Origin of the sequence: Arenimonas composti TR7-09 = DSM 18010 (assembly GCF_000426365.1) — a bacterium.
GTDB classification, from domain to species: Bacteria; Pseudomonadota; Gammaproteobacteria; order Xanthomonadales; family Xanthomonadaceae; genus Arenimonas; species Arenimonas composti.
Genome location: NZ_AUFF01000001.1, coordinates 796,986 through 852,047 on the forward strand (window position 1 = coordinate 796,986; position 55,062 = coordinate 852,047).

The 55,062-nt window shown below is 70.7% G+C and carries 55 protein-coding genes (2 of these 55 running past the window's edge); 26 read left to right on the plus strand and 29 right to left on the minus strand.

The genetic code is table 11. From position 1 onward, the window contains the following. The 4 genes in view from K311_RS17430 to K311_RS0103630 are tightly spaced (at most 13 nt apart) and all read left to right on the plus strand, a layout consistent with a single transcriptional unit that may run on beyond the window. A protein-coding gene (locus tag K311_RS17430) for an SRPBCC family protein (RefSeq protein ID WP_051239433.1) crosses the window boundary here: on the plus strand, positions 1–78 show its 3' portion. It extends 396 nt beyond the left edge of the window; only the last 78 of its 474 coding nucleotides appear in the window; the start codon falls outside the window, past its left edge; the stop codon is at positions 76–78. Between the two features lie 13 nt (positions 79–91). After that, the gene (locus K311_RS0103615) at positions 92–550 is read left to right on the plus strand and encodes a VOC family protein (RefSeq protein ID WP_026816186.1); all 459 of its coding nucleotides are present in this window, start codon (positions 92–94) and stop codon (positions 548–550) included. After that, positions 550–1,500 (plus strand): SRPBCC family protein, encoded by a 951-nt coding sequence (locus K311_RS17435; protein WP_051239434.1) that lies wholly within the window; start codon positions 550–552, stop codon positions 1,498–1,500. The genes K311_RS0103615 and K311_RS17435 overlap by 1 nt, the downstream gene beginning before the upstream one ends. Then, complete coding sequence (locus K311_RS0103630; protein ID WP_026816187.1) at positions 1,493–3,025, plus strand: MFS transporter; 1,533 nt, start codon at positions 1,493–1,495, stop codon at positions 3,023–3,025. Before K311_RS17435 ends, K311_RS0103630 begins: the two co-directional genes overlap by 8 nt. 84 nt (positions 3,026–3,109) lie before the next feature. Here the strand turns inward: K311_RS0103630 and K311_RS0103635 are convergent, their stop codons facing one another. Then, the gene (locus tag K311_RS0103635) at positions 3,110–4,609 is read right to left on the minus strand and encodes an aldehyde dehydrogenase (protein WP_026816188.1); all 1,500 of its coding nucleotides are present in this window, start codon (positions 4,607–4,609) and stop codon (positions 3,110–3,112) included. A 62-nt stretch (positions 4,610–4,671) separates the two neighbouring features. Continuing rightward, the gene (locus K311_RS0103640) at positions 4,672–5,217 is read right to left on the minus strand and encodes a cupin domain-containing protein (protein WP_026816189.1); all 546 of its coding nucleotides are present in this window, start codon (positions 5,215–5,217) and stop codon (positions 4,672–4,674) included. A gap of 134 nt (positions 5,218–5,351) precedes the next feature. Here K311_RS0103640 and aptA point away from each other — a divergent pair, with 134 nt between their 5' ends. From aptA to K311_RS0103660, 4 genes are all read left to right on the plus strand, one after another. Then, positions 5,352–6,722 carry an omega-aminotransferase AptA gene (aptA, locus tag K311_RS0103645; RefSeq protein WP_026816190.1) on the plus strand — a complete coding sequence of 457 codons (1,371 nt, stop codon included), beginning with the start codon at positions 5,352–5,354 and terminating at the stop codon, positions 6,720–6,722. A 49-nt stretch (positions 6,723–6,771) separates the two neighbouring features. Further along, on the plus strand, positions 6,772–7,887 hold the full coding sequence (gene ald / locus K311_RS0103650; protein ID WP_026816191.1) for an alanine dehydrogenase: 1,116 nt from the start codon (positions 6,772–6,774) through the stop codon (positions 7,885–7,887). A 5-nt stretch (positions 7,888–7,892) separates the two neighbouring features. Beyond that, a complete protein-coding gene (locus K311_RS0103655) occupies positions 7,893–8,432 on the plus strand; it encodes a hypothetical protein (RefSeq protein ID WP_026816192.1) in 540 nt (179 codons plus the stop codon). 229 nt (positions 8,433–8,661) lie between these two features. Continuing rightward, positions 8,662–8,958 (plus strand): hypothetical protein, encoded by a 297-nt coding sequence (locus K311_RS0103660; protein WP_026816193.1) that lies wholly within the window; start codon positions 8,662–8,664, stop codon positions 8,956–8,958. Positions 8,959–9,015: 57 nt separating this feature from the next. Here K311_RS0103660 and K311_RS0103665 read toward each other — a convergent pair whose 3' ends face one another. From K311_RS0103665 to alr, 4 genes are all read right to left on the minus strand, one after another. After that, positions 9,016–9,627, minus strand: coding sequence for a glutathione S-transferase N-terminal domain-containing protein (locus K311_RS0103665; RefSeq protein WP_026816194.1), 612 nt, complete (start codon positions 9,625–9,627; stop codon positions 9,016–9,018). A gap of 209 nt (positions 9,628–9,836) precedes the next feature. Beyond that, positions 9,837–10,454, minus strand: coding sequence for a peptide-methionine (S)-S-oxide reductase MsrA (gene msrA / locus K311_RS0103670; RefSeq protein WP_026816195.1), 618 nt, complete (start codon positions 10,452–10,454; stop codon positions 9,837–9,839). A 126-nt stretch (positions 10,455–10,580) separates the two neighbouring features. Next, positions 10,581–12,032 carry a WS/DGAT/MGAT family O-acyltransferase gene (locus tag K311_RS0103675; protein WP_026816196.1) on the minus strand — a complete coding sequence of 484 codons (1,452 nt, stop codon included), beginning with the start codon at positions 12,030–12,032 and terminating at the stop codon, positions 10,581–10,583. Positions 12,033–12,642: 610 nt separating this feature from the next. Further along, entirely contained in the window at positions 12,643–13,812 is a 1,170-nt protein-coding gene (gene alr, locus K311_RS0103680; RefSeq protein ID WP_051239435.1) for an alanine racemase, read from the minus strand. 145 nt (positions 13,813–13,957) lie between these two features. On the opposite strand from alr, the gene K311_RS17440 reads away from it, so the two are divergent. The 4 genes from K311_RS17440 (at position 13,958) to K311_RS0103700 (ending at position 17,083) form a co-directional block, all read left to right on the plus strand. Then, positions 13,958–15,001 (plus strand): sensor histidine kinase, encoded by a 1,044-nt coding sequence (locus K311_RS17440; RefSeq protein ID WP_051239436.1) that lies wholly within the window; start codon positions 13,958–13,960, stop codon positions 14,999–15,001. Beyond that, positions 14,998–15,711, plus strand: coding sequence for a LytR/AlgR family response regulator transcription factor (locus K311_RS0103690; protein ID WP_026816198.1), 714 nt, complete (start codon positions 14,998–15,000; stop codon positions 15,709–15,711). Before K311_RS17440 ends, K311_RS0103690 begins: the two co-directional genes overlap by 4 nt. Before the next feature lie 116 nt (positions 15,712–15,827). After that, positions 15,828–16,820 carry a Vgb family protein gene (locus K311_RS0103695; protein ID WP_154659435.1) on the plus strand — a complete coding sequence of 331 codons (993 nt, stop codon included), beginning with the start codon at positions 15,828–15,830 and terminating at the stop codon, positions 16,818–16,820. Beyond that, positions 16,817–17,083, plus strand: coding sequence for a hypothetical protein (locus tag K311_RS0103700; RefSeq protein WP_026816200.1), 267 nt, complete (start codon positions 16,817–16,819; stop codon positions 17,081–17,083). Before K311_RS0103695 ends, K311_RS0103700 begins: the two co-directional genes overlap by 4 nt. 22 nt (positions 17,084–17,105) lie before the next feature. On the opposite strand, the gene K311_RS0103705 is transcribed toward K311_RS0103700, so the two are convergent. The 5 genes from K311_RS0103705 to K311_RS0103725 all read right to left on the minus strand — a co-directional run bounded on the left by K311_RS0103705 (position 17,106) and on the right by K311_RS0103725 (position 20,841). Next, the gene (locus tag K311_RS0103705; protein ID WP_026816201.1) at positions 17,106–18,494 is read right to left on the minus strand and encodes a replicative DNA helicase; all 1,389 of its coding nucleotides are present in this window, start codon (positions 18,492–18,494) and stop codon (positions 17,106–17,108) included. Positions 18,495–19,067: 573 nt separating this feature from the next. Further along, complete coding sequence (rplI, locus tag K311_RS0103710; protein WP_026816202.1) at positions 19,068–19,517, minus strand: 50S ribosomal protein L9; 450 nt, start codon at positions 19,515–19,517, stop codon at positions 19,068–19,070. Between the two features lie 61 nt (positions 19,518–19,578). Next, positions 19,579–19,809, minus strand: coding sequence for a 30S ribosomal protein S18 (gene rpsR, locus K311_RS0103715; RefSeq protein WP_026816203.1), 231 nt, complete (start codon positions 19,807–19,809; stop codon positions 19,579–19,581). 14 nt (positions 19,810–19,823) lie between these two features. Further along, entirely contained in the window at positions 19,824–20,219 is a 396-nt protein-coding gene (gene rpsF, locus K311_RS0103720; protein WP_026816204.1) for a 30S ribosomal protein S6, read from the minus strand. A 271-nt stretch (positions 20,220–20,490) separates the two neighbouring features. Then, positions 20,491–20,841: a HesB/IscA family protein gene (locus K311_RS0103725; RefSeq protein ID WP_026816205.1), complete on the minus strand. Its 351-nt coding sequence runs from the start codon at positions 20,839–20,841 to the stop codon at positions 20,491–20,493. 110 nt (positions 20,842–20,951) lie between these two features. On the opposite strand from K311_RS0103725, the gene asnS reads away from it, so the two are divergent. The 6 genes from asnS to K311_RS0103755 are packed head-to-tail and all read left to right on the plus strand — an operon-like array spanning position 20,952 to position 24,713. Next, positions 20,952–22,349: an asparagine--tRNA ligase gene (gene asnS / locus K311_RS0103730; RefSeq protein ID WP_026816206.1), complete on the plus strand. Its 1,398-nt coding sequence runs from the start codon at positions 20,952–20,954 to the stop codon at positions 22,347–22,349. A 13-nt stretch (positions 22,350–22,362) separates the two neighbouring features. Further along, positions 22,363–22,656, plus strand: a complete 294-nt coding sequence (locus tag K311_RS0103735) for a hypothetical protein (protein ID WP_026816207.1) — start codon at positions 22,363–22,365, stop codon at positions 22,654–22,656. Positions 22,657–22,661: 5 nt separating this feature from the next. Continuing rightward, on the plus strand, positions 22,662–22,991 hold the full coding sequence (locus K311_RS0103740; protein WP_026816208.1) for a hypothetical protein: 330 nt from the start codon (positions 22,662–22,664) through the stop codon (positions 22,989–22,991). A gap of 2 nt (positions 22,992–22,993) precedes the next feature. After that, the gene (locus K311_RS0103745) at positions 22,994–23,638 is read left to right on the plus strand and encodes an FMN-binding negative transcriptional regulator (protein ID WP_026816209.1); all 645 of its coding nucleotides are present in this window, start codon (positions 22,994–22,996) and stop codon (positions 23,636–23,638) included. Further along, the gene (locus K311_RS0103750) at positions 23,635–24,420 is read left to right on the plus strand and encodes an SDR family oxidoreductase (RefSeq protein WP_026816210.1); all 786 of its coding nucleotides are present in this window, start codon (positions 23,635–23,637) and stop codon (positions 24,418–24,420) included. Before K311_RS0103745 ends, K311_RS0103750 begins: the two co-directional genes overlap by 4 nt. A gap of 11 nt (positions 24,421–24,431) precedes the next feature. Beyond that, on the plus strand, positions 24,432–24,713 hold the full coding sequence (locus K311_RS0103755; protein ID WP_026816211.1) for a PilZ domain-containing protein: 282 nt from the start codon (positions 24,432–24,434) through the stop codon (positions 24,711–24,713). 607 nt (positions 24,714–25,320) lie between these two features. Here the strand turns inward: K311_RS0103755 and rlmD are convergent. The 3 genes from rlmD to K311_RS0103770 form a co-directional block, all read right to left on the minus strand. Further along, the gene (gene rlmD, locus K311_RS0103760) at positions 25,321–26,646 is read right to left on the minus strand and encodes a 23S rRNA (uracil(1939)-C(5))-methyltransferase RlmD (protein ID WP_026816212.1); all 1,326 of its coding nucleotides are present in this window, start codon (positions 26,644–26,646) and stop codon (positions 25,321–25,323) included. A 172-nt stretch (positions 26,647–26,818) separates the two neighbouring features. Continuing rightward, positions 26,819–27,421: a YdbL family probable chaperone protein gene (locus K311_RS0103765; protein ID WP_043797981.1), complete on the minus strand. Its 603-nt coding sequence runs from the start codon at positions 27,419–27,421 to the stop codon at positions 26,819–26,821. Positions 27,422–27,444: 23 nt separating this feature from the next. Further along, complete coding sequence (locus tag K311_RS0103770) at positions 27,445–29,484, minus strand: translocation/assembly module TamB domain-containing protein (RefSeq protein ID WP_154659436.1); 2,040 nt, start codon at positions 29,482–29,484, stop codon at positions 27,445–27,447. A gap of 59 nt (positions 29,485–29,543) precedes the next feature. Here K311_RS0103770 and K311_RS15155 point away from each other — a divergent pair, with 59 nt between their 5' ends. Beyond that, positions 29,544–30,248 (plus strand): response regulator transcription factor, encoded by a 705-nt coding sequence (locus tag K311_RS15155; RefSeq protein ID WP_051239437.1) that lies wholly within the window; start codon positions 29,544–29,546, stop codon positions 30,246–30,248. Between the two features lie 4 nt (positions 30,249–30,252). Here K311_RS15155 and recO read toward each other — a convergent pair whose 3' ends face one another. The 9 genes from recO to rpoE all read right to left on the minus strand — a co-directional run bounded on the left by recO (position 30,253) and on the right by rpoE (position 38,763). Beyond that, positions 30,253–30,975, minus strand: coding sequence for a DNA repair protein RecO (recO, locus tag K311_RS0103780; protein WP_026816215.1), 723 nt, complete (start codon positions 30,973–30,975; stop codon positions 30,253–30,255). An 18-nt stretch (positions 30,976–30,993) separates the two neighbouring features. Continuing rightward, positions 30,994–31,905: a GTPase Era gene (era, locus tag K311_RS0103785; RefSeq protein ID WP_026816216.1), complete on the minus strand. Its 912-nt coding sequence runs from the start codon at positions 31,903–31,905 to the stop codon at positions 30,994–30,996. Further along, on the minus strand, positions 31,902–32,558 hold the full coding sequence (gene rnc, locus K311_RS0103790; RefSeq protein WP_026816217.1) for a ribonuclease III: 657 nt from the start codon (positions 32,556–32,558) through the stop codon (positions 31,902–31,904). Before rnc ends, era begins: the two co-directional genes overlap by 4 nt. Further along, positions 32,551–32,931, minus strand: coding sequence for a DUF4845 domain-containing protein (locus tag K311_RS0103795; protein WP_026816218.1), 381 nt, complete (start codon positions 32,929–32,931; stop codon positions 32,551–32,553). The genes rnc and K311_RS0103795 overlap by 8 nt, the downstream gene beginning before the upstream one ends. 24 nt (positions 32,932–32,955) lie before the next feature. Beyond that, entirely contained in the window at positions 32,956–33,807 is an 852-nt protein-coding gene (lepB, locus tag K311_RS0103800; protein WP_043797995.1) for a signal peptidase I, read from the minus strand. Between the two features lie 36 nt (positions 33,808–33,843). Continuing rightward, positions 33,844–35,637, minus strand: a complete 1,794-nt coding sequence (gene lepA / locus K311_RS0103805; RefSeq protein ID WP_026816220.1) for a translation elongation factor 4 — start codon at positions 35,635–35,637, stop codon at positions 33,844–33,846. 147 nt (positions 35,638–35,784) lie between these two features. Beyond that, positions 35,785–37,377, minus strand: a complete 1,593-nt coding sequence (locus tag K311_RS0103810; RefSeq protein ID WP_026816221.1) for a Do family serine endopeptidase — start codon at positions 37,375–37,377, stop codon at positions 35,785–35,787. Between the two features lie 58 nt (positions 37,378–37,435). Beyond that, positions 37,436–38,173: a sigma-E factor negative regulatory protein gene (locus K311_RS0103815; RefSeq protein WP_026816222.1), complete on the minus strand. Its 738-nt coding sequence runs from the start codon at positions 38,171–38,173 to the stop codon at positions 37,436–37,438. Further along, positions 38,170–38,763 (minus strand): RNA polymerase sigma factor RpoE, encoded by a 594-nt coding sequence (gene rpoE, locus K311_RS0103820; protein ID WP_026816223.1) that lies wholly within the window; start codon positions 38,761–38,763, stop codon positions 38,170–38,172. Before rpoE ends, K311_RS0103815 begins: the two co-directional genes overlap by 4 nt. A 149-nt stretch (positions 38,764–38,912) precedes the next feature. On the opposite strand from rpoE, the gene K311_RS0103825 reads away from it, so the two are divergent. Next, positions 38,913–40,943, plus strand: a complete 2,031-nt coding sequence (locus K311_RS0103825) for a 3-hydroxyacyl-CoA dehydrogenase NAD-binding domain-containing protein (RefSeq protein ID WP_026816224.1) — start codon at positions 38,913–38,915, stop codon at positions 40,941–40,943. A gap of 40 nt (positions 40,944–40,983) precedes the next feature. Here the strand turns inward: K311_RS0103825 and K311_RS0103830 are convergent, their stop codons facing one another. After that, entirely contained in the window at positions 40,984–42,411 is a 1,428-nt protein-coding gene (locus K311_RS0103830) for a transglycosylase SLT domain-containing protein (protein ID WP_026816225.1), read from the minus strand. A gap of 150 nt (positions 42,412–42,561) precedes the next feature. Here K311_RS0103830 and K311_RS0103835 point away from each other — a divergent pair, with 150 nt between their 5' ends. The 3 genes from K311_RS0103835 to greB are packed head-to-tail and all read left to right on the plus strand — an operon-like array spanning position 42,562 to position 46,461. Continuing rightward, a complete protein-coding gene (locus K311_RS0103835) occupies positions 42,562–44,046 on the plus strand; it encodes a helicase HerA-like domain-containing protein (protein ID WP_026816226.1) in 1,485 nt (494 codons plus the stop codon). Positions 44,047–44,061: 15 nt separating this feature from the next. After that, complete coding sequence (locus tag K311_RS0103840; RefSeq protein WP_051239439.1) at positions 44,062–45,939, plus strand: adenylate/guanylate cyclase domain-containing protein; 1,878 nt, start codon at positions 44,062–44,064, stop codon at positions 45,937–45,939. Between the two features lie 21 nt (positions 45,940–45,960). Then, positions 45,961–46,461, plus strand: a complete 501-nt coding sequence (gene greB, locus K311_RS0103845; RefSeq protein ID WP_026816228.1) for a transcription elongation factor GreB — start codon at positions 45,961–45,963, stop codon at positions 46,459–46,461. Positions 46,462–46,585: 124 nt separating this feature from the next. On the opposite strand, the gene K311_RS0103850 is transcribed toward greB, so the two are convergent. Further along, positions 46,586–48,448 carry an ABC transporter ATP-binding protein gene (locus tag K311_RS0103850; protein ID WP_026816229.1) on the minus strand — a complete coding sequence of 621 codons (1,863 nt, stop codon included), beginning with the start codon at positions 48,446–48,448 and terminating at the stop codon, positions 46,586–46,588. A gap of 42 nt (positions 48,449–48,490) precedes the next feature. Next, positions 48,491–49,831, minus strand: a complete 1,341-nt coding sequence (rimO, locus tag K311_RS0103855; RefSeq protein WP_026816230.1) for a 30S ribosomal protein S12 methylthiotransferase RimO — start codon at positions 49,829–49,831, stop codon at positions 48,491–48,493. 128 nt (positions 49,832–49,959) lie between these two features. On the opposite strand from rimO, the gene K311_RS0103860 reads away from it, so the two are divergent. Both K311_RS0103860 and K311_RS0103865 read left to right on the plus strand, forming a co-directional pair. Continuing rightward, on the plus strand, positions 49,960–50,619 hold the full coding sequence (locus tag K311_RS0103860; RefSeq protein ID WP_043797984.1) for a dienelactone hydrolase family protein: 660 nt from the start codon (positions 49,960–49,962) through the stop codon (positions 50,617–50,619). After that, positions 50,616–51,047, plus strand: a complete 432-nt coding sequence (locus tag K311_RS0103865; RefSeq protein ID WP_026816232.1) for an HIT family protein — start codon at positions 50,616–50,618, stop codon at positions 51,045–51,047. The genes K311_RS0103860 and K311_RS0103865 overlap by 4 nt, the downstream gene beginning before the upstream one ends. Before the next feature lie 121 nt (positions 51,048–51,168). Here the strand turns inward: K311_RS0103865 and K311_RS0103870 are convergent, their stop codons facing one another. Genes K311_RS0103870 through apbC form a run of 3 tightly spaced genes read right to left on the minus strand, consistent with a single transcriptional unit; the run spans position 51,169 to position 53,495 of the window. Then, a complete protein-coding gene (locus tag K311_RS0103870) occupies positions 51,169–51,771 on the minus strand; it encodes a DUF4410 domain-containing protein (protein ID WP_026816233.1) in 603 nt (200 codons plus the stop codon). A gap of 17 nt (positions 51,772–51,788) precedes the next feature. Continuing rightward, positions 51,789–52,358 (minus strand): dCTP deaminase, encoded by a 570-nt coding sequence (gene dcd / locus K311_RS0103875; protein WP_026816234.1) that lies wholly within the window; start codon positions 52,356–52,358, stop codon positions 51,789–51,791. A 45-nt stretch (positions 52,359–52,403) separates the two neighbouring features. Continuing rightward, positions 52,404–53,495 (minus strand): iron-sulfur cluster carrier protein ApbC, encoded by a 1,092-nt coding sequence (gene apbC / locus K311_RS0103880; RefSeq protein WP_026816235.1) that lies wholly within the window; start codon positions 53,493–53,495, stop codon positions 52,404–52,406. Between the two features lie 177 nt (positions 53,496–53,672). Here apbC and K311_RS0103885 point away from each other — a divergent pair, with 177 nt between their 5' ends. Next, positions 53,673–55,062 carry the 5' end (the start) of a TonB-dependent receptor plug domain-containing protein gene (locus tag K311_RS0103885; protein ID WP_026816236.1) on the plus strand. 1,430 nt of this gene lie beyond the right edge of the window, so only the first 1,390 of its 2,820 coding nucleotides appear in the window; its start codon is at positions 53,673–53,675; its stop codon lies off the right edge, out of view.

The following is a 55,062-nucleotide window of genomic DNA, read 5'->3' on the forward strand; positions in this document are numbered from 1 at the left end:
ACCCGCGACCAGGGCGAAGGCGAAGGCTGGCGGCAGACCCTCGAACGCCTGCAGGCGTTCCTCACCCCGCAGTCCTGACGGAGCGAAGACGATGGCGATCACCGCGATCCACCCGTACCTGAATTTCAACGGCGACTGCGAGGAGGCGTTCGCGCATTACGCGAAGGTCCTCGGCGCGAAGAACACCGGCATCTACCGCTACGGCGACGCGCCGCCGGAACCGGAAGGCGCGAACTCGGAACCCGAAGGCTGCGGACCGATGCCGCCGGAATTCATGGACAAGGTGATGAACACCGAGCTGCGCGTCGGCGAACTGATCCTGATGGGCAGCGACTGTCCGCCGGCGTTCTGGAAGTCCGGCGGCGAAAACATGACCGTATCGATCCAGTGCGATGACCCGGCCGAAGCCGAACGCCTGTTCGCCGGCCTGATGGAAGGCGCCTCGACGATCCAGATGCCGATGGGCGAGACCTTCTGGGCCAGGCGCTTCGGCATGGGCATCGACCGCTTCGGCACGCCGTGGATGGTCAACTGCAATCGGGAAGGCTGATGCAGGGCCAGCCGATTCCGCCGTCGGTGATCGCCGATCCGCTGGCGCTGCGCTATGTGCGCGAACTCGCGGCGCCGCCGGAGCGCGTGTTCGCCGCCTTCACCACACCGGCGCAACTGGCGGTGTGGTGGGGGCCCTTCGGCTTCCGCACCGTCACCCACGCGATGGACCTGCGCGCCGGCGGCCACTGGGTGTTCACGATGATCGGGCCGGACGGCGTCGAATACCCGAACTTCATCGACTACAACATCGTCGAGGCGCCGCGGCATCTGCGCTGGCGCCACAGCGGCGGCGCCGACCTGCCGCCGGATTTCCAGGGCGAGGTGCGGCTGACCGCGCTGGCGAACGGCGGTACCCGCGTCGAGTTCACGATGCACTTCGAACGCCAGGCCGACCGCGACGCCAAGGCCGCCTGGGGCGCCGCCGAAGGCGCGCAGCAGACGCTCGACCGGCTGGAATGCGAACTCGCCGGCGAACTGGTGATCAGCCGCCGCTTCGCCGCGCCGCGCGAGCGGATCTGGCGCGCCTGGTCCGAAGCCGCCGCGCTGGCGCGCTGGTGGGGGCCGCCGCAGCGCAGGACGACGGTCGAAGCGCTCGACTTCCGCCCCGGCGGCCGCTTCCTCTTTCGCATGGACGACGGCGTCGACGCCTGGCATGCGGTGCTGCGCTACCTCGCGATCGAAGCGCCGGATCGCATCCAGTACGACGCCGCCTTCTGCGATGCCGCCGGCGAAGCGGTACCGCCGCCGTTCGACGCCGACTGGCCGCTGTGGATCCGCTACACGGTCACCTTCGCCGAAGCCGACGGTGTCACGACACTGCGCCTGCACGGTGCGGCGCACGCCGCGAGCGACACGCAGCGCGCCGTGTTCGCCGGCAACTTCGAATCGATGCGCGGCGGCTTCGGTGCCAGCTTCGCCCGCTTGCAGGCCCTGCTCGAACATGGCTGAAACCGCAGGGCCCGACGTCGGGCCGAAGGCGAGCCGCCGCGAATGGATCGGCCTGGGCGTGCTCGCCCTGCCCTGCCTGATCTATTCGATGGACCTCAACGTGCTGTTCCTGGCGATGCCGCAGATCCAGCAGGAACTGCGGCCGACCGCGGCGCAGGCGCTGTGGATCGTCGACATCTACGGCTTCCTGCTCGCCGGCCTGCTGGTGACGATGGGCACGCTCGGCGACCGCATCGGCCGCCGGCGGCTGCTGCTGTGGGGCGCCGCGGCCTTCGGTGCGTCGTCGGTGCTGGCGGCGTTCTCGACCAGCGCGGAGATGCTGATCGCCAGCCGCGCCCTGCTCGGGGTCACCGCGGCGACGCTGTCGCCGTCGACGCTGTCGCTGATCCGCAACATGTTCCTCGACGAGCGCGAGCGCGCGACCGCGATCGGCGTGTGGATCGCCGCGTTTTCGGCCGGCGGCATGCTCGGGCCGGTGATCGGCGGCTTGATGCTGCAGTGGTTCTGGTGGGGCTCGGTGTTCCTGCTGGCGGTGCCGGTGATGCTGCTGTTGCTGCTGGTCGGGCCGCGTCTGCTGCCGGAGTTCCGCGACCCTTCCGTCGGCCGCCAGGACCTCGCCAGCGTGGTGCTGGCGATCGGCTGCGTGCTGGCGGTGATCTACGGCATGAAGCACATCGCCGAGCACGGCATCGGCGTCACGGCGCTGGCGATCGTCGCCGCCGGCGCGCTGCTGGGCTGGTGGTTCGCGCGCCGGCAGGCGCGCCTGGCCGAACCGCTGATCGACCTGTCGCTGTTCCGGCTGCCGGCCTTCAGCGCGGCGCTGACGGTCAACGTGGTCTCGATCTTCATCGCCTTCGGCTACTTCCTGTTCATCGCCCAGTATTTCCAGCTCGTGCTCGGCATGACGCCGCTGCAGGCCGGGCTGTGGACGGCGCCGACCAGTCTCGTGTTCGTCGCCGGATCGATGCTGGCGCCGCGGATGGCGCGGCGCTGGTCGCTGGCGGGCGTGCTCGCCGGCGGCCTGGCGGTGTCGGCACTCGGTTTCCTGGTGCTGGTCTGGATCGACGTGCTTCCTTTCGCCGGGATCATCGCCGGCTACGTGCTGTTCTGCGCCGGCCTCGGCCCGCTCGGCGCGCTGACGACGGATCTGGTGATGGGTTCGGCGCCGCCGGAACGCGCCGGCGCCGCGTCCGGCATCAGCGAGACCAGTTTCGAGTTCGGCGGGGCGCTGGGCATCGCGGTACTCGGCAGCGTCGTGCTGGCGCTGTACCGGATGCACTTCGCCGAGCTCGCGCCGGCCGGCCTGTCCGCGGAAACCCTGGCGGCCGCGCGTTCGACGCTGGGTGGCGCCACCGACGCTGCCGGCGAACTCGGCGTCGGCGGCGAGCCGCTGCTGCAGGCCGCGCGCGCGGCCTATGTGCGGACGATGGCGGCGGCGGCGGGGCTGTGCGCGGCCTTGAGCGTCGCGGCGGCGTTCGCGGTGGTGATGCTCCGCCGCCATTTCCGGGTGGCGAGCCCACTGTAGGAGCGGCTTCAGCCGCGATGCTGTTCCCGCGGAAACGTTCGAAAGAAGGGCATCGCGGCTGAAGCCGCTCCTACACCGCCGGGGTCAGGTCAGGTTGATCCAGGTCGCCTTGACCTCGGTGTACTTCTCGAAGGCATGCAGCGACTTGTCGCGGCCGTTGCCGCTCTGCTTGTAGCCGCCGAAGGGCGCGGTCATGTCGCCGCCGTCCCAGTAGTTCACCCAGACACTGCCGGCGCGCAGCTTGCGGGCGACGCGGTGGGCGCGGCTGATGTCGCGGGTGAACAGGCCGGCGGCGAGGCCGTAATCGCTGTCGTTGGCGATGCGCAGGGCCTCGGCCTCGTCGTCGAAGGCGATGACGCTGAGCACCGGCCCGAAGATCTCCTCGCGGGCGATCGTGTGCGTGGGCTCGACGCCGTCGAAGATCGTCGGCGCGATGTAGCAGCCGCCGGCGACCGGTTCGACCCGCTCGCCACCGATCACCAGGCGCGCGCCCTCGTCGCGCCCTTTCGCGATGTACTCGAGCACGCGCGCGGTCTGCGTCTCGTCGACCATCGCCCCCATCGAGGCGCCCGGATCCAGCGGATGCTGCGGCTGCATCTGCCGGCCGATCTCGGCGACGCGGGCGACGAACTCGTCACGGATCGAGCGTTCGACCAGCAGCCGCGAGGCCGCGGTACAGACCTCGCCCTGGTTGTAGAAAATGCCGCCGGCCGCGGCCTGCGCCGCCTGCTCGAGGTCGGGCGCGTCGGCGAAGACGATGTTCGGCGACTTGCCGCCGCATTCCATGTAGGCGCGCTTCATGTTCGAGCGCCCGGCGCAGACCAGCAGGTGCTTGCCGACCGCGGTCGAACCGGTGAACACCAGGCCGTCGACGTCCATGTGCAGGGCCAGCGCCTCGCCGGCCTCGTTACCGAAGCCGGGCAGCACGTTCAGCACGCCGTCCGGCAGGCCGGCCTCGGCGGCGAGCTCGGCCAGACGCAGCACGCTCAGCGGCGATTTCTCGGATGGCTTCAGGATCACCGAATTGCCGCAGGCCAGCGCCGGCGCCAGCTTCCAGCAGGCCATCAGCAGCGGGAAGTTCCAGGGCACGATCGCCGCGACCACGCCGAGCGGCTCGCGGGTGACCAGGCCGAGCTCGTCGGGACCGGTCGGCGCGACCTCGCCGTAGACCTTGTCGACGGCCTCGGCGGTCCACTGCATGCAGCGCGCCGACGCGGCGACGTCGACATCGAGCGCGTCGCGCACCGGCTTGCCCATGTCGAGGCTGTCGAGCAGGGCCAGTTCCAGCGCGCGCTCGCGCATCAGCTCGGTGAGCTTCAGCAGCACCGCCTTGCGGTGTTTCGGCGCTGTTTCCGACCAGCGCCCGTCCGTGAACGCCCGGCGCGCCACCCGCACGGCCGCATCGACATCGGGACCGCTGCAGCGCGCGACATTGGCGAGCGTGCGGCCGTCGATCGGACTGGTCGCGGCGAAGGTGCGGCCGTCGGCGGCGTCGGTCCAGCGGCCGTCGATCCAGGCCTGGTGGCGGAACTGGAGTCCAGAGGCGAGCTGTTCCCAGCCTGCGCGGGTGGTCGGGCGGTTCATGGTCGGTCCTCTCCGGATCTGCTCATTGCCGTAGGAGCGCCTTCAGGCGCGATATCGATGCCTCAGAACGTCGGCGGCGTACTCGCGCTCACCATCACCGCCTCCCCCTCGCCGACGTTGCGGAAGCGGTGCGGCTGCCGGCTGTCGAAGTACCAGGCCTCGCCGGGGCCGAGCACACGCACCTGGTCGCCGACGGTCACCTCGACCCGGCCCGACACCACGACCCCGCCCTCTTCGCCGTCGTGGCTGAGCATCGTCGTGCCGGTGTCGCTGCCGGCCGGCATCACCTCGCGCAGCAGGCACATCTGCCGGTTCGGGCGGTGCTGGCCGACGAGGAAGTAGTGGATGCCGTCGTTGCCGACGTCCGGCTGTTCGTCGAGCGCGTAGAAGGGACTGTCGCCGCCGCGGTCGAGGTCCATCGTGAAGAAGTCGGCCAGCGAGATCGGGATGCCGTCGAGCACCTTCTTCAACGAACCGACCGAGGGGCTGACCTTGTTCTGCTCGATCAGCGAGATCGTCGAATTGGTGACGCCGACGCGCTTGGCCAGTTCGCGCTGGCTCAGGCCACGGCGCTTGCGCACCGTCTGCAGCCGGATGCCGATGTCCATGGGAGCCCCGGGCGGAATGTTGCGGAATATTCAACAGCGGCCGCCGGGGGTGTCAAATCGCGGCGACCAGGCGGGTCATTTGTAAAGTTTTTTCAACGTTGCTAGCGTGCGGCGCACCCGCACGCGAGGTGACCATGAGCTCCCCCGACACCGCTTCCGCCGCGCCGCGCGATCCCGCGACGCTGGCCACGTCCGCGCCCGAGCGCACCGACGCCTACTGGATGCCTTTCACCGCCAACCGCCAGTTCAAGGCCGAGCCACGCCTGCTCGCCAGCGCCGAAGGCATGTATTACCGCAGCGTCGACGGCCGCGAGATCCTCGACGGCACCGCCGGCCTGTGGTGCTGCAATGCCGGCCATGCGCGCCCGCAGATCGTCGCGGCGATCCAGCGCCAGGCGGCGACGCTGGATTTCGCGCCGAGCTTCCAGATGGGCCATCCGCTGCCCTTCGTGCTCGCCGAGCGGCTGGCGGCGCTGGCGCCGGCGCCGCTGCAGCACGTCTTCTACACCAACTCCGGCAGCGAGTCGGTCGACACCGCGCTGAAGATCGCGCTGGCCTACCACCGCGTGCGCGGCGAGGGCCAGCGCACCCGCCTGATCGGGCGCGAGAAGGGTTACCACGGCGTCGGCTTCGGTGGCATCTCGGTCGGCGGCTTGGCGAACAACCGCAAGTTCTTCGGTGCGCTGTTGCCCGGCGTCGACCATCTGCCGCATACGCTCGACCTGCGCCGCAACGCCTTCAGCCGCGGCCTGCCGAAGCACGGCGCGGAACTCGCCGACGAACTCGAGCGCCTAGTCGCGCTGCACGACGCGAGCACGATCGCGGCGGTGATCGTCGAGCCGATCGCCGGCAGCGCCGGCGTGATCCTGCCGCCGGAGGGCTATCTGCAGCGCCTGCGCGAGATCTGCACGAAGCACGGCATCCTGCTGATCTTCGACGAGGTGATCACCGGCTTCGGCCGCGTCGGCGACTGCTTCGCGGCGCAGCGCTTCGGGGTGGTGCCGGACATGATCACGACCGCGAAGGGCCTGAGCAACGGCGCCGCGCCGATGGGCGCGGTGTTCGTGTCGCAGGCGATCCACGAGGCCTTCATGAACGGTCCGGAAGGCGCGATCGAGCTCTTCCACGGATACACCTACTCCGGCCACCCGCTGGCCTGCGCGGCGGCGCTGGCGACCCTGGACGTCTACGCCGAGGAGAACCTGTTCGCCGCCGCGCACGAACTGGGCGATTACTGGGAGGAGCGGATCCACGCGCTGCAGGGCCTGCCGAACGTCATCGACATCCGCAATTACGGCCTGGTCGGCGCGGTCGAGCTGGCGGCCCGTCCGGACGCTCCCGGTAGTCGCGGCTACGAGGTTTTCAAACGCGCGTTCCACGAGCAGAACCTGATGGTGCGCTGTACCGGCGACACCATCGCGCTGTCGCCGCCGCTGATCCTGAATCGCGAACACATCGACCGGATTTTCGACCGCCTCGGGGCTACCATACGCGCCACCGCCTGAGGGCGGCCCACGAGAATCCAGATCAGTTCCGCCCCGGGAGGGCAGTTCGATGCTTATCGGCGTACCCAAGGAAATCAAGAATCACGAATACCGCATCGGCCTGACTCCGGCCGGCGCGCGCGAACTGGTCGGCCACGGCCACCAGGTGATCGTGCAGCGCGACGGCGGCGCCCAGATCGGCCTGACCAACGAGATGTACGAGAAGGCCGGCGCGCAGATCGTCGACACCGCCGAGGAGATCTTCCGGCGCGCCGACATGATCATCAAGGTCAAGGAACCGCAGCCGGTCGAATGCGCGATGCTGCGCGAAGGCCAGATCCTCTACACCTACCTGCACCTGGCGCCCGATCCGGAGCAGACGAAGGCGCTGGTCGCCTCCGGCGCCACCTGCATCGCCTACGAGACCGTCACCGACCGCAAGGGCGGCCTGCCGCTGCTGGCGCCGATGTCGGAAGTGGCCGGGCGCATGTCGATCCAGGCCGGCGCGCATGCGCTGGAGAAGGCGCAGGGCGGTTCCGGCGTGCTGCTCGGCGGGGTGCCGGGCGTGAAGCCGGCGGAAGTGCTGGTGATCGGCGGCGGCGTGGTCGGCATCAATGCCGCGCGCATGGCGATGGGCATGAACGCGCACGTGACCATCCTCGACCGTTCGCTCGACCGCCTGAAGTACCTCGACGAGCTCTACGGCGACCGCCTGACCACGATCTACTCGACCCGCGACGCGATCGAGGAGCGCCTGCCGGATACCGACCTGGTGATCGGCGCGGTGCTGATTCCGGGCGCCGCAGCGCCGAAGCTGGTGTCGCGCGAGAACCTGAAGCTGATGCGTCCGGGCTCGGTGCTGGTCGACGTCGCGATCGACCAGGGCGGCTGCTTCGAGACCTCGAAGGCCACCACCCACCAGAACCCGACCTACGAGGTCGACGGCATCATCCATTACTGCGTGGCGAACATGCCCGGCGGCGTCGCCCGCACCTCGACCTTCGCGCTGACCAATGCCACCCTGCCCTTCGCGGTGCAGCTGGCGAACAAGGGCGTGCAGGCGATGCTCGACGACCCGCACCTGCTCGAAGGCCTGAACGTGCATCGCGGCAAGGTCACGTACGCCGCGGTCGCCCGTGACCTCGGCTACGACTACCGGCCGGCCGCCGACGCGCTGCGCGGCTGATCACGATGCGGCCGCTGCGCGTCCTGATCGCACTGGCGGCGCTGCTGGCGCTGTCGATGGTGGCGGTGGCCCAGGCCGCCGCCAGCGTCGACCCGGCGGTGGCGCAGGTGCAGTTGTTCCTGAAGCGGCACGGCCATCAGTCCGGGCTGCCGCAGGGCGAGGACGCGCGGCGGATCGCACCGCTGCTGAGCGCCAGGCTCAACGTCGCGATCGCCGACGCACGTGCGGCGCAGGCACGCTTCATCAGCCGGTTTCCGGACGAGAAGCCGCCGCTGATCGAAGGTCCGCTGTTCAACTCCTCGTCCTACGAGCCCTACACCGGCTACCGCGTGCTGGCGCCGGCGGCGCCCTGCGGCGGCGACCGCTGCGTGCTGCGCGTGCGCTTCGAGGACGACACGGTCACGCCGGCGCTGGCCTGGCACGACGATTTCGTGCTGGTCCGCGAGGGCGGCCAGTGGCGCCTGGACGACATCCGCTACCGCCCGGACGAGGGCGACGGCGCCGGTAGCCTGCGCCGGGCGCTGGCGGAGGCGCACGAGGACTGATCGGGGCCTCCGGCCTCGGCCCGATACACGAAAGACCGCCCACGATGGCGCGGCGGCGCCGCTGACGCGTCGGCACTATCGGAAGCGACGCACGCCGGGCGGCGGCGACTTCCTACCCCAGCATGCGCGGCTCGCCCGACGGCGGCGGCGGCCGGCGTCGCGATGATGGCTCACCGGCGCGATCGCCGGGCGCCACGGCACTTCCGCCGCGGCACAGGGAGGAGCCGCCATGAACCGACGTTTCCCGCTTTCGCCGCTCATCGCCAGCAGCCTGCTGGCCTTCGCCGCTCCGGCCGCGGCCGACCTGCCCACGACCCCGCCGATGCAGCCGCCCTGCAGCGGCGCCTGCGATGTCGTGCTCTGCAGCCCGGCCGGCTGCGCGATCTGGATCTGCGACTACGACGGCTGCCGCATCACGCTGTCGTGGGAAGACGAGGCGCAGGCTCCGACGCTGGCGCCGCGGACCGTGCCCGAAGCCCGCCGCACGCAGGCGCGACGCGATCTGACGACCTCGCCGCGCGGCTGAGTCCCCGGGGAGCGGACGTCCGGAACGCAGGGACGCGCCCGGACGTGCGCTTTCCGCTCAGGCGTTCTTGCCGGCGGTCCTCTCGGCGGCGCGCGCGGCCTGCACCGCGGGGCGGGCATCGACACGGTCGTGCAGCGCCTTCAGCTTCGGCCAGCGCCCGAGGTCGAGCTTGTGGAAGCCGAGCCAGCTGAGCACGACGTAGAGATAGGCATCCGCGACGGAGTAATGCGCGCCGAGCAGGTACGCGTCACCGACGAGCTTCTCCAGCGTGCCGAGGCGGTCCTCGATGCGGGCGACCGCCGCCGCGCGGCCGGCTTCGTCGAGCGCCGGGTTGAACAGCGCGCCGATCGACTTGTGGATCTCGGAATTGATCAGGCCCAGCCAGGATTGCAGGCGGTAACGCTCGCGGCTGCCGTTCGCCGGCGCCTGCCCCACCTCGGGTTTCAGGTCGGCGATGTACTGCACGATCGCCGGTCCCTCGGTCATCACTTCGCCATCGTCGAGCTCCAGCGCCGGCACGTAACCGAAGGGATTGATCTCGCGGAAGTCGCGGCCGTCGCTGGTCTTCTTGTCGCGGCCGACGGCGACCAGCTCGAAGTCCAGGCCGGCCTCGCGCAGGGCGATGTGCGGGGACAGCGAGCAGGCGCCGGGCATGTAGTAGAGCTTCATCGTGTGGACTCCGTGTAATGGGTGCCCGCAGCATCGGGATGCGGCGAGTGCCGGCCAAGGCACGCGCCCGCAACGCAGAATTCCCGGCCTTGCCCCGTAGGAGCGCCTTCAGGCGCGATGCTTCTGGCCTGAGGGTCAGGAGCGCCATCAGGCGCGGTGCTTCCGGGCCGGGAGCATCGCGCCTGAAGGCGCTCCTACAGGAGGCGAGGTCAGCGCAGGCGTTCGGGAAAGGCCTTCGCCAGCTTCTCGACCTTCGGCGTCGATACCGCACGGATATAGGGCTGGCCGGGATTCCGCTCGGCGTAGCGGTGGTGCCAGGCCTCCGCGACGAAGAAGGTCTCGAGCGGCTCGAGGGTCGTCGCGATCGGCAGCCGGAAGATGCCCGAGGCCTGGAGCTGGTCGATGTAGGCGCGGGCGACCCGGGCCTGGACGCCGTCGAGCGGGAAGATCGCCGAGCGGTACTGGCGGCCGACGTCATTGCCCTGGCGATCGCGCTGGGTCGGGTCGTGGGCGACCGCGAAGAACACCTTCAGCAATTGCCCGAAGCTGATCTGCGCCGGGTCGTAGGCGATGCGGACCACCTCGGCATGGCCGGTATCGCCGCGGCAGACCGCCTCGTAGTTCGCGGTGTCGGCATCGCCGCCGGCATAGCCCGGCAGCACTTCGGTGACCCCACGCAGGCGCGCGTACACGGCCTCGGTGCACCAGAAGCAGCCACCGGCGAGCACGGCCTCGCCACGGTCCTCGCCAGCCGGCACGTCGAGCGCCGGATCGGGGAAGTTGCCGTCGGGGGACGAGAGGCCGAGGCCGGGGATTTCGCAGTGCATGGGAGGCAGTAGGTAACCTGTGATGAAGCGTGGGTCGCGACAGATTACTCACGCGAAGCGCGTGTTGTTCGAGTGAGGGCAAGCGCCGACCGGGGACGAGCTTCCCTACCTCGCACCTCGTACGAACTACGAACTGACCTCGAGCATCAGGGCCTCGGCGTCCTCCGCCCCGAACGTTCCCTCCCAGCGCGCCATCAGCGCCAGGTACAGCAGCTTCTCGAATTCGGGCCGGAAGCGACGGATCACCGAATCGGGATCGGGCATCAGGCGGGCGTCGGCGATCAGGCCGAAATGCACCTGGCCGTTGTAGCTGATGATCGAGATGCCGAGGCCGATCGAGCCGGTCTGCGGCACCCAGAACATCAGGTCGCGGATGCGGCTGCCGCCGAAATACAGCGGCATCTGCGGGCCGGGCACGTTGGTGGCGACGGTCGAGGCCTTGCGGCTGAACAGCTCGAGCGCGAACGACTGCACCGGTGGCGGCGCCATGCCGACCGCCGCGAGCGCGCCGAAGGTCGCCACCGCCTGCCGCGACTTGCGCAGCACCCGCATCGACGCGGCGATGCGTTCGAGCCGCCGCATCGGGTTGTCTTCGCCGACCGGCAGGTCGAGGAAGACGAGACCGAAGTGGTTGCCGAGCTGGCGGGCATGTTCCAGCGGGCGCAGGTTCACCGGCACGGTCGCGCGCACGGTGACGCCGTCGAGCGTTTCGCCACGCTCGAGCATGTAGCTGCGCAGGGCACCGGACGCCGAGGCCAGCAGCACGTCGTTGACGGTGCAGCCAAGTGCCCGGCTCAGCGATTTGACCTCGTCCAGCGGCAGCGGCTCGGCCCAGGCGACGCGCTTGCTGACGCCGAGCTTGCCCTTGAGCACCGTTTCCGGGTCGTCGCTGAGCGACAGCGCCAGACCGATCTCGCGGGCGATGTCGACGCCCTCGTTGGCGAGCACCGCGGCCAGGCTCGGATCGCGATAGAACTCCATGCCCTTCTCGAGCATCCGGTTGCCGAGCTGCACGTAGCGGTCGATCGCGCCGACGCGCTGCGCGACCGGGGCGTGCTCCTCCTTCTTCAGCCAGCGCCGGGCCAGCGCCGCCTTCTTCGGACCTTCGGCGACCTCGGTCAGCGACAGCAGCACCTGCACCAGGGCGATGCCGTCGGCGTAGCAGTGGTGGATGCGCGCGATCAGCGCCGAGCCGCCGTCGTATTTCTCGACCAGATGGAACTGCCAGAGCGGCTTGGTCTTGTCGAGCGGCGTCGAGGCCATCTGGCTGGTGAAGCGCTCGAGTTCCTTCTTGCCGCCGCGGCCGGGCAGCGCGGTCAGGCGCAGGTGGTGGTCGAGGTCGAAATCGGGATCGTCGACCCAGAAGGCACCGGTCGGGGTCTCGACCGCCTTCTGGCGGAAACGCGGATAGGCCAGGAACTTCTCTTCGACGACCTTGCGCAGGGTGCGGATGTCGAGCGGGGTCTCGAACATCATCACGCCGGTGATCATCATCAGGTTGGTCGGTCGTTCCATGCGCAGCCACGCGGTGTCCACGCGCGACATCGGGACCTTCCGCACCTTCTTGCGCTCCGCCATCTCGTCCTCCCCAGGAGGCAGTCAGGATGCCGGCCGTTGCGCGCGCGTGCAACGCGGCGCGGGGTTCGCGTCGGAAAGCGGCCCGCGGTGGTGGCTTTCGTCGGGCGCGTCGCCGTCCGCACAAGGGGGTGGCCCGGCCGGCTGGGAAAGCGTCATCCCTGACCAACCATGCCGGCCGTTCGGGCATCCATGCCCTCACTCCGGGCCACCCCCTTGTGCGTACGACGCCGCTCCGATGCTTCGTCGACCGCGGGCGATTTCGGCGCGAGCGTGGGGCCGCGTTGCACGCGCGCGCATCGTCCGGCCTCCGACTGTTCGCAACGCGTTCCGCGCGACGATCGATTCGCCCTGCGACAGAACACTCCCGAGGTCACGTCGGCGCAGACGCGCCGCGCGTGGCGGCGAAGCGACAGCCCGCGGTCGACAGGAATACGGGCGGCGGCGCACGCATGAGGGGCAGGTCCGGAGTGAGGGCAGGACGCCCGAACGGCCGGCATGGTTGGTCAGGATGACGCTTTCCCAGCCGGCCGGACCTGCCCCTCGTGCGGGCGCCGACGCTGCGGCGTCGCCTCCACCGCGGGCGGCCTTTCGCGGCCGCAACGCGGGCGAGTCAGACGCCGCCGGTGTATTCGCGGGGGATGCGGAGGTTGAGGTTGACGAGGATTTCGTAGGGGATGGTGCCGGCCGCGGCGGCGACGTCCTCGCAGCGGATCGCGTGACCGTCCTGCTCGCCGATCAGGATCACCTCGTCCTCGTTCCAGGCACTGCCGTCGGGACCGATATCGGCCATGAACTGGTCCATGCAGATCCGGCCGACGATCGGCCGGCGATGGCCGCGCACCAGCACCTCGCCGCGCGAGGACAGCGCACGTGGCCAGCCGTCGCCGTAGCCGATCGGCACCGTGATGACGCGGGTGTCGACGTCGGGGGTCCAGGTGCCGCCGTAGCTGACCGGGTGGCCCTTCGGCACGACCTTGAAGTAGACGACCTGGGAACGCAGCGACAGCGCCGGCCGCAGCGGCAGCGGCGACGGCAGCGCCGGGTCGGGCATCACCCCGTAGAGGGCGATACCGGGACGGACGAGGTCGAGATGCGTCCGCGGGAACCAGAGCAGGCCGCCGGAGTTGGCGAGATGGCGCTGCGGCATCGGCGCGCCGAGGCGTTCGAAGTGCGCGCAGGCGTCGAGGAAGCGTTCGAGCTGCTGGGCGGTCGCCGGCGAGTCCGGCTCGTCGGCGCGCGCCAGGTGCGAATAGATGCCGCGGATGTCGCACCACGCCGAGGCCACCGCGGCCTCGATGAAAGGGCCGGCATTGCGCGCGTGCACGCCGATCCGCTCCATGCCGGTGTCGATCTTCAGATGCACCTGGGCGCGGCGACCGAGCGCTTCGGCGGCGGCCTCGACCAGGCGCAGCTTGTCGAGCGAGGACACGGTGATCATCAGGTCGTGCTGGATCAGCTCGCTGGCCTGCGGGCCGAAGATGCCGCCCATCACCAGGATCGGCACGGTGACGCCGGCCTGGCGCAGCGCGACGCCCTCCTCGAGGAAGGCGACGCCGAGCTGCTCGACGCCGACCGCCTGCAGGTGCCGGCCGACCGGTACCAGGCCGTGGCCGTAGGCATTCGCCTTCACCACCGCCATCACCGGCACGCCGGCGTGGGCGCGCAGCGTCTTCAGGTTGTGCGCGAGCGCGTCGAGGTCGACGCGGATGCGGGTCGGACGCTGCTGGAAGACGTCGGCGGTGACACGCTCGGCGTCGGGATGGCGGGCGGGCGGGGACATCGGCGGTCCGGTGCGGGACTGCACGGATTCTAGCGGCGCGGCTGCCGGCGGTTGTGGCGATTCGCGGGCGGCGTTCCGTCACGCCGGCGCGGCGTTCCGTCACGCCGGCGGCGGCTGCGCCGCGGTGCGCCCCTAGAATCGGCCAATGTCCCGTTCCTTGCCCCGCCTGCCGAATGTCGCCACCTGGGCGGCGTGGGCGGGCCTGTCGGTGGTGTTCCTGCCGCAGACGCTGCTGCTGAACGCGGCGCGGCCGCAACCGTCGCCGCTGTGGCTGGCGATCGCCCACAACACCGCGATCTTCCTGCTGTGGGCGCTGCTGACCCCGGCGGCGCTGCGGGCCGTGCGGCGCTGGCCGCCATTCGCGGCGGCGCGCTGGCGCCACGGGCTGCGCCTGGTGGGCGTCGCGCTGGCGCTTACCGCGCTGCACCTGGTGGCGATGACGGCCCTGGTGATCGCCCTGCACGGCGGCCGGCTGCCACTGCTGCCGGTGTTCGTCGGCCAGGGCGTCGGGCTGGCGGCGACCGACCTGCTGGTGGTCGCCGGCCTGTTCGCGGTCGGCATCGCGCTGCTGCAGCACGACGCCCGCCGCAGCGCCGAGGCGCAGCTGGCGCAGGCGCGGCTGGCGGCCCTGCGGCTGCAGCTGCAGCCGCATTTCCTGTTCAACACGCTCAATGCCTTGGCCGAGCTGGTGCATGTCGACCCCGCCCGCGCCGAGGCGATGCTGCTGCGCCTGTCCGGCCTGCTGCGGCGTGCGCTGGACGACGGCGAACGGCAGCGGGTGAGCCTGCGCGAGGAACTCGATTTCCTCGACGACTACCTGGCGATCCAGCACGACCTGTTCGGCGACCGTCTGCGCGTCGAACGGGCGATCGAGCCGGCCGCGCTGAATGTCGCGGTGCCGCCGATGCTGCTGCAGCCGCTGGTGGAGAACGCGCTGCGGCACGGACTGGCGCCGCGGCCGGCCGGCGGCACGCTGCGCCTGGCCGCCACCGTCGTCGGGGCGCGGCTGCACCTGGTCGTCGCCGACGACGGCGCCGGCGCCACGCCGCCGCTGCGCGAGGGGGTGGGCCTCGCAAACACCCGCGCCCGCCTCGCCAGCGAATACGGCGACCGCGCCGGTCTGACCGTCGCGACCGCGCCGGGCGGCGGCTTCCGGCTCGACCTCGTGCTGCCGGCGGAGCGGCCATGAGCGCCTCGCCGCTGCGGGTGGCGATCGTCGACGACGTCGCGCTGGCGCGGCAGCGGCTGGAGCGGCTGCTGCGCGGCTGGCCCGACGTCACGGTGGTCGCCTCCTGCGCCGATGTCGATGCCGCCACGGCGGCGGTCGCGCTGCATGCGCCGGACCTGCTGCTGCTCGACGTCGACATGCCCGGCGCCGACGGCTTCGCCCTGCTCGACCGGCTGCCGGCCGACGCGCGCCCGGCCGTGGTGTTCACCACCGCGCACGCCGGGTTCGCCGCGCGCGCGTTCCGCGTCGATGCGGTCGACTACCTGCTCAAGCCGGTCTCGGCGGAAGCGCTGGGCGAGGCGCTCGAACGCGTCGCCACCCGCCGTCGTGCCGGCCGCGACACCCCGGCCTGGCTGGTGCTGCGCGAACGCGAAGGCACCACCCTCGTGCCGATGGCGGCGATCGACTGGGTGGAGGCGGCCGGCAACTACGCCTGCATCCGCGCCGACGGCACCACCCACGTGCACCGCGAGACGCTGACGCGGCTGGAGGCGCGGCTGGACCCGGCGCTGTTCCAGCGCATCCACCGCTCGCGGCTGGTGAACGTGGCGAAGATCGCCTCGCTGCGCCCGCTGGCCAACGGCGACCACGTCGTCGTGCTGCGCGACGGTACCGAGCTCGGGCTGTCGCGCACCTGGCGCGACGCCCTCTACGCCCGCCTGCAGGGCTGAGCGGCGCGACTCGTCCCGCCCCGGCGGCGACTGGGCCCTTCGTCCCTTCCGTCGCCGCGCCCAGCCCGCGATCGTTGCGTCGACGCCGCACCGCGGCCGTGACCGAGGATCCAATGATGCGAACCAGACTCCCTACCCTCGCCGCCTGCGCGGCCCTCCTGCTGGCGACGGTGCCGGCGCACGCCGACGACGTGCTCGCGCTCGACCGCGACGGCGGCCGTCTGCTGGTGATCGACCACGCCACCTTCCGGCTGCGGCACACGGTCGACGTCGGCACCGGCGTGCACGAGGTGATCGCCTCGGCCGACGGCCGCCGCGCATGGGTGGCGTCCTACGGCAGCGCACAGGTCGTCGGCCACGAGCTGGTCGAGGTCGACCTCGCGGACGGCCGCGTCGTGCGCCGGGTCGACACCGCGCCGCTGCTGCGCCCGCACGGCCTCGCCCGCGCCGGCGACAACGTCTACTTCACCGCCGAGCTCAACCGCGTGCTCGCCCGCTTCAATCCGGCCGAAGGGCGCGTCGACCGCATCTACGGCATCGGCGGCGACCTCGCACACATGCTCGAACTGGTGCCGGGCGGCCAGCAGCTGCTGACCGCCGACATGCTGTCGGGCACCGTCAGCCGGCTGGATTTCCGTGCCGGGCAGCCGGCGCCGAAGCTCACGAGCTACCGCGTCGGCGACAAGCCCGAGGGGCTGGCGGTGCGTCCGGACGGCCGCGAGGCCTGGGTCGGCCTCAACGGCGAGGGCACGGTGAAGGTGCTCGACCTGGAAAGCGGCGAGATCGTCGCGACCCTGCCCGCCGGCAGCTATCCGGCGCGCATAGAGTTCAGCCGCGACGGCAGCCTCGCCTTCGTCGTCGATCCGGAAGCGAGCACGCTGCTGGTGTTCGACGTCGCCACGCGCACGCAGCGGCATGCGCACCGCATCGCCGGCCTGCCGCTGGGAATGCTGCCCGGGGCGCGCGCCGACCGCATCGTGCTGAGCCTGGTCGAGGCCGGCGCGGTAGTCGAGGTCGACGTGGAAACGGGCGAGGTGCTGCGCCGGGTCGAGGTCGGGCAGCTGTCGGATGGCATCGCGCTGGCGGAAACCGCGGCGGCCGGCCGATGAGCGCCCGCCTTCCGACCCCGCACCCGGCGGCGCTGCCGCTGCCGCTGCGGATCGTCTGCGGCTTCAACGCGATCGTATGGCTGGTCGCGACGCCGCCGTGGTCGGCGCCCGGCGCGCTGGCCGCCGGCAGCGCGGCAGTCGGCGCGGCGCTGTGGGCGGCGCTGGCGATCGGCGGCAACCGCACGCGGATCGCGCAGCAGCTCGCGACCGGGATCGGCGTCGGCTACCTGCTGTCGCTGGTCGCGGTGCGGGTGGCGGGCTGACGGGCGCGCGGGCCCGTCCGGCTCATTCGAAGCTGCCGACGCTGTCGCGGGCGAGGTTGTCGAAGCGGGTGTATTCGCCGAAGAACTTCAGCTTGGCGGTGCCGGTCGGGCCGTTACGCTGCTTGGCGATGATCACTTCGGCCAGGCCCTTGTCCGGCGAGTCCTTGTGGTAGTACTCGTCGCGGTAGATGAACATGATGATGTCGGCGTCCTGCTCGATCGCGCCCGACTCGCGCAGGTCCGACATCACCGGCCGCTTGTCGGTGCGCGATTCCAGGCCACGGTTGAGCTGCGACAGCGCGATCACCGGCACCTTCAGCTCCATCGCCAGCGCCTTCAGCGAGCGCGAGATCTCGGAGATCTCGTTGGTGCGGTTCTCGGCGCTGCCGGGCACCTGCATCAGCTGCAGGTAGTCGATGACGATCAGGCCGAGGTCGTGTTCGCGCTTGATGCGCCGCGCCTTGCTGCGCAGCACGTCGGGCGACAGCGCCGGGGTGTCGTCGATGAAGATCTTGACGTCCGACAGCATCTTGATCGCCATGTTCACGCGCGACCAGTCCTCGTCCTCGAGCTGGCCGGTACGCAGGCGCGTCGCATTCACCCGACCGATCGAGGAAATCAGGCGGAACGCCAGCTGCGAGGCCGACATTTCCATCGAGTAGACCGCGACGGCCTTCCTGGTCTTCAGTGCGCCGTATTCGGCGAGGTTCAGCGCCAACGTCGTCTTGCCCATCGCCGGGCGCGCCGCGAGGATGATCAGGTCGCTCGGCTGCAGGCCGGCGGTCATCTCGTCGAGCTCGTGGAAACCCGTCGGCAGGCCGGTGATGCTGCCGGCGTTCTCGTAACGCTCCTGCAGGATCTGGAAGGCATCCTTCATCGCGTCGCGCAGCGGCACGAAGTCGGCACGGCCGCGGCGGCCCTGCTCGGCGATCTTGAACACCTTCATCTCGGCCGCCGACAGCACTTCCTGGCTGTCGCGACCCTCCGGCTGGAAGCCGTCGTTGACGATCTCGGTGCCGGCCTCGATCAGCTGCCGCAGCACCGACTTCTCGCGGACGATCTCGGCGTAGGCGCGGATGTTCGCCGCCGACGGCGTGCTCGCCGCGAGTTCGACCAGGTAGCCGGTGCCGCCGATCTGTTCGGACAGGCCGTTGGACTCGAACCACTCGCCGAGGGTCACCGCGTCGAAGGGCTGGCCCTTGTCGCTGAGCTCGCGGATCGCGCGATAGATCAGCCGGTGGTCGCGGCGGTAGAAATCGTGCTCGGTGAGGAAGTCGCCGACCCGGTCGAGCGAGTCCGGCGCCAGCATCAGGCCGCCGATGACGGCCTGTTCGGCCTCCGCCGACTGCGGCGGCACGCGCAGGGTCTCGAGCTTGCTTTCGGTGCGCTGCGCTTCGGAGCGGAATGCCATGGTCTGATCGTTCTCGGGGCGTGCTGCGGTGCGTCCGTCATCCTAACGATCCGTCCGACACCGCGACAGGGACAACCCTGTGCATAACCGGTGCGCAATTCCTACACCGCCCGTGTCTCGTGTGCTGAGACACTGGCCGGTTCGCTGTACGCCGGGGCTGGTTGCGCGGGCTGGCGTCGCGTGCAGTGCGCGCGCCGCCACCGGAATTCATCGGCCGGCGCCAGGAAGGCAGGTCGTCGTCCATACGAGGCACGAGGAGACGTGCTCCGGCACGCGTGCCGCGAAGGGCGGTCGGGCGGCGTTCGATTTTTCCGCGGCCGCGATTCATCCCTCGGCGCCGGCGAGGAATCCGGAAGGCCGCAGTGCGTGCGGTTCTTGCGCGGACAATCGGCGACATGGATGTCGCCGATTAGCCTACATGGACGTACTTGCGGCGTGTCCGCGCAAGAACCGCACGCACTGCGGCCAGCCCGCGAACCCCACCCCGGCGTCGAACCGGGACGAAACCAGACCGGCGGAAAAAACGAAGGGCGCCCGGAGGCGCCCTTCGCGGGTACGGCGGAAAAGCGGGGATCAGGCGTCGGCTTCGACGACGACCTTGACGGCGGTCTGGACGTCGGCGTGCAGGCGCACTTCGATGTCGAACTCGCCGGTACGACGCAGCGGGCCTTCGCCCATGACCACCTCGCCCTTCTCGAGCGGCAGGCCGGCGGCGGTGAAGGCCTCGGCGATGTCGCGCGGGCCGACCGAGCCGAACAGCTTGCCTTCGGTCGAGGCATTGGCCTTGATCGTGACGGCCTGGCCTTCGAGCTTGGCCTTGCGGGCCTCGGCTTCGGCCAGGATCGCGTTGGCCTTGGCCTCGTATTCTGCGCGCTTGGCCTCGAACGCGGCGATGTTCTCCGCGGTCGCCGGCACGGCCTTGCCGTACGGGATCAGGAAGTTGCGGCCGTAACCGGGCTTGACGTTGACCTTGTCGCCGAGGCCGCCGAGGTTGACGACCTTCTGCAGGAGGATCAGTTGCATTGCTTTTGCTCCTTGACGTTAGCGGCGCACACGGCGCCGCAACGGCTGCTGTCCGTAAGGATCAGTTCTGGTGGTTGTCGGTGTACGGGATCAGGGCGAGCTCGCGGGCGCGCTTGATCGCGGTCTGCAGCTGGCGCTGGTACTTCGACTTGGTGCCGGTGATGCGGCTCGGAACGATCTTGCCGTTCTCGGTCAGGTACTGGCGCAGCGTGTTGAGATCCTTGTAATCGATCTCCTTGACGCCCTCGGCGGTGAACTTGCAGAACTTGCGGCGGCGGAAGAACTTGCTCATGTCGGTCTCCGGTCTCAGGCTTCGGCGGCGGCTTCGCCGGCGGCCGGGTTTTCTTCATCGTCGCGGCGCGGACGGCGATCGCTCTTCTCGTCCTTGCTCTTCATGATCAGCGACTGCTCGGTGACCGCTTCGTCGCGCTTGATCACCATGTGGCGCAGCACGGCGTCGTTGAAGCGGAAGCCGTCGACGAGTTCGCCCAGCACCTTCTGGCTGACTTCGATGTTCATCAGCACGTAGTGGGCCTTGACCAGGTTGTCGATGGCGTAGGCCAGCTGACGGCGGCCCCAGTCTTCCAGGCGGTGGATCTTGCCATCGTCGCTCTCGATCAGCGCCTTGTAGCGCTCGATCATCGCCGGCACCTGCTCGCTCTGGTCCGGATGGACCATGAACACGATTTCGTAATGACGCATTGGTTTTTCCTTGTGGATGCGGCCGGGATCCGGCCTGGCAGCCCCCGGCGGATGCCGTGGAGCAAGGGTCTCCCCGCTGCGGGGAGCCGCGCATTCTAGACGGGGTCGGATCCCTTTTCCACCGGAATCCGTCCCGATCCGGTGGAATCGCATGGAAAAGGGCTCCGACCCCGGTTCTTCCCGGGCATCGCCCGGGACCTGCGCTCCGCGCAGGAGAAACCGGGGTCAGAGCCCTTTTCCGTCCGGGCATCACCCGGCCCGGGCGTGATCCTCAGGCGGAAAAGGGGTCCGACCCCGCCGACGTGGTGAAGGACTCCCCGCAGCCGCATTCCGCCGACACGTTCGGGTTGCGGAACACGAACTGCTGGTTCAGGCCCTGGGCGACGAAGTCGATCTCGGTGCCGTCCACGGCGGCGAGGCTGTCGCCGTCGACCAGCACCGGAATGCCGGCGGTCTCGAACACAAGGTCGTCCGGGCCCGGCGCGGTGGCGATGTCGACCACGTAGGCGAAGCCGCTGCAGCCGGACTTGCGCACCCCGAAGCGCAGACCATAACCGCCCGGCGTTTCGGCCAGGTAGCCACGGATGCGGTCGGCGGCGGCGGGGGTCAGGGAGACGGCCATGGCGGGTTCCGGTGTCGGGGAGCGGCAGTATAGGTCCGCGGCGTGAACGCGGCCCTGCGGTATCCTTGCGGACTTCGCCGATATCGGTCCGTTCGGGCAGGAATCAACAGATGGCAGTGGTCAGCGTGCAGCAGGCGCTGTCGGGGGCGATCGCCCCGGGCAGCGAGGTCACGGTCCGCGGCTGGGTGCGCACCCGCCGCGACTCCGGGGAACTGTGCTTCGTCAACGTGAGCGACGGTTCGTGCTTCGACCCGATCCAGGTCGTGGCCACCGCCGCGCTCGGCAATTTCGCCGACGAGGTGCGCAAGCTCTCCAGCGGCTGCAGCGTGATCGCCACCGGCACCCTGGCGCCGTCGATGGGCAAGGGGCAGAGATTCGAGCTCCAGGCCACGGCGATCGAGGTCACCGGATGGGTCGACGATCCGCTGACCTATCCGATGCAGCCGAAGCAGCATTCGCTGGAATACCTGCGCGAATACGCCCACCTGCGGCCGCGCACCAACCTGTTCGGGGCGGTGACGCGCATCCGCCACTGCCTGGCGCAGGCGGTGCACCGCTTCTTCCACGAGCAGGGCTTCTACTGGATCAGCACGCCGATCATCACGACCTCCGACGCCGAGGGCGCCGGCCAGATGTTCCGCGTGTCGACGCTCGACCTGGCCAACCTGCCGCGCGACGGCAGGGGCGACGTCGATTTCTCGCGCGACTTCTTCGGCAAGGAGACCTTCCTGACCGTGTCGGGCCAGCTCAACGTCGAGGCCTACTGCCTGGCGCTGAGCAAGGTCTACACCTTCGGACCGACCTTCCGCGCCGAGAACTCGCACACCACCCGGCACCTGGCCGAGTTCTGGATGATCGAGCCGGAGATCGCGTTCGCGACGCTGAAGGAGGACGCCGATCTCGCCGAGGCCTTCCTGAAGTACCTGTTCCGCGCCGTTCTCGACGAGCGCGCGGACGACATGGCCTTCATCGCCGAGCGCGTCGAGAAGACCGCGATCAGCCGCCTGCAGGCCTTCATCGATGCGCCGTTCGAGCGCATCGACTACACCGAGGCGGTGGCGCTGCTGCAGAAGTCGGGGCAGAAGTTCGACTTCCCGGTCGAATGGGGCCTGGACCTGCAGACCGAGCACGAGCGCTGGCTGACCGAGCAGCACGTCGGCCGCCCGGTCGTGGTGATGAATTACCCGGAGCAGATCAAGGCTTTCTACATGCGCCTCAACGACGACGGCAGGACCGTCGCCGCGATGGACGTGCTCGCGCCCGGCATCGGCGAGATCATCGGCGGCAGCCAGCGCGAGGAGCGCCTGGACGTGCTCGATGCACGCATGGCGCAGTTCGGCCTCGAACCGGCGCATTACGGCTGGTACCGCGACCTGCGCCGCTACGGCAGCGTGCCGCACGCCGGCTTCGGCCTCGGCTTCGAACGCCTGGTGGTCTACACCTGCGGCCTGGCCAACATCCGCGACGCGATCCCCTACCCGCGCGCGCCGGGCCTGGCGACGTTCTGATGCGGTCGCCGCGGTGAACGCCGGCACCGGCTCGATCTGGCTGTTCCTGTGCCTGGGCCTCGCCGGCTCGGCGCTGCCGGCGCATTTCGGTTTCCGGGTGCTGGCCTGGCGCCAGCACCTCGACCGCGGCCATCCCTTGCCGGCCGGCGTCAACGACGGCGGCCTCGCCTACAGCTGGTGGCTGATGCGCTTCGGCCACCGCCGCCTGCACGACCGGAACCTCGACTTCTTCGCCGCGACCGCCGGCATCAGCGGCTGGCTGGCGCTGATCGGCGTCGTCGGCACCGTCACCCTGATCACGGCCTGAAACCCATGAACGATTCCACGAACCACGAAGAACAGTGGTGGCTGGCCCACCTCGGCCGGCTGCTGGTCTGGGCGCGCCTGCGCGTGCTCGAGAGCGGCGTCGCCGAGGTCTTCGACTGCGACGGCCGCACCAGCGTCTACGAAAGCGGGGACGTCGCCCGCGCCGCGCTGATGGACGCCGAATACCGCGCCCTCGACGGCATGGACGCCGACGACGCCGAGGCCTGGGGCCTGGACCTCGAGGAGATCGAGCCGCCGCAGGGCGACGACGACGAGACACTGGCCGCGACGATGATGCAGCCGCTGAAGAATCCGCTGACCGGCCGCGACCTCTGACGATGTACACGCCGCGCCACTTCGCCGAGACCGACCTCGCCGGACTCGACGCGCTGGCCGCGCACGACCCCTTCGTGACGCTGGTGACCGTCGCCGACGGCGTGCCGGCGGTCAGTCACCTGCCGGTGCTCTACGCCCGCGACGGCGAGCGCATCGTGCTGCGCGGGCACTGGTCGCGCGCCAATCCGCAGTGGCGGCACGGCGACGGGCCGGCGCTGGCGATCGTGCACGGCCCGCACGCCTACGTGTCGCCCGGCTGGTATCCGGACAAGGAAGCGGCGGCGCGGGTGCCGACGTGGAACTACGCCGTCGCGCACCTGCACGGCGCGCTGCGCGTGCACGACGATGCCGCCGCGACCGCCGCGGTCGTCGCCGCGCTGTCGGCCCGGCACGAGTCCGCGCTGGGCAGCGACTGGCGCTTCGAGCCGGAGAACCCAGCGCACACGGGCCTGCTGCGCGGCATCGTCGCGTTCACGCTCGAGGTCGAACGGTTCGAACTGAAGTTCAAGCTCAACCAGAACCACCCGGCGGCGAACGTCACCGCGGCCGCCGACGTGCTCGCCGCCAGCGGTCGTGAAGCCGACCGCCAGATCGCCGCGCTGATGCGCGACCGCCTCGCCCGCCGACCGCCAGGAGACGAACCATGAACACCGACCTGCGTGGCCGCCACGCCCTCGTCTGCGGCGCCTCCGAAGGCATCGGCCGCGCCGCCGCGGAAGCGCTGGCGCTGGCCGGCGCCGACGTCACCGTGCTGGCGCGCCGCGCCGGCAAACTCGCCGAAGTCGTCGCCGCCCTGCCCCGCCGCGCCGACCAGCGCCACGGCCATGTCGTCGCCGATGCCGGCGAAGCCGAGGGCCTGCGTGCCGCGGTCGCCGCGCTGGTCGCCGCGAAGCCGGTGCACATCCTCGTCAACAACACCGCCGGCCCGCCCGGCGGGCCTGCGCACGCCGCCGAGCCCGAGCAGTTCGTCGCGGTCTTCCGCCAGCACCTGGTGGCCAACCAGGTACTCGTGCAGCAGGTGCTGCCGGGCATGCGCGCCGCGCGCTGGGGCCGCATCGTCAACGTGATCTCGACCTCGGTGAAGGAGCCGATCGCCAACCTCGGCGTGTCCAACACCATCCGCGGCGCGGTCGCCGCCTGGGCGAAGACGCTGTCGCGCGAACTCGCCGCCGACGGCATCACCGTCAACAACGTGCTGCCCGGCTATACCCGCACGCAGCGCCTGGAACAGATCCTCGCCGAGCGCGCCGCCGCCAGCGGCAAGTCGACCGACGAGGTCGCGAAGGCGATGCTCGCGACCGTGCCCGCGGGCCGCTTCGCCGAGGCCGCGGAAGTCGCGGCCGCGATCGCCTTCCTCGCCTCCCCGGTCGCCGGCTACGTCAACGGCGTCAGTCTGCCGGTCGACGGCGGCCGCATGCAGTCGATCTGAGGCGCCGGCGGATGATCGAACACCAGCGTTTTTCCGACCGCGTGCCCTTCGCCGCGCGGGTGATGGTGGTGCGCGGCGATGCCGCCTGGGTCGCCGAGGTCAAGGATCTCTCCGAAGGCGGCTGCGGCACCTTCCGGCCCGCCGACTGCGCGCTCGAGGTCGCCGACCTCGTGCAGCTGATCTTCTTCGACGGTCCCGGCCGCGCGGTCGTCGTCGGCGCCCGCGTCGCCCGCATCGCGCCCGCCTCCCTCGGCTTCGAATACCACGACCCGCAAACCGTCCCACCCACCTGACGTGCGGCCGCGCGGTTCGCCTCCGGGGCTGTGACCGCATGCAGGAACGTCGCAGCGCCGCCGCGCTGCGTAGGGCTGGGCTTGCCCCGCCGTCGCAAGCGCCATCCATGGCCAGCTCAGGCGGGTACGCTCCGGCATCCTGCCTCCGCTCAAGCCCACCCCTACGCAGCACGGCGTCGCCCGATTTTCCCGGGCGGTCACAGCCCCGAAGGCGAACCCCGCAGCCACACGGCAGCCTGGCGACCGGAACGCCCGACACGAAACCTCACCGCAGCGACCTCACCCGGACGTGGCGAGCGAAACTGCGCGCAGTTCGCGCTGTTCGAAGGCTGGCGTGCTTTCGGCGACCGGGAGCCCGTGCGTTCGCGTCGGCGGGCGTGGCCGATGGCGACCGCCGACGGCAATCGGGGCGACGCCGTGATGCGAGGGGGTTCGCTTGAGCGGAGGCAGGATGCCGTAGCGCACCCGCGTGAGCTGGCCAGGGATGGCGCTTGCGACCGCGGGGCAAGCGAAGCCCCCTCGCAGCGCGGCGGCGCCGCCGGCGTACCCACCTGCGGTCGCCACCGGCCACGCCCGCCGACGCGGACGCACGTGCCTTCCGCGCGCGTCAGCGTTCGAAGAGGGCGATGGATTCGACGTGGGCGGTTTGCGGGAACATGTCCATCGCCCCCGCCGCGACGAGCCGGTAACCGCGCTCGCGGACGAGGAAACCCGCATCCCGCGCCAGCGACGCCGCGTGGCAGGACACGTAGACGATGCGGTCGATGCCCTTCAGCGGCAGCTGCGCCAGCACCTCGGCGGCGCCGGCGCGCGGCGGATCGAGCAGCAGCTTGTCGAAACCGGCGCGCATCCACGGCTCGGCCGACAGGTCCTTGAACAGGTCGGCGGCGTGGAACGCGACGTTGCCGAGGCCATTGGCGGCGGCATTCGCGCGGGCGCGTGCTACCAGGCCGGCATCCCCCTCGACACCGACGACCTGGCCGGCGCGACGCGCCAGCGGCAGCGTGAAGTTGCCGAGGCCGCAGAACAGATCGAGCACGCGATCCTGCGGCTGCGGGTCGAGCAGGTCGAGCGCCGCGGCGATCATTTTCACGTTCAGGCCGGCATTGACCTGGATGAAGTCGAGCGGGCGGAACTCGAGGTCGACGTCGTGGCCCGGCAGCGCGAATGCCAGCCGCGGCGGCGTCTGCGGCCACAGCGGCGCGACGCTGTCGAGGCCGCCCGGCTGCAGGAACACCGCGAAGCCGGTCGCCTGCGCGAAGGCGACCAGCCGCTCGCGGTCGGCATCGGACAGCGGCTCGAGGTGGCGGAACACCAGGGCGACGGCGTCGTCGCCGGCGATGAACTCGATCTGCGGAATCGTGCCGCGGCCGTCGAGGCTGGCGACCACCGCCTCGATCTCCGGGATGCGGCTGCCGATCTGCGGCACCACCGTGTGGCATTCGGCGAGGTCGGCGACGAAGCGCGGATTGGTCTCGCGGAAACCCACGACGACCTTGCCCTTCTTATCGACCCAGCGCACCGAGAACCTGCCCTTGCGGCGGTAGCCCCAGGCCAGGTCGAGCAGCGGCTCGAGTTCGCGCTGCGGTTCGACGTGGCCGATGCGGCGCAGGTTGTCCATCAGCACGCGGCGCTTGGCCTGGATCTGCACCGGCGCCGCCAGATGCTGCAGCACGCAGCCGGCGCAGGTGCCGAAATGCGGGCAACGCGGCGTGACCCGGTCCGGCGACGGCACCAGCACCTCGGTCGTGCGCGCCTCGTCGAAATGGCGGTTGCGGCCGGTCTGTTCGACGCGCACGGTCTCGCCGGTCAGCGCGCCGGTGACGAACACGGTCTTGCCGCTGTCGCGGCGGCCGACGCCGCGGCCGTCGTGGCTGAGGTCGGTGATCACGACGTCGAATACGTCGTGCAGCTTGCTGCGGGAACGGCCCACGGGAACTACCGGCGGAAAGGGGCCGCGATTGTCGCAGAACAGCCGACGAGCCGCCCCTGCTGTAGGAGCGGCTTCAGCCGCGATGCTCTTCTTTCTCCCTCCATCCCCACCGCCCGAGCCACGCGCGGACGGATCGCGGCTGAAGCCGCTCCTACAGAGGGGGTGGGGAGCGTTACTTCTGCTTCCAGGCGCCGTCGCTGGCCTGGTACCACCAGCCGGCCCGCGCCGAGGCGATCCACTGCCGGGCGAAGGTTTCGCGGATCTGGCCTTCCCATTCCGGGTGGCCGTTGGCGACGGCGATCTCGCGGTAGACGGCGTCGCGGTCGCGGTTGTCGTCGGCGACGGCCTGGTTGACGCCGACCCGGTCCTTCAGCGCGATCTTCGTCGCGTCGCGGACGACGATGCGGCCGTCCTTGCCGAAGCCGAGCGCGCCGCTGTCGAAATGCGCCTGCAGGCTGTCGCGGAAGCGCGCGGCCATGCGGTCCTGGATCGCCTGGATCGCCGGGGTGCGGATCGTGATGTCGGCGCTCTGCGCGGCCGCCGGGCTGATCAGCAGGTCGAGCGGGTGGAAACCGCGGCGGGCCGGAAGCACCGACGACTGCGGGTTCGAACCGGCGGCGGCCTCGTCGCCGAGCACCTTCTCGACGAATTCCTCCGCCGCCTCCTGGGCCTCGGCGGCCGGGAAATACACGTTGATCGTGACGCAGGCCGCGAGTGCGAGCAGTCCCGCGAAGAGCAGCGACGAGAAAACGAGGGGCTTCTTCCTGATCTGCATGGGACGTCTCGCTGTGGTGGGGGTCAGTCGATCACCGGCGCCTGGCCTTCGGTCGCCGCCTGCAGCCGGTCGACCAGGGTCGGCCAGTCGACGCGGCGCCGGAAGCCGACGACCTGGATCCGTGGCAGGCCGGCGCCCTGGACGATGGTATAGCCGTCGCCTGCTGAATCGACACCGGACATGTCGCAGACGTTGTCGCGCAGCCGGCAGCCGAGGCCGATGCGCCGGTAGCCGAAATCATCGAAGAACTTCAGCGCCTGCGTCTGCAGGCCGCCCATCAGGCCACCGCCGCCACCGACGCGGGTGATGTCCTCGACCGCGCGGTAGCTGATGCGCTGGCGGCCGTTCCAGGCCGGGTCGGTCTGCAGGAATGCGTCGAAGCGCACCGGCGACCAGTCGATCATGCGCAGGCCGGCGATGCGGCCGTCGAGACGGCCGGTGATCGCACCGAAGCCGAAGGCGGCGGTCAGCGGCTCGAGGTCGATGTCGTCGATGGCCACGTCCGCGCTCAGCGACGGCGCCGCCCCGAAGGGCCGTTCCAGCACGACACCATCGATGCCGACGCGGCCGCCGAACAGCTGCATCTGCAGGCCGCCGTCGAGGGCCAGCACGTTGTCGGCGTAGCGCGCCGCCGGGATGCGGCCGGAGATCTGGCCGGTGAAGGGTGGCCAGCCGAGGCGCTGCGACAGGCTGCCGAGATCGAGCCGGTCCAGCGCCAGTCCCAGTTCGAAGCGCGTGCCCTCGCCGCCGCCCGGGGGCGACCAGACCAGGCCGTCGATGCGGATCTCGCCGCCGAGCGCGGCGATGTGCGCCGGCGCCGCCAGGCGAAGCTGGCCGCCGGCGCCTTCGAAATCGAAGCGGGTGCCGCCGAGGCCGATGCCGAACAGCGCGCCCGCGCCCCAACGCAGGTGTCCGGCCGGGCCGCTGCCGGCGCGCTGCCAGTCGAGATCGCCGTCGACCCCGGCCAGGGTGAAGCGCTGGCGCGGGTCGATCGCGGTGACCGCGTGCGGCGAGATCGCCAGCGCCTGCAGCTGGCCCTCGGCCAGGCGCAGGCGCGCATCGACGCTGCCGCCGAGCACCAGATCGGCGAAGCCTGCCGGTGCGAGCACGCCGGACAGGTAGCGGTCGCGGACGGTCGCGAGGTCGCCGGCATGCAGTTGCAGGTCGAGCGCGGCGATCCCGCCGGCCGCATCCACGAGGGCGCTGCCTTCGGCCTGCAGTACCTCGCCGTCGATCCAGCGCAGCCGCGGCAGCCGCCAGCTGCCGTCACCGCCGCTCTCGGCGGCGACAGCGATGTCCACCGGTGATTCCGGCAGCGGCACGTAGAAGGTGTCGACCAGCAGTTCGCCGGCGGAGGTGCGCAGGCCGATGTCGATGCGGCGGCCGCTGCCGTCGGCGCTGCCATCGTCGCGGTAGACGACCTCGAGTCCGGCGTCGACGCCGGCGGCGGCGAGCCAGCCGTCCGGGGTTTCGATGCCGACACCGGCCAGGCGCAGGTCGGTGTCGACGCGCAGGCCCTGCGCCGGCGCATGCACGTCGATGCGGCCGGCGACGGTGCCGCTGCCCCAGTGCCCGTCCGCCCACAGGCCTTCGAGGAAGCCCTGCAGCCAGGCTACCGGCACCCCGCGCAGCTCGATCCGCGAGAGCGCCGGGGAAGCCGCCTGGTTCTCGTAGGAAATCCGCTGGCCGCCGCCGTCGAGCACCGCCCGCGTCGCCACCGGAGAAAGCTGCAGCGACAGCCGCCGTCCGTCGGCACCGGCGCCGGCCAGCGGCCCCTCGCAGACCCATTCGCCGGCGCCCGGTCGCTGCAGCGGACAGCGCCAGGCGAGGTTGGTCGCGCGAAAGGCGAGCAGCGGGAAATCCACCGCGGCGACGCGTACTTCCAGCGCGCCCTGCGGTTCGCCGTCGCGCCACTGCAGGCGCGCCTGCACGCCGTCGAGGCTGCCGACGCCGCTGCGCACATGGGCGACGTCCAGGTGCACCGTACGCGCGGGTGCCGCGCCCGCGGCGAGCAGGCACAGGCAGAACAGGAGCCGCTTGATGCCACCGGAAGGCCGCCGCATGCTGCCCAGCATAGTGGCAGCGCCGGTGCACGGCGTGGCAAGTGCATGGAGATCCACGCATGGAATGCGAGCCGTCCCGCGTCGTCCCCACCGCCCCGGGCGCTGCCCCGGACGCACCGCGGCGCCTGCTCCTGCTCGAGGACGACCCGACGATCGCCGCCTTCGTGATGGCCGTGCTCGCGGCACCCGCGCTGCGAATCGACCATGCCCCCGACCTGGCCTCGGCGCGGACGCTGGCGACGCCCGCGCAGGCGCTGTGGCTGTTCGACGTACGCCTCCCGGACGGCGACGCCGCCGCCCTGCTCCACGAACTGCGCGCCCGCGGCCTGGCGACACCGGCGCTGGCACTGACCGCCGATGCCGGCAGCGACGAAGTGCGCCGCCTGCGCACTGCCGGTTTCGCCGCGGTTCTGGCCAAGCCCCTGCCGGCATCGACGCTGCGCGCGGCGGTGTCACCCTGGCTCGGCGAGGACTGGGACGATGCGGCCGCGACGCGCGCACTCGGCGACGCCGGGGCGGTCGCGACCCTGCGCCGGCTGTTCCTCGCCGAACTTCCCGACGAATGCCGGCGCCTGCGCGCCGAGCGCCACGCCGGCGACCACGCGGCGGTGCGCGCCCGCCTGCACCGGCTGCTGGCGAGCTGCGGTTACGTCGGGGCGCCGGCGCTGCAGGCGCGGGTACGGGTGCTGGCGGCGATGCCCGACGACGACGATGCCTTCGCCGGTCTGGAAGCGGCGGCCGCGCGGCTGCTCGCGGACGCCTGAGGCCTCATTCGCCGCGCGGCGCCGCGAGCTCGGCGAGGTCGCCCATCAGGCTCCAGGACTTCAGTGGCGCGCCGCCGAGGTGGCTGCGCAGCACGGCCCGCAGTGCCGGCCGCAGTTCGGCCAGCTGTGCCGGCGGCGGTAGCCGGTCCGCGGCCAGCGCCAGCAGCGCTGCGCCGCTGGCGGAGCCGGCACCGTGGTGGGGATCGCGCACCGGACCGAGTTCCGGGTCGAGGCGATAACGCGCCGCCGGATCGATCGCGCGGCCGTCGGCGGACGTGTCGAGCGGCAGGCCGTAGCCGAGCAGGTCGAGCAGGTCGCGTTCGAAGCGGCGCAGGGTCCAGGCCAGCGGCGTCGTCGCGGCCAGTTCAGCGCGCAGCTCGCCGTAGCGCTCGTACAGCGTCGCCGCCGGGTCCTGGCGCGGCAGCAGCCGCAGCAGCAGTTCATTGACGTAGAAGGCCGCCAGCAGGTGGTCGCCGGTGAGCAGCGGCGCCGCATCGAGGGCTTCGGCAGCGAGCAGGCGGCCGAGTTCGCCGCGGCCCAGCCAGTCGGCACGCACGTGCTGCAGCGGCTGCAGGGCGGCACGCAGCGGGTGCCGCTTCGGCCCGGACAGGCCGCGGGCGACGACGCCGACGCGGCCATGGTCGCGGCTGAGCAGTTCGACGATCAGGCTGGTCTCGCGCCACGGCCGCGCATGCAGCACGTAGGCGGGCTGGCCCTCGATGCGCATGCGCGCCCCGGCGCGGAATCAGTCGGAATAGCCGAAGCGGCGCAGTGCCGCCTCGTCGTCGGACCAGCCTTCGCGGACGCGGCACCAGGTCTCGAGGAAGACCTTGCGCCCGAACAGCTTCTCCATGCCGACGCGGGCGCCGGTGCTGATCGCCTTCAGGCGCTCGCCGCCCTTGCCGATCACGATCGGTTTCTGGCCGTCGCGTTCGACCCAGATCGCCGCGGCGATGCGCAGCAGTTCGCCGTCCTCCTCGAAGCGCTCGATCTCGACGGTGGTCGAATACGGCAGCTCCTCGCCGAGGCGGAGCATCAGCTGCTCGCGCACGAGTTCGCCGGCGAGGAAGCGCTCGCTGCGGTCGGTGATCTCGTCCTCGCCGTACTGCGGCGGCGATTCCGGCACCAGCCCGACCAGGGTCTTCGCCAGCGCCTCGAGGCCCTTGTTCTTCTGCGCCGACACCGGATGCACCGCGGCGAACTCGCGGCCGTCGGCGACCTGGGCGATGAACGGCAGCAGCTGACCTTTGTCGGCGACCTTGTCGACCTTGTTGACGACCAGCACGCAGGGCACCTTCGCCTCGCGCAGTGCGCGGAAGGCCAGGTCGTCCTCGTCGGTCCAGCGCCCGGCCTCGATCACCAGCACCGCGGCGTCGACGCCGTCGACGGCGCCACGGGCGGCGCGGTTCATCATCCGGTTCATCGCCCGCTTCTGCTCGCGGTGGATGCCGGGGGTGTCGACCAGCAGCAGCTGGCCGTCGGCGAAGGTGGCGATGCCGAGCAGGCGGTGGCGGGTCGTCTGCGGGCGCGGCGAGACGATGCTGACCTTGGCGCCGACCAGGGCATTGACCAGGGTCGACTTGCCGACGTTCGGGCGGCCGAGCACGGCGACGGTGCCGGCGCGGAACGGGGTGTCTTCGTTGTCGGTATCGCTCACTTCGCCTCCAGCCGCGCGAGCACGCGCTCGGCGGCGAGCATTTCGGCGGCACGCATCGAGCCGGCTTCGGCGGTCTCCGACAGCGCCGGCTCGGCGACCTCGCAGACCACGTGGAAGACGCGGGCATGGTCGTCGCCGACCGTGTCGAGCAGGCGGTAGCACGGCCGCGGCCGCTGCCGCGCCTGCAGCCATTCCTGCAGCCGGGTTTTCGGGTCCTTCTCGGCCTTGCCGACCGGAAGTTCGGCGATCATCGGCGCGAACCAGGGCAGCACCTGGGCCCGGCAGGCCTCGAAGCCGGCATCGAGATGGATCGCCGCGACGACCGCCTCGAGCGCGTCGGCGAGGATCGAGTCGCGGCGGTGGCCACCGCTCTTGAGTTCGCCGGGGCCGAGTTCGATGCGCGCGCCGAGGTCGAGCCGGCGGGCGAGGTCGGCGAGCGCCGATTCACGCACCAGGGCGGAGCGTGCCCGGGTCAGCGCACCTTCGTCGGCGCGCGGCCAGGCTTCGTGCAGGGCCTCGGCGACCACGAGGTTCAGCAGCGCATCGCCGAGGAATTCGAGCCGTTCGTTGTTCGGAGTACCGGCGCTGCGATGGCGCAGCGCCTGCTGCAGCAGTTCGGGCGAGCGGAACGGGTGATCGAGACGCTCAGCCACCCGGGCCCGAACCGGTGAGCGTGACCGTGCGGTCGAAGACGCCGACGGCGTCGAGGTTGCCGATCATCGGGACGCGGACCTCGTAGGCGATGTTGAGCTGCGCCCGACTGCCTTCGCGGATGATCTTGATGTTCTCTTTCTTCACCGACGTGACGTAGGCGATGTTGAAGCGGCGGAACAGGTCGGTCTGGACTTCCGACGGCGACATCCGCGCCGCGTTCGGCTGGGCCGCGAACTCGTCCATCACGCCCTTGAGGTTGTGGTATTCGCTGTACATCGGGAACAGCTTCATTGCGATCATCGCGAAGAAACCGACGACGATGAGCACGATGACGAAGCTCATCAGCGTGATGCCCTGCTGCCTGCGGACCATATCCCCTCTCCCCTGGGCGGTGACTCAGCGGATGGTATCGCCAATCCGGGTGTAGTCAAACGCCTGCCGGCAGGCCGAGGTGACGTCCTCGCAGTTCAGCCAGATCAGGAAGGCCTTGCCGACCAGGTTCTCTTCCGGGACGAAGCCCCAGGCGCGGCTGTCGTCGCTGTTGTCGCGGTTGTCGCCCATCATGAAGTAATGCCCGGCGGGCACTTCCCAGCTACCGTTGAGGATCGACTGCCGGTTCATCTCGAGGCTGTGGTGGCTGACGTCGCCGAGCTGGACCACGAATTCGGTGGCGCCGGTCATCTGCCGGCCCTGGCCGCCGGCACCGACATAGGCGTCCGGCAGGGCTTCCTTGTGCACCGCCACCCCGTTGAGGAACAGGGTCTGGTCGCGGAACTCGATCCGGTCGCCCGGCAGGCCCACGACCCGCTTGATGAAATCCTGCCCGGCCGCCGGGTCGTTCGGAATGCGCGGATTGCCCGGATAGCGGAACACGACGACGTCGCCGCGCTGCGGTTCGCCGACCTCGATGATCTTGGTGTTGAGCACCGGCAGGCGGATGCCGTAGGCGAACTTGTTGACCAGGATGAAGTCGCCGACCAGCAGGGTCGGCATCATCGAGATCGACGGGATCCGGAACGGTTCGGCCAGGAAGCTGCGCAGGATCAGCACCGCGAAGATGATCGGGAACAGCGAGCGCGAATAGTCGACGACGACCGGCTCGCTGACCTCCTCGCCTTCGGCCTGCATCAGCCGGCGCTTTTTCGCGAAGAACAGCGCGTCGATCGCCCAGACCAGGCCGGTGAAGGCGGCGAGCGCGACCAGCAGCGCGGCGATGTCGAAATCGAGGTTGGCGAACAGGTTGCTCATGCGTTCCACACGGGGTCTCGTTCGGGGGACGGGGACTTACTTGTTGTCGACCTGGAGCACGGCCAGAAAGGCTTCCTGCGGAATCTCGACGCGGCCGACCTGCTTCATCCGCTTCTTGCCTTCCTTCTGCTTCTCCAGCAGCTTCTTCTTGCGCGTCGCGTCGCCGCCGTAGCACTTCGCGAGCACGTTCTTGCGCAGCGCCTTGACCGTCGAACGGGCGATGATCTGCGAACCGATCGCCGCCTGGATCGCGACGTCGAACATCTGCCGCGGAATCAGCTCGCGCATCTTCTCGCACAGCTCGCGGCCACGGCGGTCGGCGTGGCTGCGGTGCACGATCAGGCTCAGCGCGTCGACTTTGTCGCCGTTGATCAGCGTGTCGACGCGCACGAACGGGCCGGCCTCGAAGCGCTCGAAGTGGTAGTCGAGCGAGGCGTAGCCGCGCGACACCGACTTCAGGCGGTCGAAGAAGTCGAGCACCACCTCGGCCATCGGCAGCTCGTAGCTGATCTGCACCTGCGAGCCGAGGTAGGTGATGCCGATCTGGCGGCCACGCTTCTCCTCGCAGAGCTTGATGATGTTGCCGATGTAGTCCTCGGGCGTGAGGATGTTGGCGCGGATGATCGGCTCGCGGATCTCCTCGATGTGGTTCACCGGCGGCAGCTTGGCCGGGTTGTCGAGCGACATCGTGCTGCCGTCGGTCTTCAGCACCTCGTAGACCACCGTCGGCGCGGTGGTGATCAGGTTGAGGTCGTACTCGCGCTCCAGGCGCTCCTGCACGATCTCCATGTGCAGCATGCCGAGGAAGCCGCAGCGGAAGCCGAAGCCCATCGCCTCCGAGCTCTCCGGCTCGAAGCGCAGCGCGGCGTCGTTCAGGCGCAGCTTCTCCAGCGCCTCGCGCAGCGCCGGGTAGTCGTCGGCGTCGACCGGGAACAGGCCGGCGAACACCCGCGGCTGCATTTCCTGGAAGCCCGGCAGCGGGCCCGGCGCCGGATCGTTCGCCAGCGTCAGCGTGTCGCCGACCGGGGCGCCGTGCACGTCCTTGATCGACGCGGTGATCCAGCCCACCTCGCCGGCGCCGAGCTTCGGCAGCACCTTGCGCTTCGGGGTGAACACGCCGACCGAGTCGACCTGGTGGGTGCGGCCGGTGGACATCACCAGCATCTTGTCGCCGGCCTTGAGCTCGCCCTGCATGACGCGCACCAGCGACACCACGCCGAGGTAGTTGTCGAACCAGGAGTCGATGATCAGCGCCTGCAGCTTGTCGGTGTCGCCCGGCTTCGGCGGCGGGATGCGCTGCACGATCGCCTCGAGCACGTCGCGCACGTTCAGGCCGGTCTTGGCGCTGATCGCGACGGCGTCCTCGGCGTCGATGCCGATCACCGCCTCGATCTCCTTCTTGACGCGGTCGGTGTCGGCGGTCGGCAGGTCGATCTTGTTGAGCACCGGCACCACTTCCAGGCCCTGCTCCACCGCGGTGTAGCAGTTGGCGACCGACTGCGCCTCGACGCCCTGCGCCGCATCGACGACCAGCAGGGCGCCCTCGCAGGCGGCGAGCGAGCGGCTGACCTCGTACGAGAAGTCGACGTGGCCGGGCGTGTCGATGAAGTTGAGCTGGTAGACCTGGCCGTCGAGCGCGGTGTACGGCAGCGACACCGATTGCGCCTTGATGGTGATGCCGCGCTCGCGCTCGATCGGATTGGAGTCGAGCACCTGCGCTTCCATCTCGCGGGCCTCGAGGCCGCCGCAGAGCTGGATGATGCGATCGGCCAGCGTCGACTTGCCATGGTCGACGTGGGCGATGATGGAGAAGTTGCGGATGTGCTGCATGCGGTTCCCGGGGGAAGGGGTTCGGCGGGCCGAAAACGGCGGATTATCGCACAGCGCCGCGGCCTTCCCCCGTCACGCCGGAAGCGCGGCCCGTCACGCCGGAAGCCCGGCCCGGGGCGCCGCGTCGGCGCCCGGGCCGGAACCGGTTCAGCGGGTCGGCAGGATCACGAAGCCGGTGCTGCGGGCGTTGCGCACCAGCAGGCGGACCTCGTCCTGGTCGGCGACCGCGGCGACCGCGTCCGCGAACTGCTTCAGGCTGCCGACCTCGTGGCGGCCGACCTGCAGCACCACGTCGCCCGGCTGCAGGCCGGCGCGGCGGGCGGCGGCGCCCTCGACCCGGGCGATCAGCAGGCCCTCGCCGGCCTTCAGGTCCAGCGCCGCGCGGGCGGCGGCGTCCAGCGGCTCGACGACGATGCCGAAGGCGCGGCCGTTGTCGGCCGCCGGCTGCCGCGCCGGGGCACGTTCCGGGCCGCCGGCGACCTCGAGCGCGGTCAGCGTGACCTCGAGCTCGCGCGGCTTGCCGTCGCGGATCACCCGCACGCGCACCTTGCTGCCGGGCGCCATCGCGCCGACCAGCGGCGGGAGTTCGGCCGAGCGGCCGATGTCGCGGCCCTCGAACTGCACGATCACGTCGCCCGGGCGGATGCCGGCGCGGTCGGCGGCGCTGCCGTTCTCGACCGAGTCGACGAAGGCGCCGGCCGGACGGTCGAGCCCGAGCTCCTCCAGCCGCCCGCGCTCGACGTCCTGGATACGCACGCCGAGCTGGCCACGCACGACCTGGCCGGTCTCGCGCAGCTGGCGCACCGCGTTCATCGCCACCTCGATCGGGATCGCGAAACTGACGCCCATGTAGCCGCCGGAGTTGCTGAAGATCTGCGAATTGATGCCGACGACCTCGCCGGCGGTGTTCAGCAGCGGACCGCCGGAATTGCCGCGGTTGATCGCGACGTCGGTCTGGATGAAGGGCACGTACTGCTGGCTCGGGTCCAGCGAACGGCGGCCGACGCCGCTGACGATGCCGGCGGTCACGGAATGGTCGAAGCCGAACGGCGAGCCGATCGCCAGCACCCACTGGCCGGGCTTGAGGCCGTTCGAATCGCCGATCACCAGCACCGGCAGGTTCTGCGCATCGACCTTCAGCAGCGCCACGTCGGACAGCGGATCGCTGCCGACCAGCGTGGCGGTCAGTTCGCGTTGGTCCGACATGCGCACGATGATCGTGTCGGCGCCGTTGACCACGTGGTGGTTGGTCAGCACGTAGCCGTCCGGCGAGATCACGAAGCCGGTGCCCTGGGAAACCCCGCCGCGCGGGATCACCGGCATGCCCGGCTGCTCGTCGAAGAAGCGGCGGAAGAATTCCGGCAGGTCTTGGTCGGGCACCCCGCGCCGCGGCGTGTTCGGGTTGCGGCCGATGCCCTTCTCGTCGTCGCCGAACGGATCGGGCGCGATCTCCTCGCGCGCATTGCGGGCCGGCGCGCCGTTGCCGGCACTGGCTTCGATGTTCACCACCGCCGGACCGGTGCGTTCGACCAGTTCGGTGAAGTCCGGCAGGTCGACGATCGCCGGCGCCCCGGGCCGCGCCGTCTCGATGGCCAGCGGCGGCACGTCGCTGCGCCCGCCGGTCTCGGCGGCGGCCTCGGCGTCGGCGCGGGCAGCGTCGGCGTCCAGCTCGCGGGCGTCGCAGGCGACGGTCAGCAGCGCGGCGAGCAGCAGCAACGGGGTTCGCGGGGTGGTCTTCATGGGGCTCGTGGGTTCCTTGGGTTTCGCAGACGGGAAAGACGACGGATAGGTGGTTCGCTCAGCGCTCGCGGCGCGGCGTGGTGGACGTCGTGGCGTCCCTGCCGCGGCCGTTCTCCACCGCATCGGGCGGCGGAGGCGGCGGCGACGAAGGCAGTGGCGTGACCGGCGCCGGCAAGTCCGCCGCCGGCGGCAGCCGCAGCATGGCACCGGCGACCACCGGCGCATTCGGCGCGAGCGTACGCGGCCAAGACTGCAGCGGCAGGCCTTCGGCCAGCGGCAGGTCGCGGATGTCGGTCAGCGTCGGCGTGCCGACGGCGGCGGGCAGCAGCGGCGTCGGCGTCCGTGCCGCCGGCGGCCGCGACAGCGGTGAGGTGGTGGGGGTCGTCGCAGGAGCGGCGGCGATCGCCGGTCCGGCGGCCGGTTCAGCGCTCGGCGCCTGCTCGCCCGGCCAGAGCATCACCGCGAACGCGACCGCGGCAGCGGCGGCCAGCCCGCGTTCGAAGTTCGTGCGCGGCAGCAGCCCGGAACGCAGCGGGCGACGCGCCGCCGCGGATGCCGGCGCCGTGGCGGCCGTTTCCATCGCGAGCTGCCGTGCGACGGCGCCGGCGACGGAAACCGTCCGCACGCGCTCGCCACGCAGCACCGCCCGCGCCAGCTGCCAGCGTTCCCACTGCGCCCGCAGCTGCGGGTCGTGGTCGAGCCGGCGCTGCAGGAAGCGCGCCTCGTCCGGCGCCAGGCCGCCGTCCATCCACGCGCTGAGCTGCTCGCGCAGGGCCGGGTCCAGGACTTCGCTCATGCCTTGCTCCTCTCGTCGCCGAGCAGCGGCCGCAGCCGCTGGTCGATCGCCTCACGGGCGCGGAAGATCCGCGACCGCACCGTGCCGATCGGGCACTGCATGCGCGCCGCGATCTCTTCGTAACTCAGGCCGTCGACCTCGCGCAGGGTGATCGCCTCGCGCAGTTCCGGCGGCAGCGCCGCGACGGCGTCGGTGACCGCGCCCTCGACGTCCTGGCGCAGCAGTTCGTGTTCCGGGGTGTCGTTGTCGTGCAGGCGATCGCCGACCGCCATGCGCTCGGCGTCGCCGGCCTCGATGTCGCTGGTGGGTGGCCGGCGCTTCTGCGCGACCAGATGGTTCTTCGCGGTGTTCACGGCGATCCGGTAGAGCCAGGTATAGAACTGGGCGTCGCCACGAAAGCCCGGCAGCGCCCGCCAGGCGCGCAGAAAGCTGTCCTGCACCAGGTCCTGCGCCTCGGCGGCGTCGCCGACGAAGCGGTGCACGACGGCGCCGATGCGGTGCTGGTACTTGCGCACCAGCAGGTCGAAGGCCGAGTTGTCACCGGCTTGCACACGCTTGACGAGGGCCAGGTCCTGTTCGTGATCGCCCATCCGGGCCGCTGCTCCTGCGGCCGTCCGGGGCCGCTGCATGGACATCCTGCCACCCGGAAAGTTCCGGCGCGGGAAACGTGGCGTTTGACCCTCCGGGGCCGTGTCCGGATGATACGACCTCCTTCCCTACCCCATCGTATGGAGCCCGCATGTTCGACGGACTTCGCCTGCAGCACTGGCACCCCGAACCCCGCGCCGACGGCGTCCTCGTGCTCACCCTCGACCGTGCCGACCAGAACGTCAACGCCCTGTCGCGGGCCGTGCTGGACGAGCTCGACGCGATGCTGGAGCGGATCGTGCTCGAACCGCCGAAGGCCATCGTCTTCCGCTCCGGCAAGGCCGCCGGCTTCATCCCCGGCGCCGACATCACCGCCTTCGGCGACATCGCCGCCAAGGGCCTGGTCGAGGACTGGATCCGCCGCGGCCAGCTGATCTTCCAGCGCATCGCCGAGCTGCGCTGCCCGACGGTCGCGGCGATCCACGGCCACTGCATGGGCGGCGGCACCGAACTGGCGCTGGCCTGCCGCTACCGCATCGCCAGCAGCGACGGGAAAACCCGGATCGGCCTGCCCGAGATCAAGCTCGGCATCTATCCGGGCTGGGGCGGCAGCGTGCGCGCGCCGCGCCTGCTCGGCGCCCCGGCGGCGATGGACCTGATGCTGACCGGGCGTTCGCTGTCGGCGTCGTCGGCGAAGGCGATGGGCCTGGTCGACAAGGTCGTCGCCCCGGCCGTGCTGGTCGACGAGGCGGTGAACCTGGCGCTGCGCGGCAGCACCCGCCCGTTCAAGCAGCGGCTGACGGCCTGGGCCACCAACACCCTGCCCGCACGCGCCCTGCTGGCGCCGCAGATCCGCAAGGCGACCGCGCGCAAGGCCCGCCGCGAGCACTACCCGGCGCCGTTCGCGCTGATCGACACCTGGCGCCGCGCCGGCGGCAAATCCGCGCGCGAGGCGCTGAAGGCCGAGGCGCGCTCGGTCGTCAAGCTCGCGACCACGCCGACCGCCGCGAACCTGGTCCGCGTGTTCTTCCTGATGGACCGCCTGAAGGGCCTGGGCGGCAAGGAGCACGGCATCCGCAAGGTGCACGTGATCGGCGCCGGCGTGATGGGTGGCGACATCGCCGCCTGGTGCGCGCTGCGCGGCTTCGAGGTCACCCTGCAGGACCGTGAGCTGAAGTTCATCGAACCGGCGCTGGCGCGCGCCGCGGCGCTGTTCGAGAAGAAGGTGAAGGACCCGGCGAAGCGCGCCGACACCTCCGCCCGCCTGCGCGCCGACGTGGAGGGCGCGGGTGTCGCCGACGCCGACCTGGTGATCGAGGCGATCTTCGAGAACCTCGAGGCCAAGCAGGCGCTGTTCGCGAAGGTCGAGGAGACCCTGAAGCCGGGCGCGCTGCTGGTCAGCAACACCTCGTCGATCGCACTGACGGAACTGCGTGCCGGCCGTCGCGATCCGGCGCGCTTCGCCGGCCTGCACTTCTTCAACCCGGTGGCGATGATGCCGCTGGTCGAAATCGTGCAGCACGACGGCGTCGACCCCGAGACCACCCGCCGGCTCGCCGCGTTCTGCCGTGCGATCGACAAGCTGCCGGTGCCGGTCGCCGGCACCCCGGGCTTCCTGGTCAACCGCATCCTCGCGCCCTACATGCAGGAAGCGATCCTGCTGCATGCCGAAGGCGTGCCCGGCAAGGTCATCGACCAGGCCGCGCTGAAGTTCGGCATGCCGATGGGGCCGATCGAGCTGGTCGACACCGTCGGCCTCGACGTCGCCGCCTCGGTCGGCAGGATCATGGCCGCGTTCCACGGCCAGGAACTGCCGGCCGCGTTCACCGTCGAGGAAGGCCGGCGCGGCAAGAAGGACGGCCAGGGCCTCTACAAATGGGAGAACGGCAAGCCGGTGAAGCCGGACGTGCCGCCGGGCTATACCGCCCCCGACGACCTCGAGGACCGGCTGATCCTGCCGCTGCTCAACGAGGCGGTGAGCTGCCTGCACGACGGCGTCGTCGCCGATGCCGACCTGCTCGATGCCGGCGTCATCTTCGGCACCGGCTTCGCACCGTTCCGCGGCGGTCCGATCGCGCACATCCGCGCGGTCGGCGCGAAGGAACTGAAGGCGCGCCTGGAAGTGCTGGCGGCGCGCCACGGCGAGCGCTTCACGCCGCGTCCGGGCTGGGACGCGCTCTGAGTCCGACGGCCGGCCGGCGTCCGCGGGCCGGCCTTCCGCTTCAGCCGCGGCAGCCGACCAGCTTCAGCTCCTGGCCGGCGCGGATCACGTAGGGCGCGCGCAGGCCATTCGCCCGCGCCAGCGCTTCGGCGCCGTTGCAACCATTGCGGCGCGAGATGGCCGCCAGGGTGTCGCCGCTGCGCACGCGGTAGGTACGCGCGGTCGCGGCCGGGCGCGATGCCGTCGGCGCCGCCGTCGGCTTCTGCGCCTGCACCAGGTTCAGGGCGATCTCCGCGCGCTCGCCGCTGATGCAATGCTGCTGGTACAGCGGCGGCAGCGCGACCGGCACCCGCAGCTCGGTCCCGGCGGCGATCGGTGCGTGCGGCTCGTAGCGCGGATTGAGGTTGCGCAGCACGCGGAAATAGCCCTCGCGCGGGCCGCCGAGGCAGATCGCCAGCTGGTAGATCGACGCCGGCGCCTGCAGGTTCATCACCGTCGCCGCACCGTCGACCCGGGGGAACTCCAGGCCGTAGTCCTCCGGGTGCAGGAACAGCCACGCCGCCGCGAGCACGTAGGGCACGTAGTCGCGGGTTTCCGGCGGCAGCTGGCCGTAGACGGCGGGATCCCAGAAGTCGCGCCCCCCGGCCGCGCGCTTCAGGCGCAGCGCCCGGCCCTCGCCGCCGTTGTAGGCGGCGACGACGTATTCGAGGTCGTCGCCGAGTTCGGCGAAGCGTTCGTTGAAATAGGCCACCGAGGCGCGGGCGGCCAGCTGCGGGTCGTAGCGGGTATCGAAGCCGTCGCGCCAGCCGAGGCCGAAGCGGGCACCGGTCGCCGGCATGAACTGCAGCGGCCCGGCCGCACCGGAACGCGACACCGCATGCACGCGGCCGTTGGACTCCTTCGCGAGGATGCCGAACAGCAGCGCCTCCGGCAGCCCGGCCTGTTCGTATTCGGGCCACATCAGGAAGCGCATCGCCTGGTAGTTCTCCCAACTGGTGATCAGCTGCGGGCGCATCCAGGTCAGCCACTCGGCGAGCGCGGCGCGCACCGGCTCGTTGAGTTCGATCATCTCGCGCAGGTCGCGGCCGTTGAGCATCGCCACCGCGCGACCCGATTCGGGGATCACCGACAGCACGCCGGCTTCGCGGCGATCGGCCCCGACCGGTGCGGCGAAGCCTTCGCCGCCGACCGCCGCGAGGCTCTCCTGCAGCATGCCGTCGTAGGCGGCGACCACGCGGCCGACGTCGCAGCGGCGGGTGCGGCCGCAACGGTTCGCCAGCTCGAGCAGGGTCGCCGAGGCCTGGCGCATGGCCTCGCGGCCCGGCACGACCTCGCCGGCACGCAGCTGGGCGAGACCGTCGCGGAAGCGGCCCTGCGCCGCCTCGACGTCGGCATAGAGGGTTTCCGCCGGATTCGGGCGCCGCGCCGCGAGGGCATCCCCCGCCGCCAGCACCGCCACCGCCATCACCGCCCAACCGATCGCGCGCATCCACCACTCCCGCTCGTTCCAGCGGCGCAGCCTAGCGGTCCGGCCCTGGCCTGCCAACCGCGACGTGCACCGGAAAGACGCCGGAATCCCGGCGGTCATCCGGCGCAGCCCGGGGGCTAGAATCGCCGCATCCCTGCAGGAGAAGCGTTCATGGGCGACATCCTCGTCGGTCGCGGCGACCAGCCGGCCTGGCTGCTGGCGAAGTACGGCAACCGCCACGGCCTCGTCGCCGGCGCCACCGGCACCGGCAAGTCGGTGACGCTGATGACGATCGCGGAGGGCTTCTCGCGGATCGGCGTGCCGGTGTTCATGGCCGACGTCAAGGGCGACATCGCCGGGCTCGCGATGCCCGGCACCTCCAGCGAGAAGTTGCTCGCCCGCGTCGCGCAGATCGGCGTCGAGGGCTGGGCGCCGGAAGCCAGCCCGGTGGTGTTCTGGGACCTGTACGGCCAGCTCGGCCATCCGGTGCGCACGACGGTCAGCGAAGTCGGCCCGGCCCTGCTCGCGCGGATGCTCGAGCTCAACGACACCCAGGCCGGGGTGCTCGACATCGCATTCAAGCTCGCCGACGATCGCGGCCTGCTGCTGCTCGACCTCGACGACCTGCGCGCGCTGCTGAACCTGGTGATCGAGCACCGCGCCGATATCTCGAAGGAATACGGCCTGGTCAGCCCGCAGTCGGCGGCGGCGATCCAGCGCGCGCTGCTGCGCCTGGAACAGGACGGCGGCGACCGCTTCTTCGGCGAGCCGGCGCTGCGCCTCGAGGACCTGATGCGCACCTCGCTCGACGGCCGCGGCGTGATCGGCCTGCTCGCCGCCGACCAGCTGATCCTGCGCCCGCGCCTGTATTCGAGCTTCCTGCTGTGGCTGCTGTCGGAGCTGTTCGAATCGCTGCCGGAAGTCGGCGACCTCGAGAAGCCGAAGCTGGTGTTCGTGTTCGACGAGGCGCACCTGCTGTTCGACGACTGCCCGCCGGCGCTGCGCCAGCGCATCGAGCAGGTGGTGCGCCTCATCCGCTCGAAAGGCGTCGGCGTGTACTTCTGCTCGCAGCAGCCCGACGACATCCCCGGCGAGATCCTCGCCCAGCTCGGCAACCGCGTGCAGCATGCGCTGCGCGCCTTCACCCCGCGCGACCGCAAGGCGGTGAAGACCGCGGCCGAGACCTTCGTGCAGAACCCGAAGATCGACGTCGCCAGCGCGATCGGTGAACTGGCGGTCGGCGAGGCGCTGGTGTCGATGCTGATGGACAAGGGCGTGCCGATGCCGGTCGAGCGGGCGCTGATCGCGCCGCCGCGGGCGCGCATGGGCGCGATCACTCCGGAGGAACGCGCGGCCGTGCGCGCGCGCAGCCCGGTCGGCGCCGCCTACGACACCCCGATCAACCGCGAGTCCGCGGCCGAGATCCTGCAGCGCCGTGCGGCGGAGGCGGCACGGCCGGCGGAAGCGACGCGCGGCGGTGGCCGTGGTGCCGCGACGCCGAAGCCGCAGGAAGCGCCGCGTTCGCGGATGGACGAGTTCCTGTGGGGCAACAAGCGTCGCCAGGGCGCGGTCGAGGCGGCGGCCAAGTCGGCGACCCGCACGGTCACCAACAGCATCGTGCGTGGCATCCTCGGCAGCCTCGGCCTGCGCCGCTGAGGCACGGATACCCGCATGACCAAGCTCCTGCAGAGCCTCGAGGCCACCGTCGTCGACAAGGGCAAGGTGCGCCGGCCGATCGGCGCCAAGATCTTCGGCGCGACGATCGTGCTGCTGCTGATGATGGCGGCGGTGACCTGGTCGGCGACGGTGAACCTGCACCAGCTCAGCCGCCAGTTGACGGCGCTGTCGGAGTACTACATCCCGCTCGAGCAGACGGTCGGCGAGATCCGCGCCAGCCACATGTCGCAGATCCTGATGTTCGAGCGCTTCCTCGGCGAGGGCGAGCCGGAGCGCTTCGCCGCGCTGCAGGCCGAGGCGCAGCGCTACGCCGGCGAACTGCTGCCCTGCGACCGCGACACGCTGCGCGCGGTGTCGCGCAAGGTGCGCGAGGACTTCCCGGCCGGACCGGAGCGCGCGGCGGTGACCTACGCGGTGCAGCGGCTCTGCTCGGACGACAGCGCCCGCCAGGCGATGGCACTGGTCACGACCGCGCTCGCCGACCCGTCGGTCGCGGCCGATCCCGCCCAGGTGCAGAACCTGAGCAAGGTGCAGGCGCAGCTCGAATTCATCGCCCGCGGCCGCACCGCACTGCACGAGACCATCGAACGCTTCCTCGCCCAGCACGACCAGCTCGATGCCGGCGCCCGCGCGATCCTCAAGGAACAGCTCGAGACCAACCGCAACAACGTCAGCCGCGAGGCCGGCACGTTGTCGCGCCTGCTGCAGGGACATACCGTCGACGCCGCCCGGCGCGCGCAGGCGGTCGAGCGCGACACCCTCGTCTTCAACTGGACCGCGACCCTGGTCGCGGTGCTGCTCGGCCTGGCCTTCACGCTGATCCTGACGCGCAGCCTGGTACGGCCGATCCGCGAGCTGCTCAGCGGCGCGAAGGCGGTCGAGGACGGCGACCTCGACATCCGCGTCAACGTGCATTCGACCGACGAGCTGGCGCTGCTGGCGCAGTCCTTCAACTTCATGGTCAGTGGCCTGAAGGAGAAGGAGGCCATCAAGTCGACGTTCGGCAAGTACATCGACCCGCGCATCGTGCAGACCCTGATCGACGAGCAGGCTGCCGGCCGCGTCGGCGAAAAGCGGCCGATGACCGTCTACTTCTCCGACATCGAGGGCTTCACCGCGATCTGCGAGGAGCTGACGCCGGACGGCGTCGTGCGCCTGCTCAACGGCTATCTCGCCGAGATGTCCGAACCGGTGCTGGCCAACCGCGGCATCATCGACAAGTACATCGGCGATTCGATCATGGCCTTCTGGGGCCCACCCTTCGTCGGCGAGGACGAGCATGCCCTGCTCGCCTGCGAGGTCGCGCTGGAGCAGCTGGCCCGCCTGCAGGGATTCCGCGCCCGCCTGCCCGACCTGACCGGCCTGCGCCGCGGCCTGCCGCGCTTCAACCTGCGGGTCGGCATCGCCACCGGCGAGGTCACCGCGGGCAGCATCGGTTCCGACACCGCGCGCAGTTACACCGTGATCGGCGACACCGTGAACCTGGCCTCGCGGCTGGAAGCGATCAACAAGGAATACGGCACCCGCATCATCCTCGACGAACACGCCTGGTCGGCGGTGCGCGCGAAGATGGAAACGCGCGAGCTGGACCGCATCCGCGTCGCCGGCAAGGCCGAGGCGGCGCGCGTGTTCGAACTGCTCGGCCGCCGCGGCGAGGTCGACGCGACCCGCCTGCAGCTGCGCAACGACTTCGAGCTCGCGCTCGCCGCCTACCGGCAGCAGCAATGGGACGAGGCCGCCGCGGGGTTCGAGGCCTGCGTGGCGCTGGCCGACGATCCGGCGTCGGCGCTGTTCCTGCGCCGTATCGCCCACCTGCGCGCACAGGATCCGGGTCCGCGCTGGGACGGCGTCTGGCAGTTCGTCAGCAAGTGAACCGGCGATGAGGGCGCCAGCATGAGCCGCTGGCGGCCGCCGCCGGAGAAATCGACGGCGATCATCACCCGCGCCGGCTTCGAACGGCTGCGGGCCGAACTGGACGATCTCTGGCGGGTGCAGCGCCCGGAGGTCGTGCGCGCCCTCGCTGCGGCCGCCGCCGAAGGCGACCGCAGCGAGAACGCCGAATACACCTGGCGCAAGAAGCAGCTCGCCGGCATCGACCGCCGCGTGCGCTACCTCAGCAAGCGGCTGCCGGCCCTGAAGGTCCCCGAAGGTGCCCCGGCCGACCGCCAGGCGGTGTATTTCGGCGCCACGGTCGAGCTCGAGGACGACGACGGCAACGTGCACCGCTACCGCATCGTCGGTCCCGACGAGACCGACGCGAAGGCCGGCTGGATCAGCATCGACGCGCCGCTGGCGCGGGCCTTGCTGAAGCGGCGCGAGGGGGACGAGATCGAGGTGGAGTTGCCGGCCGGCAAGGCCTCCTTCTACATCCTCTCCGTGTCTTACGGCGATTGAACGCGCTGGAAAGGCAAGTAGTGGATAAGAAGTAGGAAATAGCGGGCAACGGCGTCGTGTCCGGAGATCGATGCTCCCCCCGCCGCGACGACTACTTCCTATTTGTTATCCACTACTTGCCTTCTCACCGATAGCCCGCCGCCTGCAACTCGAACAACTCCGCATACCGCCCCCCCGCCGCCAGCAGCTCCTCGTGCGTGCCGGCGGCCTCGACGCTGCCGTTCGCGAGCACGAGGATGCGGTCGGCCATGCGCACGCTGGAGAAGCGGTGCGAGATCAGCACCGCGGTGCGGCCGGCGCTGAGTTCCTTGAAGCGCTGGAAAACCTCGAACTCGGAGCGGGCGTCGAGCGCCGCGGTCGGTTCGTCGAGGATCAGCAGCTGGGCGTCGCGCATGTAGGCGCGGGCGATCGCCACCTTCTGCCACTCGCCGCCGGACAGGTCGACGCCGTTGCGGAAGCGCTTGCCGATCACCTGGTCGTAGCCGTTCGGCAACTTCGCGATCACCTCGTCGGCGAGCGCGCGCTGGGCCGCGGCGACGATGCGGTCGCGATCGTCGCGCGCCTCGATGCGGCCGACGGCGATGTTCTCGGCGGCGGTCAGGTGGTAGCGCACGAAGTCCTGGAAGATCACGCCGATCTGCGCGCGCAGTTCGTCGAGGTCGTAGTCGCGCAGGTCGTGGCCGTCGAGCAGGATGCGGCCCTCATCGGGGTCGTAGAGCCGCGCGAGCAGCTTCACCAGTGTGGTCTTGCCGGCGCCGTTCTCACCGACCAGGGCCAGCACCTCGCCGGCCCGCAGTTCGAAGCTCAGATGCCGCACCGCCCAGCGTTCTGCGCCGGGGTAGCGGAAGCCGACGTCCTCGAACACGAAGCCTTCGCGCATCGGCACCGGCACCGGCCGCGGATTCGCCGGCGACACGATCTCCGGCTGGATCTCGAAGAAGGAGAACAGGTCGTCGAGGTACAGCGCCTGCCCCGCGACCTGCGAGAAGCCGACCAGCAGGCCTTCGAGCAGCTGGCGCAGGCGCAGGAAACTGCCGGCGAGGAAGGTCAGGTCGCCGATGCTGAAATCGCCGCGCACCGTGCGCCAGGCGATGTAGCCGTAGGCGACGTAGTAGCCCAGGGTGCCGAGCATCGTCAGCAGGCTGCCCCAGCCGGCCCGGCGCAGCGCCAGCGCGCGGTTCGCGGCGTAGAACTTCGCCGACAGGTCGCGGAAGCGCGCGATCAGGAACGGGTGCAGGCCGAAGATCTTCACTTCCTTCGCCGTCTCGACACTGGCGCCGGTCTGCTTGAAGTACTCGAGTTCGCGCCGCTCCGGCGTCCACGAGAAGTTCAGCGAATAGTTCAGCGCGTTGAAGTGCGCCTCGCCGAGGAAGGCCGGGATCAGCGCGATCGCCAGCAGCGCCATCAGCCACGGCGCGTAGACGACCAGGCCGGCGGCGAAGGCGACGATCGTCACCGCGTCCTGGGCCTGGCCGAACAGCTGCCCCATCAGGGTCATCCGCCCCATCGTCTGCCGGCGGGCGCGGTCGAGGCGGTCCTGCAGCTCGCTGTCCTCGAAGTCCTCGAGGTCGAGCGTCGCCGCGTGTTCCATCAGTCGCACGCTGGTGGCGTTGGTGAACAGTTCCGACAGCAGCTGGTCGACCAGCGAAACGATGCGGCCGAGCACGTCCGAGAGCACCGCCAGCCCGAATTCCAGCGCCAGCAGGCCGAGCAGCGGCGACAGCAGGCCACTTTCCCACCACGCCGTCAGCGAGGTCTGGCCGGTTTCCAGCCCGACCAGGCGGACGACCTCGTCGATGATCAGCTTGCCGACGTAGAGCATCGCCACCGGCAGCACCGCCCGCAGCAGACGCAGGCCGGCGGTGGCCAGGGTCAGGCCCCGGCTGGTCTGCCAGATCTGCCTCAGGAACGGCGGCAGGTTGCGCAGCGCGTCGAAGCGCTCGCGGACGCTGGGGCTGGTGCGGCGGGTCCTGGCGGTATCGGGCATGCGCGAAGTCTGGACGGGCATGGCGTGAGGCGTGGTGAAGCGTTACTCGCCTTCGCCGTCGTCCCCGACCAGGCCGTAGAGGTCGTGCTCGTCCGAGCCCATGATGCGCACGTCGCAGAAATCGCCCGGCTTCAGGCCGGCGGCGGCGCCATCCTGGATCTGCACCAGGCCGTCGATCTCGGGGGCGTCGGCCGTCGAGCGGGCGATCGCGAGGTCGCCGTCGATCAGGTCGACCAGGCAGCGCTGCACGCTGCCGACTTTGGCTTCCAGGCGTTCCGCGCTGATCCGCGCCTGCACGTCCATGAAGCGGGCCAGCCGTTCCTGCTTCACCTCTTCCGGCACCGGGTCGGGCAGCGCATTGGCGGCGGCGCCGTCGACCGGCGAATAGGCGAAGGCGCCGACGCGGTCGAGCTGCGCTTCTTCGAGGAAGTCCAGCAGCGCCTCGAACTCGGCCTCGGTCTCGCCGGGGAAGCCGACGATGAAGGTGCTGCGCAGGGTCAGTTCCGGGCACATCGCGCGCCAGCGCTGCACCCGCTCCAGGGTCCGGTCGACCGCGCCCGGGCGCTTCATCAGCTTCAGGATTCGCGGGCTGGCGTGCTGGAACGGGATGTCGAGGTAGGGAAGGATCTTCCCTTCCGCCATCAGCGGGATCACCTCGTCGACGTGCGGGTACGGGTAGACGTAGTGCAGCCGCGTCCACACGCCGAGCTCGGACAGGCCCGCGCAGAGGTCGAGCATCTTCGTGCGCCAGCTGCGGCCGCGCCATTCCTGTGGCGCATAGCGGGTATCGACGCCGTAGGCGCTGGTGTCCTGCGACACCACCAGCAGCTCGCGCACGCCGCCGCGCACCAGCTTCTCGGCCTCGCGCAGCACCTCGTCGACCGGCCGCGACACCAGGTCGCCGCGCATCGACGGGATGATGCAGAAGCTGCAGCGGTGATTGCAGCCTTCGGAAATCTTCAGGTAGGCGTAGTGCTTCGGCGTGAGCTTCAGGCCGTAGTCGGGCACCAGGTCCAGGAACGGGTCGTGCTGCGGCGGCAGCGCCGCATGCACCGCTTCCATCACGCTGCGGTAGTCCTGCGGGCCGCTGATCGACAGCACGTCCGGGTGCGCCTCGCGGATCAGCGACTCGCGCTTGCCGAGGCAGCCGGTGACGATGACCTTGCCGTTCTCGGCGATGGCCTCGCCGATCGCATCGAGGCTCTCGGTGACCGCGGCATCGATGAAGCCGCAGGTGTTGACCACGACGACGTCGGCGGCGTCGTAGCTGGGCACGACCTCGTAACCCTCGACGCGGAGCTGGGTGAGGATGCGCTCGGAATCGACGAGGGCCTTCGGGCAGCCGAGGCTGACGAAGCCGACGCGGGGCGGGCTGGCGGACATGCGGGAACTCTGGGCTGGCGCGGCGCGGGGCCGCGGATTCTACACCCCACCCCCTGCGCCCGCCCTGCGGCCGCCGGTTTTCCGGGTGTAGGCTTGGCCCGGGGACCACAGGACACACGGGGGAGCGCATGCCGTCCATCTCGTTGAACACCCGCCACGGGCGCATCTCGGCCTGGCTGTCGCGACCGCACGTGACGCCGAAGGGCGCGGTCATCGTGATCCAGGAGATCTTCGGGCTCACGCCCTTCGTGCGCGGCGTCGCCGACCGCTTCGCGAACTACGGCTACGTGGCGATCGCGCCGTCGCTGTTCGACCTGGTGCACCCGGGCACGGTGCTCGACCACGACGAGGCCGGCATCGCCCGCGGCCGCGAGATCCGCGAGGAACTGGGCTTCAACGGCGCCCTCGACGGCGTCCGCGGCGCCTTCGATTTCCTCGAGGCCGAGCACAAGGTCGCCACGGTCGGCTTCTGCTGGGGCGCCAGCGTCGGCTTCCTCGCCAACACCCGGATGGGCCTGCCGTCGGTCGGTTACTACGGCGCGCAGACCGTGCCGCTGCTCAAGGAGCGGCCGAAGGCGCCGATGATGCTGCACTTCGGCGAGAACGATGCCTCGATCCCGCCGGAGGACGTCGCCGCCCACCGCGAGGCGCTGCCGGCCGCGGAGATCCACGTCTGGCCCGACGCCGGCCATGGTTTCGCCCGCGAAGGCCACCCCGACCACCGCCCGGAAGCCGCCAGCCAGGCGATGTCGCGCACCCTGACCTTCCTGCAGAAGAACCTGCGGTGAGCGTCGCGGGCGGGTTCGCGCTGGACCCGCGGCTGGCCGCCGACAGCGTCGCCGTCGCCGACGGCCCGCTGTCGCAGCTGCGCCTGGTCGACGACACCCGCTTCCGCTGGCTGGTGCTGGTGCCGCGGCTGCCGGAGGCGGTCGAGTGGATCGACCTCGATGGCGACCATCAGCGCCTGCTGCTGGCCGAACTGAACCTCGCCGGGCGCCTGCTGCGCGCCTGGGGTCCGGTGCACAAGCTCAACATCGGCGCCCTCGGCAACGTCGTCCGCCAGCTGCACGTGCACGTCGTCGCGCGCGAGGAAGGCGACGCCGCCTGGCCGGCGCCGGTGTGGGGCGTCGGCAAGATGCAGCGCTACGGGGCGGCGGAGCGCGAGGCGCTGGTTGCGCGGCTGCGCGCCCTCCTCTCCACGCTGTCACCCGAATGACCCGCCCCCCCGCTGTAGGAGCGGCTTCAGCCGCGATCCCTCCACAGCGCGAGTTCAAGGATCGCGGCTGAAGCCGCTCCTACGGGAAGCGCGGGTTCGAGGATCGCGGCTGAAGCCGCTCCTACGGGTTGCTTCCCGCAACCCCACGCGCCGCGGCGAGCTCCGACGCGACACGCGCCGCCGCCTGCCCCATCAGGAACTCGACCGTCTGCACGAGATTGGTCGAGGCGCCGATCGGCAGCGGCCAGCTGTTGCGGTCGACGACGATGCGCGCGAGTTCCTCGCCGGTCTGCGCGTCGCTGATGACCACGGTGGCGTCGAACTGGCTCTTGCCGGCGAAGCCGAGCAGCGAGCGCGCGGCGATGTTGCCCGGCTCCCACTGGTCGATGCTGCCGGCGACGCGCAGCGCCGGACCGGCCAGCGGCTCGCGCGAGACCTCGGCGAAGGCGCCGGTCTTGCCGATCTCCTCGGCGATGCGATCGGCGAAGGCCCGCCGCCCGACGTCGACCGCGGCGGCCTGGGCCGCGGCGCTCTCCTCGTCCTTCGCCGGCCGGCGGTCGTTGTTCACGAATTCGCCGACGACGACGCGGTCGTAGTCGACGATGCGGCGCGACGCGCCCTCGCTGCGGTCGATGCGGCCGAGGCTGCCGCATCCGGCCAGCAGCGCGGCGAGCGCGAACAGGACCGCAGCGGTGGAAAGACGACGCGACGCGATCCGGCTCATGACACTCTCCGCGGGCTTCAGGTGCGTGGCAGGGTGACCCCGGTCTGGCCCTGGTACTTGCCGCCGCGGTCCCGGTAGGAAGTCTCGCAGGTTTCGTCGGACTGGAAGAACAGCATCTGGGCGACGCCCTCGCCGGCGTAGATCTTGGCCGGCAGCGGCGTGGTGTTGCTGAACTCCAGGGTCACGTGCCCTTCCCACTCCGGCTCCAGCGGCGTCACGTTGACGATGATGCCGCAGCGCGCGTAGGTGCTCTTGCCGAGGCAGACCACCAGCACGTCGCGCGGGATGCGGAAATACTCGACGGTGCGCGCCAGCGCGAAGGAATTCGGCGGGATGATGCAGACGTCTGCCTCGACGTCGACGAAGCTGGTCGGGTCGAAGGCCTTCGGGTCGACGATCGTCGAGTTGATGTTGGTGAAGATCTTGAACTCGCGCGCGCAGCGGACGTCGTAACCGTAGCTGGAGGTGCCGTAGCTGACGATGCGGTGGCCGTCGGCGGCGTGCTTGACCTGACCGGGCGCGAACGGCTCGATCATGCCGTGCTCCTGGGCCATGCGGCGGATCCAGCGGTCGGACTTGATGCTCATCGGGGGCTCGCGTCGAGGGGGACCGGCATTCTAGCGGCGCCCGCGTCAGGTGTTCTGCACCACGATGTTCGGGAACGCGATCCGGCGGTTGCGCGCCTGCAGCGCCAGCCGCGCCGCGGTGCGGCGGGCGATCGCCAGGTAGGCGCGGGCGGGGTCCGAGTCCGGCGCGGCGGCGACGGTCGGGGCGCCGGCATCGGCCATCTCGCGGATGCGGATGTCCAGCGGCAGCGAACCCAGCAGCGGCACCCCGTACTGCGCCGCCATCCGCTCGCCGCCACCGGCGCCGAACACGTGTTCGGCATGGCCGCAGTTCGAGCACACGTGCACCGCCATGTTCTCGACGATGCCCAGCACCGGCACCTCGACGCGGGCGAACATCTGCAGCGCCTTGCGCGCGTCCAGGGTGGCGATGTCCTGCGGGGTGGTGACGATCACCGCGCCGGAGACCGGCACCCGCTGCGCCAGCGTCAGCTGGATGTCGCCGGTGCCCGGCGGCAGGTCGATCACCAGGTAGTCGAGACCCTGCCAGCGGGTGTCGTTGAGCAGCTGCTGCAGGGCCTGGGTGACCATCGGACCACGCCAGATCATCGGCGTGTCCTGGTCGATCAGCAGGCCGATCGACATTGCCTGCAGGCCGTGCCCGCGCTTGGGTTCGATGGTCTTGCCGTCCGGGCTCTCCGGGCGGCCCTGCAGGCCGAGCATCGCCGGGATGCTCGGGCCGTAGATGTCGGCGTCGAGGATACCGACCGTGGCGCCTTCGGCCTGCAGCGCCAGCGCCAGGTTCACCGCGGTCGTCGACTTGCCGACGCCGCCCTTGCCGGAGGCGACGGCGATGATGTTCTTCACCTCCGGCAAGGGCCCGAGGTCCTTCTGCACGCGGTGCGCGGCCACCTTCGACTCGACCGTGACGGTCGCCTCGCGGATGCCGGGCACGCTCGTCGCGGCGGCGCGCACCTGCGCGGCCAGTTCGGCATGCCAGCTGCGGGCGGGGTAGCCGAGGCGGATCTCGATCGCGGCGCGGTCACCGTCGACGCCGACCCCGCGGAGGGCGTCGGTCTCGCCGAGCGAGGTGCCGGTATGCGGGTCGGGCAGTTCGGCCAGGCGGCGGCGGAGGTTTTCGGATTCTGCGACGGTCATCACGGCTTCCCGGTGGAGTCGGGAATTATGCCCCGGACGGGGGCGGGCCCAACGCGTTTCTGGTGTTGGGCAGGACGTGAACCGCGTGTTAACGTCCGGAGGTCGGGGTGTCGAACGACACTGCCTCCGGCGGTTCCGGGGCCCCGGCCAGTCCAACCACCAGCAGGGGATTCCCGCATGAGCAATCGCAGCAAGACGCCGAAACGGAACCAGCTTTGCGCCGCCCTGGTCGCGGCCATGCTCGTTCCGGTGAGCGGCACCGCGCTCGCCCAGCAGGCCAATGACGACGACAGGGACGACGAGCGCGTCACCACGCTCGACCGCATCGTCGTGACCGGCTCGCTGATCCCGCAGACGGAGATCGAGACCGCCACTCCGGTGACGATCATCACCGCCGAAGACATCAGCGCGCGCGGTTTCGCGACGGTCGCCGAGGTGCTGAAGGAGTCCAGCATGTCGGTCGGCGGCGTGCAGGGCTCGCAGACCTCCGCCTCGTTCACCCAGGGCGCCGAGACGATCTCGATGTTCGGCCTGCCGGTCGGATTCACCAAGTTCCTGATCGACGGCCGCCCGATGGCGAACTTCCCGGCGCTGTACAACGGCTCCGACGCCTTCAACAACATCAGCGGCATTCCGATCGACCTGGTCGAGCGCATCGAGATCCTGCCCGGCGGCCAGTCGTCGCTGTACGGCTCCGACGCGATCGCCGGCGTGGTGAACATCATCCTGCGCAAGAACATGGACGGCTCGTCGGTCAACGCCCGCTTCGGCTGGTACGAGCACGGCGGCGGCCAGAGCCAGCGCGTGAGCTTCGCCACCGGCTTCGGCAGCAAGGACGAGCGCTTCAACATGATGCTCGGCCTGCAGGGCGAGAAGCGCGACGCGGTCTGGGCCCACCAGCGCGACTGGACCCGCACCTACTTCACCGAAGGCACGAGCGCGCCGATCGCCAGCCGCGACTGGCTCGTGAACAGCCCGTTCACCAGCTACAACTGGCTGGTGCCGGACGGCTCCTGCGACGCCGTGTCCGACGGTTTCAACGGCAGCGTCGACCAGCAGGTGCGCCCGGGCTTCGGCACGTATTGCGGCTCGCTGGACTCCGTCGGCTACCGCACCCTGGCGAACGACAAGGAGGCGTACCAGTTCTACGCCCACACCACGTTCGACATCGCCGACAACGCCCGCCTGTACGCCGACTTCCTGTACAGCCGCGAGGACGTCTCCTATCACGTCGGCGCCAACTACACCTGGTGGGGCACGAGCGTCGAGTGGGGCTACTTCTACGACCCGAACTACGACGACTTCTTCAACCTGCAGCGTGCCTTCGTGCCGGAGGACATGGGTCCGGGCGGTTACGAGAACTCGATGAGCACCGACAAGTCGAAGGCCTGGGCACTGACCTTCGGCGTCTCCGGCACCATCGGCAACTCGATGTGGGACTACGACATCGGCGCGACCTTCACCCGTTACAGCCTGGATGAGGTCGGTTTCGTGCGCTGGGCCGGCCCGATCAACGACTTCTTCCAGGACCTGGTGCTCGGTCCGCAGCTCGGCTGGGATCCGTACT

Excerpts from the sequence above, each read along its gene's own strand:
- K311_RS0103825 (WP_026816224.1), top strand. The coding sequence starts at position 38,913 with ATGTTCGACGGACTTCGCCTGCAGCACTGGCACCCCGAACCCCGCGCC.
- K311_RS0103725 (WP_026816205.1), bottom strand. The coding sequence starts at position 20,841 with ATGGCCGTCTCCCTGACCCCCGCCGCCGCCGACCGCATCCGTGGCTAC.
- K311_RS0103675 (WP_026816196.1), bottom strand. The coding sequence starts at position 12,032 with ATGGCGGAGCGCAAGAAGGTGCGGAAGGTCCCGATGTCGCGCGTGGAC.
- K311_RS0103840 (WP_051239439.1), top strand. The coding sequence starts at position 44,062 with ATGACCAAGCTCCTGCAGAGCCTCGAGGCCACCGTCGTCGACAAGGGC.
- K311_RS0103815 (WP_026816222.1), bottom strand. The coding sequence starts at position 38,173 with ATGAGCGAAGTCCTGGACCCGGCCCTGCGCGAGCAGCTCAGCGCGTGG.
- K311_RS0103640 (WP_026816189.1), bottom strand. The coding sequence starts at position 5,217 with ATGGACATCGGCATCCGGCTGCAGACGGTGCGCAAGCGCCGTGGCCTG.
- K311_RS15155 (WP_051239437.1), top strand. The coding sequence starts at position 29,544 with ATGGAATGCGAGCCGTCCCGCGTCGTCCCCACCGCCCCGGGCGCTGCC.
- K311_RS0103770 (WP_154659436.1), bottom strand. The coding sequence starts at position 29,484 with ATGCGGCGGCCTTCCGGTGGCATCAAGCGGCTCCTGTTCTGCCTGTGC.
- K311_RS17435 (WP_051239434.1), top strand. The coding sequence starts at position 550 with ATGCAGGGCCAGCCGATTCCGCCGTCGGTGATCGCCGATCCGCTGGCG.
- K311_RS0103695 (WP_154659435.1), top strand. The coding sequence starts at position 15,828 with ATGCGAACCAGACTCCCTACCCTCGCCGCCTGCGCGGCCCTCCTGCTG.
- K311_RS0103755 (WP_026816211.1), top strand. The coding sequence starts at position 24,432 with ATGATCGAACACCAGCGTTTTTCCGACCGCGTGCCCTTCGCCGCGCGG.
- K311_RS0103810 (WP_026816221.1), bottom strand. The coding sequence starts at position 37,377 with ATGAAGACCACCCCGCGAACCCCGTTGCTGCTGCTCGCCGCGCTGCTG.
- lepA (WP_026816220.1), bottom strand. The coding sequence starts at position 35,637 with ATGCAGCACATCCGCAACTTCTCCATCATCGCCCACGTCGACCATGGC.
- rplI (WP_026816202.1), bottom strand. The coding sequence starts at position 19,517 with ATGCAACTGATCCTCCTGCAGAAGGTCGTCAACCTCGGCGGCCTCGGC.
- K311_RS0103795 (WP_026816218.1), bottom strand. The coding sequence starts at position 32,931 with ATGGTCCGCAGGCAGCAGGGCATCACGCTGATGAGCTTCGTCATCGTG.
- K311_RS0103630 (WP_026816187.1), top strand. The coding sequence starts at position 1,493 with ATGGCTGAAACCGCAGGGCCCGACGTCGGGCCGAAGGCGAGCCGCCGC.
- dcd (WP_026816234.1), bottom strand. The coding sequence starts at position 52,358 with ATGAGCATCAAGTCCGACCGCTGGATCCGCCGCATGGCCCAGGAGCAC.
- K311_RS0103660 (WP_026816193.1), top strand. The coding sequence starts at position 8,662 with ATGAACCGACGTTTCCCGCTTTCGCCGCTCATCGCCAGCAGCCTGCTG.
- K311_RS0103705 (WP_026816201.1), bottom strand. The coding sequence starts at position 18,494 with ATGGCATTCCGCTCCGAAGCGCAGCGCACCGAAAGCAAGCTCGAGACC.
- aptA (WP_026816190.1), top strand. The coding sequence starts at position 5,352 with ATGAGCTCCCCCGACACCGCTTCCGCCGCGCCGCGCGATCCCGCGACG.
- greB (WP_026816228.1), top strand. The coding sequence starts at position 45,961 with ATGAGCCGCTGGCGGCCGCCGCCGGAGAAATCGACGGCGATCATCACC.
- K311_RS0103615 (WP_026816186.1), top strand. The coding sequence starts at position 92 with ATGGCGATCACCGCGATCCACCCGTACCTGAATTTCAACGGCGACTGC.
- rimO (WP_026816230.1), bottom strand. The coding sequence starts at position 49,831 with ATGTCCGCCAGCCCGCCCCGCGTCGGCTTCGTCAGCCTCGGCTGCCCG.
- asnS (WP_026816206.1), top strand. The coding sequence starts at position 20,952 with ATGGCAGTGGTCAGCGTGCAGCAGGCGCTGTCGGGGGCGATCGCCCCG.
- recO (WP_026816215.1), bottom strand. The coding sequence starts at position 30,975 with ATGCGCATCGAGGGCCAGCCCGCCTACGTGCTGCATGCGCGGCCGTGG.
- K311_RS0103690 (WP_026816198.1), top strand. The coding sequence starts at position 14,998 with ATGAGCGCCTCGCCGCTGCGGGTGGCGATCGTCGACGACGTCGCGCTG.
- ald (WP_026816191.1), top strand. The coding sequence starts at position 6,772 with ATGCTTATCGGCGTACCCAAGGAAATCAAGAATCACGAATACCGCATC.
- msrA (WP_026816195.1), bottom strand. The coding sequence starts at position 10,454 with ATGCACTGCGAAATCCCCGGCCTCGGCCTCTCGTCCCCCGACGGCAAC.
- K311_RS0103740 (WP_026816208.1), top strand. The coding sequence starts at position 22,662 with ATGAACGATTCCACGAACCACGAAGAACAGTGGTGGCTGGCCCACCTC.
- K311_RS0103745 (WP_026816209.1), top strand. The coding sequence starts at position 22,994 with ATGTACACGCCGCGCCACTTCGCCGAGACCGACCTCGCCGGACTCGAC.
- K311_RS0103830 (WP_026816225.1), bottom strand. The coding sequence starts at position 42,411 with ATGCGCGCGATCGGTTGGGCGGTGATGGCGGTGGCGGTGCTGGCGGCG.
- K311_RS0103835 (WP_026816226.1), top strand. The coding sequence starts at position 42,562 with ATGGGCGACATCCTCGTCGGTCGCGGCGACCAGCCGGCCTGGCTGCTG.
- rpsR (WP_026816203.1), bottom strand. The coding sequence starts at position 19,809 with ATGAGCAAGTTCTTCCGCCGCCGCAAGTTCTGCAAGTTCACCGCCGAG.
- K311_RS0103860 (WP_043797984.1), top strand. The coding sequence starts at position 49,960 with ATGCCGTCCATCTCGTTGAACACCCGCCACGGGCGCATCTCGGCCTGG.
- K311_RS0103655 (WP_026816192.1), top strand. The coding sequence starts at position 7,893 with ATGCGGCCGCTGCGCGTCCTGATCGCACTGGCGGCGCTGCTGGCGCTG.
- K311_RS0103665 (WP_026816194.1), bottom strand. The coding sequence starts at position 9,627 with ATGAAGCTCTACTACATGCCCGGCGCCTGCTCGCTGTCCCCGCACATC.
- K311_RS0103750 (WP_026816210.1), top strand. The coding sequence starts at position 23,635 with ATGAACACCGACCTGCGTGGCCGCCACGCCCTCGTCTGCGGCGCCTCC.
- lepB (WP_043797995.1), bottom strand. The coding sequence starts at position 33,807 with ATGAGCAACCTGTTCGCCAACCTCGATTTCGACATCGCCGCGCTGCTG.
- K311_RS17440 (WP_051239436.1), top strand. The coding sequence starts at position 13,958 with ATGTCCCGTTCCTTGCCCCGCCTGCCGAATGTCGCCACCTGGGCGGCG.
- K311_RS0103765 (WP_043797981.1), bottom strand. The coding sequence starts at position 27,421 with ATGCAGATCAGGAAGAAGCCCCTCGTTTTCTCGTCGCTGCTCTTCGCG.
- K311_RS0103850 (WP_026816229.1), bottom strand. The coding sequence starts at position 48,448 with ATGCCCGATACCGCCAGGACCCGCCGCACCAGCCCCAGCGTCCGCGAG.
- K311_RS0103700 (WP_026816200.1), top strand. The coding sequence starts at position 16,817 with ATGAGCGCCCGCCTTCCGACCCCGCACCCGGCGGCGCTGCCGCTGCCG.
- rpoE (WP_026816223.1), bottom strand. The coding sequence starts at position 38,763 with ATGGGCGATCACGAACAGGACCTGGCCCTCGTCAAGCGTGTGCAAGCC.
- apbC (WP_026816235.1), bottom strand. The coding sequence starts at position 53,495 with ATGACCGTCGCAGAATCCGAAAACCTCCGCCGCCGCCTGGCCGAACTG.
- alr (WP_051239435.1), bottom strand. The coding sequence starts at position 13,812 with ATGTCCCCGCCCGCCCGCCATCCCGACGCCGAGCGTGTCACCGCCGAC.
- K311_RS0103635 (WP_026816188.1), bottom strand. The coding sequence starts at position 4,609 with ATGAACCGCCCGACCACCCGCGCAGGCTGGGAACAGCTCGCCTCTGGA.
- rpsF (WP_026816204.1), bottom strand. The coding sequence starts at position 20,219 with ATGCGTCATTACGAAATCGTGTTCATGGTCCATCCGGACCAGAGCGAG.
- K311_RS0103870 (WP_026816233.1), bottom strand. The coding sequence starts at position 51,771 with ATGAGCCGGATCGCGTCGCGTCGTCTTTCCACCGCTGCGGTCCTGTTC.